We start from the raw sequence: 55,317 nt of genomic DNA on the forward strand, positions 1-55,317 counted from the left end.
CCATGTCTACACTAGTAGTCATATGCGCAAGTGTGCAAGTCGAAGATGTGTACAAGAGCACGACTGTATTAGTGCGATGCGACCTACCGTGGTCATCGCCTGAGCCGTCGTCGGCCGCGGCGGAGGTGTATAAGAGACTGCGCACGTAGAGCAGCCGCCCCACGGACGTTCCGTGGCTCGATTCGATGCTCCAGGCGTGTTCATGCACCCCGGCGGACCGTTGGTTTTCTAGCTGGAAGATTCTCATTCCCACACTATGGTGTAATGGTCTTATGCATCTCAACCCTTACGGACAATATGCGGTCCTGCTCGCTGCGTCCCTGGCCAATGACTGGCCCGCCGAACGCGCCGGCATCGAGGCGAGGACCAGGGAGTTCGGCATGACCATGGCGTTTCCGGAGGCCTCCGATGATCATCGGCTAACAAGGGGGGTCATCGATGACTGGCTCCGTGTCGTCGATGCGGGGGACCATGTGGTCCGCGCCCGGATCCTCAACGATCACATGGCCGCCGCGGCCGCGTACCCCAGGCTGGCCGACCACGACAACGAGGGATGGCACCTGCACTACCGCGACGATGAACAATCCCTGCCGCGTGTCCTGCGGGCCGTGATCAGCGTGGGCACCGCCCTCCATCTCAGTACCCGCGGTATGCACAGGCTCCGGCGCTGTGCGGCCGGGGAGGCGCCTGGCGACGGCTGCACCGCGGTGGTCGTCGACGTCACGCGCAACGGACGCCAAAGGTACTGCTCGGTACGGTGTGCGAACCGTGCCGCGGTGCGCAGGCACCGCGCCAGATGATGGCCGTGTGGCGCCTGTCAGTGCGTCGATAAGCTGGGTTTCAGACCTCGGGCAGCGGGCGGGCTGCGACGGTGCGTGCGTCCGCGGGGGGGACGCCGACCATGCAGAGCATGGACACCGCGAACTGCTGGTCCCGGTCCGGTACCGCGGGGTCGGACAGTGCCAGCCTGATCGCGGAAATCAGCGAGCCGAAGGTGCAGGTGACGGCGAGGTCGAGATCCTGAATCTCGAAGCGGCCGGCTTCGAGACCGCGGTGCAGGTCCCGGCGGGCGCGGGGACCGAGAATCTCGAGCAGTTTCGGGTGCGAGGCTCCCATGCGGACGATGAACCAGCCCCACACCGGGTCCGTCAACGCGTGGCGGACGAGGTGGCGCAGTGAGCCGGCGAAGACCTCGGCGGGGTCGCCGAGTTCGGTCATCACGCGGTCCAGTGCCGCGCCGACGGTCTCCATGGATTCCTCGGCAACCGCCTCGAGGATCTCGTCGCGGGAGGAGAAGTAGTTGTAGAAGGTTCCCGTTCCCACGTCCGCGGCCTCGGTGATGTCGGTGATCCCGATGCTCTCGGCGGTGTGTGCGGCCGCGAGTGTACGGGCGGCGTCAATGAGCCGGGCACGGGTCAGTTCGCGGCGGCGCTGGCGACGTCCCTCTGCCCGGGGGAGGGATTTATCGACATCTGCGGTGGCCATGCCTCTCAAGTTACCGCACCACGGGGGTGGTTCCGGCCGGATTAATGCGAACCATTGTTCATTTCTGAATCCCGTGTCAGAATGTGACTCAGACAACATGATCTGAAACACATCTGATGGGAAGGGAAATCTGTGTCACCTACCACGAGTTCACCGCCCCGAACCGCACAGGACAGGACCGACGTGGCCATCGTCGGTTGCGGTCCGGTCGGACTGCTGCTGGCCATACTGCTCGCCCGCGCCGGGCACGACAGCATCATCGTCGAGAAGTGGCCCACCTTCTACGAACGCCCCCGAGCGGTCACCTATGACCACGAAATAGCCCGCATCCTGGGAATACTGGGTATCGATTCGGAGAATGACCCCGCCATCGAATTCCACGACGATCTCTACTACTGGAAGAACGCGGACCGGGAAACCCTGCTCGAGGTCGACTGGAACTCGATGACGGACTCCGCCTGGCGCACCCGCTACTGGTTCTATCAGCCTGATCTTGAGAAGCGACTCCGAGAAATCGCGGGGCGGTACGCCAACATCGAGATCCGAACCGGCTGGGAGGCGGACGGGGTGGACCAGGATGGGCGGTCCATCACCGTATCCGGAACCCACGGGGGTCGGCGCGAGTCAATCAACGCCCGTTTCGCGGTGGGTGCGGACGGGGCCAACAGCTTCGTCAGGGAGGCACTCGGAATCGAGTTCGCGGATCTGGGATACTTCTTCGACTGGCTGATCCTCGATCTGCGCCCGACCGATGACCGGGAGTTCACCCCCGCGCACTGGCAGTTGTGTGACCCCGCCCGGCCGACGACGATCGTGCCCGGCGGACCGGGACGCCGCCGCTGGGAGTTCATGGCGCTGCCGGGTGAGGATCCGCAGCAGCTCGCCACCCCCGAATCCGCATGGCAGCTGCTCGAACCCTGGGACGTCACGCCCGACAACGCCATCCTGGAGCGATCGGCCGTCTACCGGTTCCAGGCGCGCTGGGCCACACAGTGGCGACAGGGTCGCGGACTGATCGCAGGGGACGCCGCCCACCTCATGCCGCCCTTCGCGGGGGAGGGGATGTGCGCAGGCCTCCGGGATGCCCTCGCACTCGCCTGGCGGCTGGACCTCGTGCTCTCCGGGAGGTCATCCGAGGAACTGCTGGACAGCTACACCACGGAGCGCGTCGAGCATGTCACCCACTACATCCGCTTCTCCATGGACCTCGGTCGGATCATCTGCATCGCCGATCGGGAGGAGGCAGCCAGTCGGGACGCCCGAATGATCGCGGAACTGGCGGGCTCCGAGGGCACCCCCGTCAACACCGACGTGGCGACCCTCGGTGCCGGACTGTGGTGCGCCGACACTCCCGGTTCCGGCGAGCTGTCGGTTCAGGGGGTGGTTGACGTCGACGGGCGGAGCGGCCGCTTCGACGACCTCGTCGGACGCGGCTGGGTCATCCTGGGCTGGGACACCGATCCCGCGGAGGTGCTCGATGGGCGGATGCTCGGACAACTCTCGCTTATCGACGCCCACCTGGTCCCCCTCGGCCCCGCCGGCAGCGGCTACCGGGTGACCGACGCCGACGGCTGCTACGGGCGCTGGTTCTCACGAACCGGCGCCCGCTTCGCGGTCCTGCGCCCCGACTTCTACGTCGCGGCGACCGCCGCCACCACGGATGAGCTCACCGAGAGGCTCGAGGAAATCATCCACGGGCTGCACCTGTCCACCGGATTGGACCGTGAGGGCACACGCCCCGCACAGACCCTGTAGAAAAACCCAGAAAAAAAAGGAGTACCACCATGACACAGGCACAGACGGAACAACCGCGTTCGCAGACCCAGATCGAGGAGGAACTGGTCGAGCGGGTGCTCGCATCCTTCGCGGAATGCGAGGACCCCAGGCTCCGACTGGTCATGCAGCGGCTGGTCGTCCACCTGCACGACTTCATCCGTGATGTCCGGCTGAGCGAACAGGAGTGGAACAGTGCCATCGAGTTCCTCACGGCAGTCGGGCACATCACCGATGACCGCAGGCAGGAGTTCGTGCTGCTCTCCGATACCCTCGGGGCCTCCATGCAGACGATCGCGGTCAACAACGAGGCCTACAAGAATGCGACGGAGGCCACTGTCTTCGGTCCCTTCTTCGTCGATGATGCCCCCGAGATCGAACTCGGTGGCGACATCGCCGGCGGGGCCGTCGGGCAACCTGCGTGGGTGGAGGGATCGGTCACCGACACCGAGGGCGTTCCGATTCCGGGGGCGCGGATCGAGGTGTGGGAGTGTGATGAGGACGGATTCTACGACGTCCAATATGATGACGGCCGGATGGCGGGCAGGGCACACCTCCACAGCGATGATCTGGGCAACTACCGGTTCTGGGGTCTGACTCCCGTGCCCTATCCCATTCCCCACGACGGGCCCGTCGGCAGGATGCTCCAAGCGGTGGGGCGTTCCCCGGTCCGTGCCGCCCATCTGCACTTCATGGTCACCGCGCCCGGATACCGCACCCTGGTCACCCACATCTTCGTCGACGGCGATCCGCAGCTGGAGATCGGGGAGTCGGTGTTCGGGGTCAAGGACTCCCTGATCACCCGCTTCGAGGAGCACTCCCCGGGGACCGCGACCCCCGATGGGCGGGACATCGGTGAACAGAGCTGGTCCAGGGCGCGCTTCGATATCGTCCTGACACCGGCGGAAACCTAGCGACGGACGCGGCGAACCCCCTCCGCCACGGCGCGCTGCCGTGATGAAGGGGGTTTCCTGGAGAACATCTGGTCGGGATAACAGGATTTGAACCTGCGACCTCGTCGTCCCGAACGACGCGCGCTACCAAGCTGCGCCATATCCCGTGATACTCGAACTACTTTAGCGCAGCACGGTTTGATGGCCAAAACGCCAGCTAGGCAGGCCTCTCGGCGATCCGGAGCAGGGTTGCACTCGGTCGGCAGAAGATGCGTACGGGGGCGAATTTCGAGGTGCCGAGGCCGTTGCTCACGTGCATCCACATCCGTCCGAAGCGGTGGAGCCCCTGTACCCGCCCGCGGTCGATGCCGGAATTGGTCACGATGGCGTGCGATCCCGGAAGACAGATCTGGCCACCGTGGGTGTGGCCGGAGAGCGACAGCTGGTAGCCGTCAGCCTCGAATCGCTCCAGAACGCGGGGTTCCGGGGCGTGGAGCAGCGCGAGGGAGAGGTCCGCGTCGGCGTTCGGAGGCCCGGCGATCTCCTCGTAGTCGTCGAGGTCATGATGGGGGTCGTCCACCCCGGCGGCGGCAAGGCGGATGCGTCCGACCTGGAACTCCAGCCGGTTCTGGTTCGCGTCCTGCCACCCTCTTTCGATGAAGGCGGCACGCATGCTCCTCCACGGCAGGTCGATGTGGCTGACCTCGCGCTTCCTGCCCAGCAGGTATCCTACCGGGTTGACCAGCCTGGGTGCCCAGTAGTCGTTGGTGCCGAATACGAACATTCCGGGACGCGAGAGCAGCGGACCCAGGGCGCGCAGGACATCCGGTACGGCCTTTTCATCGCTGAGATTGTCGCCGGTGTTGATCACCAGGTCCGGCTCCAGCGAGTCGAGTGCACTGACCCACGCCTTCTTTGTCTCCTGCCCCGGGATCATGTGCAGGTCCGAGATGTGGAGGATACGGAACTCCTCATCCCCGCGCAGCGTGCCAGGTTCGAACAGTGGCAGGGTGAGGGTCTTGAGCTGGAATTTATTGAGCTCGCTGACGCCCCACGCGAGGGTTCCCAGACCCGCGGCGATCAGGGTCCCGGTGGCTATGGCGATGCTTCTTGCGTTGACAAACACCTGGTCCATCTTACCCGGGGAGTATTCTCGGTTGGCATGAGTGAACTTAAGGGAAAGATCCGCGCCGACCTGACCGCATCGATGAAGGCACGGGACAGGGACCGGACCGGCACCCTGCGGATGCTGTTGTCCGCACTGACCCAGGAGGAGACCACCGGCACCAAGCATGAACTCGGCGACGAGGAGGTGCTCAAGGTCATCGCCAGGGAGATCAAGAAGCGCCACGAGTCCGCCGAGGTCTATGCGGAGAACGGGCGTGGAGAACTCGCGGAGACCGAGCTGAAGGAGGCCGCGATCCTGGAGTCCTACCAGCCGCGTCAGCTCAGCGACGAGGAGCTCAATGAGCTTGTCGACGCCTCCATCACCGAGGTGGCGCAGGCACACGGAGGCGAGGTCGGAATGCGGAACATGGGCGAGGTCATGAGGGCGGCCACCGCCGCCGCGGCCGGCCGCGCCGATGGAAAACGGCTCTCCACCGCGGTGAAGAGCCGTTTGTCCTGATCTGCTAGTTCCCGAGGAGCTGCCTCACCGCGTCATTGATGGCGTCCTCGAGAGAGGGAGCCTCAGGGGGTGCAGCCGGCTCGCCGCCGGGTGCCGGGGGCTGGGCGGGTGCGGCCGGGGCGGCGGCGGATCCATCGGAGATGCTGAGAACGACGGTCCCACCGTTGGACAGCACCCCGCCCTCTGGGTTGGCAGAGACGACGGTGCCGCGTGGTCGGCCGTTGCCGGCGACGGTGCGCGTCGTCACGCGGTAGTTCTTCGACTCAAGCTGCCTGCGGGCGCTGGTCTCGCTCATTCCGACGACGTCGCGCAGCAGGGCCCCGGAGGTGCCGAGACGGAACTCATCGTTGGTCTGCGGGATGTTCCCGGACAGCGCCGCCGAATCGTTGGTGGCCAACTGGAACCAGGTCCGGGCGGGCTCGTTGCCGCCGAAGAGATTGCCGCTGGAGCACTGGCGGACCGGTGAGGAACACAGCGAGGAGGTGGTGGTGCCGTCATTGTAGATGTACGGCGCAGCCGAGATCTCGCTGTTGAAGCCGAGGAAGGCCGAGGACTGGTTGGACTCCGTGGTACCGGTCTTGGCCGAGACGGGAGCACTCCAGCCGTAGGAGCGGGCGGCGTTTGCGGCAGTACCGATCGTGGTGTCATGGCTCATGCCCACCGACAGCGCGTCGGCCATCTTCTCATCCACCGCCCGCTCACAGGCGGGTCGGTCGATGAAGACCTCATTTCCATCGCGGTCGCGAACGGAGGAGATCGGATTCGGTTCGCACCACACCCCGCCCGAGGCGATGGTGGCCCCGACATTCGCCAGCTCCAGGGGGTTCACCGCGGTGGGCCCGAGGGTGTAGGAACCGAGGTTGTTGTTCTTCATGTAGTCGGCGATCGAGGATTCGCCGTCGAAGCTCCCCTCATCGGTATAGCTGCGCAGACCCAGCTTGACGGAGAGATCCACAACGGCCGGGACCCCGACCTTCTCGATGAGCTGGACGAAGGTGGTGTTGGGGGACTGCGCCAGCGCGTCCTGGAGGGTCAGCTGGGCGGGGTAGTTTCCGGCGTTCTCCACACAGTAGGTGTTCGCGGGACAGTTCGCGGCGCCTCCGGCACCCATGCCTCTTGCCTCGAAGCGGCGGGGGACATCGAGGACCGTGTCCAGGCCGACACCCTGCTCAATGGCCGCGGCGGCGGTGAAGATCTTGAACACCGATCCCGCACCGTTGCCCACCCGCGAGGAGGTCTGCGGGAGCATGGTCTCCCCGGCATCGAGGTCGAGACCGTAGTTGCGTGAGGAGGCCATTGCGAGGATGTCATGGGAATTCTCCCCGGGGCGGATGACATTGGTCACCGCTGCGACACCGGGTGTGGTGGGGTCGGTGTTGGACACCAGTGCCGCCCTCGCCGCATCCTGCGCCTCCGGATCGAGGGTGAGCTTGATGGTGTAGGAATCACGCGCCAGCATGTCCTGGGAGATTCCCTGCTCGTCGAGATACTTCAGGGCGTAGTCGCAGAAGAAGCCTCGGTCCCCGGCGCCGATGCATCCATTGGACAGCCCCGCCGGGGAGTCAAGTGTTCCCAGTGGCTCCAGCTGGTAGGCGGCCGCCTCCTCGGGGAGGATGTACCCCTCATCCGCCATGGCCTGCAGAACGGTGTTGCGCCGATCGAACACGGCGTCGTGGTTGGTGTAGGGATCGAGGTAGGACGAGGACTGCACCATTCCTGCGAGCATCGCGGACTGCGGTACCGTCAGTTCCGCGGCCGGGATACCGAAGTAGGTGCGCGCCGCCGCCTCGATTCCATAGGCGCCGTTGCCGAAGGGCACGATATTGAGGTAGCGGGTGAGGATCTCATCCTTGCTCAGGGTGTCGTCCAGGTTGGAGGCCATGCGCATCTCGCGGAGTTTGCGGGGGATCGACGTCTCGATCGCCGCGGCCTGCTCGGCCTCGTCCTTGGCATCCACCAGCAGCAACCAGTTCTTCACATACTGCTGATTGATGGTCGATGCACCCTGTTCGACTCCGCCGGCGACCAGGTTGGTCAGCATGGCGCGGCCGAACCCCTGCAGATCGACGCCGTCGTGCTCATAGAAGCGACGGTCCTCGATGGACACGATCGCATCTTTCATCGGCTGCGAGATCTCATCACCGGTGACCTCGAAACGGCGCTGGGTGTAGAGGTGGGCGATCGGAGTGTCGGTGGCATCGGTGATGGTGGTGACGCCGGGTCCGCGACCATCGGTGAGATCGGCGAGATTCGACTGCATCGTCTCATTCGTGCGGGCGACCGCCACCCCGGAGATCCCGGCGAGGGGAACGAGCGCGACGGCGCCCAGGACGCCCGCGGCGACCGTGGATGCCAGAATCTTCGTCAGGGACTGGGTGATAGACACCCCAACAGCCTAACCACTGGGTGGGTGATTCGTGAACCTCGAATGATAGGAAATGTGAGTAATCATCCCCCGAAGGTGTGATGCATTCGACAACTGTTCAGCAGTGTGAATACACTAACTGGTGTACTTAGATTTGATGGCATCCTAGCTAGAGGAGCGTGTCATGACATCAGTCATCCGAGAGCAGCGCAACAACCCCTTTGCCAAGGGTCTTGTTTCCACTGACACCGCGGAGCAGTCCGAGCGTGGGGAGTGGGTGACACAGGCCAAGTGCCGAAACGGTGATCCGGATGCCCTCTTTGTCCGCGGGGCGGCCCAGCGCCGCGCCGCGACGATCTGCCGACACTGCCCCGTCGCCGTGCAGTGCTGTGCCGACGCGCTGGACAACAAGGTCGAGTTCGGGGTGTGGGGCGGGTTGACCGAGCGTCAGCGTCGTGCACTGCTCCGAAAGAACCCCCACGTAACCAATTGGGCGGAGTACCTGGCGCAGGGCGGGGACCTCTCCGGCATCTGACCCGAGGTTCCGTTCCGGAGGGCCCCCGCCGCCGGTATGGTGGTCTGCATGACCAAATGGGAATATGCGACCGTACCGCTGATCACACACGCCACCAAACAGATCCTGGATACCTGGGGCGAGGACGGGTGGGAACTCGTCTCCGTCATGCCGGGAATGAACCCGGAGAACCTCGTCGCCTACATGAAGCGCGAGGTGGCCTGAGCATCATGGCTTCCACCACACAACGTATGGCCGAACTCGGAATTGTTCTGCCCACCGTCGCCGCACCCGTCGCCGCCTACATCCCCGCCATCCGCACCGGAAACCAGGTGTGGACATCGGGACAGCTTCCGTTCGCTGACGGCCGGCTTCCCGCGACCGGGAAGGTCGGGTCCGCCATCACCGCCGAGGACGCGGCAACCTACGCGCGGACGGCGGCGCTGAACGCACTGGCGGCCATCGACGCCCTGGTCGGCATCGACAAGGTCACACGGGTGCTCAAGGTCGTCGGATTCGTCGCCTCCGACCCCGATTTCGGCGGACAGCCGACCGTGATCAACGGGGCCTCCAACCTCATGGTCGAGGTTTTCGGGGAGTCCGGCGCGCACGCACGTTCGGCGGTCGGCGTGGCCGTTCTTCCGCTGGATTCCCCCGTCGAGGTCGAGGTCATCGTGGAGATCGCCGACTAATCACCCGGCGTTGACGCGGCTTTCGCGGACGGTCCGCGGGCACCGGCGCCCGGCCACCGCGGTGCGGGAAACGGGTTTGTCCCTTCAGTTCCACGAAATCGCTCGGGCACGATAAGCTGAGACACATGGAGCATCCCGCTTACAGTCAATTGCGGCCGGTTACCCCGTCCGCTTCTGTTGTTCTGTGCCCGAATCCAGGCTATAGCTCGCTGGAGGGTACCAATTCCTGGGTCATCCGTGCACCCGAGGATCCCCGGAGTATCGTCGTCGATCCGGGTCCGGAAGATGAGGGTCACCTCAATGTCCTCCATTCCAAGGCGGATGAGGTCGGGCTGATTCTTCTCACACACCGCCATCATGACCATGCGGATGGAGCCACCAGGTTCCGTCAGCTCACGGGCGCCCCGGTCCGGGCGCTCGATCCGACCTATTGCGCCGGTGCGCCCCATCTGAAGGACGGCGAGATCATCACCATCGATGGTGTCACCCCCCAGCTGGAGGTTGTGGCCACTCCGGGGCACACCCGTGATTCCGTGTGCTTCTTCGTCTGGAGCGGCACCCCCCATGAGTCAACGCTCGAGGGGATCATCACCGGCGACACGATCGCCGGTCGGCACACCACCATGATCTCCGAGACCGACGGGGATCTGGGTGAGTACCTGAAGTCCCTGGCGCTTCTGGAGAAGCGCGGGAAAAACGTCCGTCTGCTTCCGGGTCACGGTCCCGACGGGGCGGACGTCTCGGCCTTCGCCCGCAAGTACATCGACCGCAGGGAGCAGCGTCTGAACCAGATCCGCAGGGTCTGGGCGGAGCAGGGCCGCGATATTTCCATGAAGGATCTCATCGACGCCATCTATGACGATGTCGATCCCGTGCTGCGCGGCGCGGCCGAGCAGTCCACACATGTTGCCATCCGCTACCTTGACGATCTCGAGTCCAGGACTGCGGCGCACGACACCAACGCCTGAATTCTTAATTAACCACATCCATCAGTGAGGGGCCCGGGCTGATGCCCGGGCCCCTCACTGATGGATGTGCCGATGAATCTATCGTGCCCTACGGGCCAGGTGCTCGGTATCGACGATGAGGACGGACTTGCCCTCGAGGCGGATCCAGCCGCGGTGTGCGAAGGTGGCCAGGGCCTTGTTCACGGTCTCCCGGGAGGCGCCGACGAGCTGGGCGATCTCCTCCTGCGTGAGGTCGTGGTTGACGCGCAGCGCACCGGCCTCCTGGGTACCGAAGCGATTGGCAAGCTGGAGCAGTGTCTTGGCCACCCGGCCGGGGACATCGGTGAAGATGAGATCCGCCAGCGAGGCGTTGGTGCGGCGCAGGCGACGGGCCAGCACGCGCAGGAGCTGTTCGGCGATCTCGGGGTGGTTGCCCACCCAGGCACGCAGCATTTCGGAGGTCATGGTGGCGGCGTGCACCTCTGTGACGCACACGGCCGAGGAGGTGCGCGGACCGGGATCGAAGATGGAGAGCTCGCCGAACATGTCCGACGGGCCCATGATGGTCAGCAGATTCTCGCGACCATCGGGGGCGTGACGGGCCAGCTTCACCTTGCCGGAGGTGATGATGTAGAGACGGTCTCCGGGCTCGCCCTCGTCGAAAATTGTTGCTCCGCGGGGGAAACGTACCGTCTCCAGGTCCTGAATCAGGCTGTTCACGGCCGTCGGGTCCACGCCCTGGAAAATTCCGGCGCGGGACAGGATATCCTGTACACCTTCCACTACTTTTCTCCTTCGTCTGCACACATATCTGTTTGAGTCCGGATGAGTAGTGGCAAATGCATGCCAATTCGGGGTTGCCGCGCGATCCGGACGGGGGCGGAAAATAGTTGCCCCTGTTTATGTGTCAAGGACCACCCTACTATGTGATTTGTCACGACGACAGTCAAACCGTCGATTTGTCACAGCTTCGGGCTGCAGTGGAAGAAAATACGCGCGGGGCGGGCACCTCAGGCCGCGGCGCTGTGCGGGAAGGCGGGGACCTCGGTGAGCGTCTCCGGCAGCTCGGGTGCCTTGAGCAGCGACGCTTCGATGCGTTCCATGGTGAAGGCGAAGAACATCAGCAGAAGCGGAACCAGGACTACGGCGAAAACAGTCATGACTTAGCATCCTATCCCGGATGCGCCCGCAATGCGCGGCCCGGGGGTCTGGCACTGTAGTGGCTATGGGATCAATTACACCGATCAGACGCCCCCGGGTCGGATCGCATATCGCTGGCAGGGGCGAGGAGAGCGCGCTGGGGAGAAAACGCCGGGCCCGCCGCATCAACCGGACCCTCGCCCTGGCGTATCCGGACGCCCACTGCGAGCTGGACTTCCGCACCCCCCTGGAGCTGACCGTGGCCACGATCCTCTCGGCGCAGTGCACCGACGTCCGCGTCAACCAGGTGACCCCGGCCCTGTTCGCGCGCTACCGCAGCGCCCGCGACTACGCCAGGGCGGACCGTGCGGAACTCGAGGAGATGATCCGTCCCACCGGCTTCTACCGCAACAAGGCCGCTTCCCTGATCGGGCTCGGAACCCAGCTCACCGAGCTTTACGACGGCCAGGTACCCCGCACCATGGCGGAGCTGGTCAGACTGCCGGGGGTCGGTCGAAAAACCGCCAATGTGGTGCTCGGAAACGCGTTCGGCGTTCCCGGTATCACGGTGGACACCCACTTCGGCAGGATAGTGCGACGGTTGAAGCTGACGGAGTTGACGGATCCCGTGCAGGTTGAGCACGCGATCGGGGAGCTGATTGAAAAATCGGAATGGACTATGTTCTCCCACCGCATCATCTTCCATGGACGTAGAATATGCCATAGCCGACGCGCCGCCTGCGGGGCGTGCATGCTCGCGGCGGATTGTCCCTCCTTCGGACTGGAGGGACCCGCCGACCCCATGGAGGCGCAGAAGCTGATCAAGAGCGATGACAGGGAGCACCTGCTGAAGATGGCGGGGATTGAATAGATGACGGCGAGCGCAAAGTGGTATCTCGCCACCGTTGTGGTGGTGCTGGCGGTGATTGTCGCGGTGATTCCGCGCCTGCTGAGCTCCGGTGGTGAACCCGCCGACGGAGGCGGCCAGGTGGTGGGGGAGGCGTCGACAAGCAGCGTCGTCGCCCCCCGCCCGGACTGCCCCGCAGCCGGGGTGGCCGGAGTCGAACTGCCCTGCCTCGGCGGGGCGGAGAACCCGGCCGGTGCGTCCAAGCCCACCCTGGTCAACCTCTGGGCCTGGTGGTGCGGGCCCTGCCGCACCGAACTTCCGATCATTGACCAGTTCGCCGCGGCGCACCCGGAGTACGAGGTGGTGGGCGTGCACGCGGACGCCAATGCGGGCAACGGTGCCATGATGCTCAATGATCTCGGAATCTCCCTGCCCTCCTATCAGGATGACTCGAACCTGTTCGCCGGCAGGCTGGGGCTGCCCTCCGTCGTGCCGATCACGATGCTGGTGTCGGCACAGGGCGAGGTCCTGGCAACCTTTCCGCGCACCTTTGACAGCCTGGGGGACCTGGAATCCGCGGTGGGGGAGGTGCAGGGATGACGCCCCACCTCCCCCATGACTTCCCGGGTCAGAATGTCAGGCTCATGCCCTCCAAGGCACCGGTGTGGATGCACCGGCTGCTGCACCGCATCGATGGCGGACATCTGCACAACCCCGGCGCCGGGGCGATACCCGCGCGCGACCTGGAAAGACGCGCCGCGGTACTGATGCTGTTCTCCGGCTCAGAAACCTCCTTCGACCTGCCCAATGACGCCGCCGTGCTATTGACGCACCGCTCACCGTCCATGCGCTCGCACTCGGGGCAGATCGCCTTTCCCGGTGGCCGCATGGATCCGCAGGACAAAAACCCCGTGGACTGTGCCTTCCGCGAGGCGTGGGAGGAAACCGGCCTGGACCGGCGCACAGCCACACCCCTCGCCCAGCTCGAGGAGGTGCACATCCGGGCCACCGGATATCCCGTCTACCCCGTCCTCGGCCACTGGCACAGCCCCTCCCCGGTGTCAGTGGTCAGCCCCGACGAGGCGGATGCGGTCTTTGACGTGCAGGTTTACGATCTCATTGACCCTGCCAACCGCATCATGGTCGGCTGGCGGGGATGGACCGGCCCCGCCTTCATCATCGACGACTACGTGATCTGGGGCTTTACCGGCGGGCTGCTGTCCACTCTGCTCGATCAGGCGGGTTGGGCGCACGGATGGGATACCTCCACGGTGGTGGATCTGCAGGAGACACTGGCCGCATCACGCAACCAGGAACGCCACTGAGGCCAGCGGGACACCAAGGCGCTCCGCCCCACCTTCCATAAGCGGCGTTCCCGCGGTGGGCTCACACCCGGGTGGGGAGTACCGGGCGATTTCACAGCGAAAAAGGATGAACCATGCGGCGGGTTTTATTCGGCAAGCGGTGGGGGTGTGGCCTAAAATCGGAGCGATATGCCCGGGCAGGGATGCCCGGTCCATTGCCCCGTCCGTCGTCTGAAAGAGTTGAGCACCCACCAATTGTTGAGTTCGAGTCTGGTCGTCGATGCCATCATCGTCCTCGTCATGGTGTTCGCCCTGTACAGCGGCTGGCGGCAGGGAGCGTTCACCTCCCTGCTGTCCACGGTCGGTGTGGTTGCCGGCCTGATCATCGGCGCCGCCTGCGCCCCCCTGCTGATGGGGCTGACCGAATCAACCGCGCTGCGCTTTCTTCTCGCCATCGGTGTGGTGGTGCTCCTCGTGGGCCTGGGAAACCTCATCGGCGCCCAACTGGGAGTGGCCATCCGCGATCGGATCAGATTCAGGTCCTCGCGGCTGCTCGATTCCTTCGTCGGGGCGGTGTTTCAGGGGCTGGCGACCCTGATCGTGGTATGGCTGGTGTCAATACCCCTGGCCACGGCGATGTCGGGTTCCGTCGCAGCGGGGATCAGGAATTCACAGATCCTCGGCTTCGTCGATGCCCATACCCCGCCGGGGTTGGACAACCTCCCCTCGAAGATCTCGGCCATGCTCAGCGACACGGGGCTGCCACCCCTGGTGTCGCCCTTTGACAACCGTCCCGTGCGCGAGGTCGAGGCCCCGAACATCAATGTGGAGAACCGGCAGCTGGTGGAGTCGCTGCGCCCGTCGGTGATCCACGTGATGGGGGATGCGCAGGAGTGCTCCCGCCGACTCATGGGATCCGGTTTTGTCGCGGCGGAGGACTATGTGGTAACCAATGCCCATGTGGTGGCCGGTACGTCGACCGTGTCGCTGGACACCGTGGTGGGCACACGCTCCGCGGACGTGGTCTTCTATGATCCCGATGTCGATATCGCGGTGCTGCACAGCCCCGGACTGGGTATCGATCCCCTCGCCTGGTCCGAGGTTCCGCTCGAGACCGGAGATGACGCGATCATCATGGGCTTTCCGATGTCGGGTCCCTTCACCGCCTCCCCGGCGCGTATCCGGGAGCGCATCATGATCACCGGAAGCAACATCTACGCCAGCGGCGAGCATGAGCGTGAGGCCTATTCGGTGCGCGGCTCGGTCCAGTCGGGCAACTCCGGTGGTCCGATGGTGGACACCAGGGGCAATGTCGCAGGTGTGGTCTTCGGCGCCGCGATTGACGGCTCCGACACGGGGTACGTGCTCACCGCGGCAGAGGTGCGGAACAGGATCGGGGATGTCACGACGCTGACCACCCCCGTTGACACCATGCAGTGCGCCGCGTCCTAGCGGGGGATCACCTGCGAAGCTGATTGCCGAACTGCGCCACCTGGGCCGCGAACTCCTCCGGGTTCTCCAGGTGCGGGAGATTCTTGGTCCCGGGAATCGAAATCACCCGCAGCGTGCCCGTGCTCCTGGCGCGTGCATAGGGGATCAGGTGATCCCAGCGGTGCGTGTGCTGTTTAAGCAGCCAAACCGGAGCGGGGGTGGTGTCCTTCTGCAGTTTTGCCGGCAGCGTCCCGGTGAGCAGGCGATTGTTACGGATCATCGGAGTGAAGGCATGGTCGATGGACATGGCTTTTCGACGCAGCCGCGCGGTCTCGGCGAAGGATCCGCTGCGCTGATAGGCCGGACCGGTGTTTTGTGCCACCTCCCGGCGCGAGGCGCGGATGACCACGCTCCGCAGCAGTTTCAGGACGGGAATCGGCAGCCGGAAGAGACCGAGCCTGCCCAGGTCGGGCAGGAAGAGCAGGGGTTGGCGACGCACGGCCCTGCGGAAATCCACCGGATGCAGCGCACCCACCGACAGCACACCCTCGACGCGTTCCGGGTAGACCGTTGCGGTGGTCCAGGCGACCGAGCCACCGGTGTCATTGCCAACCAGCAGGGCTCGATCATGACCGAGTGCCGCGATGATCCCGTTGATGTCGCCTGCGGCATGCCGCAGATCATAACCGTTCGGTGGCTTGTCGGACATGCCGTAACCGCGCATGTCCACCGCGGCGACGTGGAAGCCGGCCTTGGCCAGGGGGGCGATGACGTCCCGGTAGTCGAACCAACCGCCGAAGGAACCGTGGATGAGCAGTATCAGTGGGTCCTCCGGAAGGCCGGCCACGGCGACGTGGAGCCGGATCCCGCGGGTGTAGACGTGGTCGTGCTGGAAGGGGCCGTCCAGGGCCACCACGGCTGGTGAGCGGTCGAGGTTGGCCACGGTCCGGGCCATGAAGCGTCGTCTGCGGAAGAGCTTTTTTCGTCTGCTCAGCCGTGCACCGATGCGGCTGCCCCGTGGCCGCGTCGCACCGTCCTGTGCATCCTGTGGCGTGGTGAGGGGAGTCATGAGGTGGCGGACATCCTTCGCGGTGCGGGGTGACTTGAGGGGGGCGGTCGGCTGAGGGGGTGCTGTTAGGGCGATGCCCCGCGACCAACGGGTTTCTCGGCGTTGGCCGCGGGGCTGTGGCGTAATCTGCGGCGGGTTCTAGTGCCTGCCGGAGTTGGAGGTGACCGCTCCCGGTCCGTGGAAGGTGGGGGAGGTGTAGAGGCCGCGCCTGCTGGAACGCTCGAGGTTCTCGGTAGCCTGTCCCGGCACCAGATTCTTCAGTTCGTTGACCGATTCGATGGTGTTCTTCGGTGCGCCCATCTTCTTCACCTTACGCCAGCCGAACAGCGCCAGCGCCGCCGCGAGCACGAGCATGACCAGGAAAACGATCAGGAACGCCGCCCAGCGGTCGAGCCAGACACTGAGCAGCTCCGCGGCGAAAAAGAAGAAGAAGAAGGAGCTGTACAGGGCGATGGTGCCCGCGACGCCGAAGAGCCCGCCACCGACGGCGGCCTTCTTGGCCTCTCCGACAAGTTCGGTCTTGGCCAGCTCGAGTTCCGAACGGAACAGGGTGGACATCTGGGAGCTTGCGTTGGAGATCAGCGTGCCGATGGACGCCTCACCGCTGACGCTCGTATCAACATCGCTGAGCGGGATGGAACTCACCTTGGGGGTGAAGCCGGTGGTGCCGTCAGTAAAAAGGCCGTCGTTGTTGCTCACGTGGAAGCTCCTCCAGTGTCATAAAAGCGTATATATTCAGCGATCTTCAATATCAATCGTGCCACGAAACGTCGATCCGGGCGAAGTTCGCGGTTTTCTGGCGGGGTTAGAGCCGTTGCCGCATCCGTCCGTGGTGCACCTGAGACCATGATACGACCGGTCGGCGGGACGTGGTGTTGAACCGCCGTGAATGCGGGCCGGTCCGCCATTCTGATCAACCGCTGTGCCGGGAGCGTTTGACCCACCAGATGCCACCCGCAGCCACTGCGGCGAGTCCGGCGACGACCCCGGTGCCGATTCCGACCTCGCGTGTGCTCGGCAGCTGGAACAGTGGCTCGGGGTTTTTGAAGCTCAGTATCTTCCATCCGCGTTCGAGGGCGACCTTTTTCAGCCCACGGTCGGGATTCACCGCGCTGGGGTGGCCGACGATCTCCAGCATGGGCAGGTCCGTGAAGGAGTCGGAGTAGGCGAAACACGAGGGGAGATCATAGCCGTTGACCCCGGCGAGATCCTCTATCGCGCGCGCCTTCGCCCCGCCCTTGCAGTAGAAGAGAACCTCACCGGTGTAGGCCCCGTTCCTGGTCTCCAGGACCGTGTTCACCGTCTGGGAGACCCCGAGCTCCTCGGCGATGGGTTCAACCAGTTCCCGCACCGAGGCGGAGACGATGATGACATCGTGGCCCTGCTCCTGATGGAACTCGATCAGTTCGCGTGCCTCGGCGTAGATGGTCGGGGTGACCACCGAATGCATGGTCTCCTCGGCGATGGTGCGCACCTGCGCGACGTCCCAGCCGCTGACCATTGCCGTCAACTGGTTCCTGGTGTTATCCATCTGCTCGCTGGTGTGGCCGGCGAACATGTAGGTCGCCTGCGCCAGGGAAAGCTGGAGGGCCTCGACCGGTGAGATCAGGCCGCTGTTCATGAACTCACGGCCGTAGGCATAGGTGGAGCTCATGGCGATGATGGTCTTGTCCAGATCGAAGAAGGCGGCGACCCTGGTGGGGGTGTTCTCCTTCCGGGCCCCGCTGATCGATGCCGCCTTTGAGGCTCCGTCCGCGTCACCGGGTGTGGATTCACCTGGCATCGGGGTGCCATTGGGGTTGATCGCGGCATCTCCCGGGGCCCTCGTCTCGGGGTGATCTGAATTGCTCACAGTGTGCAGTCTAGCGCTTTTCCTTACCTTGTCACGGAACTGCGAGGAGGATTCGGGTGGAACTGGTGTGACGGGAGAGGTGGATGGGAAACTGTCACCGTCGCCGACTTCGCATGTGTGAGCTAATAGGGTATTCGAAAAAAGTTGCGGGTAGCCCTTGTCTTGAAGCGTGCGATATGTCATAATTTCAGGTGCAAGGCCCCAATATATCGAGTGGCCCCGTCTCTTATACCCATCTGACGCTGCCGACCCGCGCACACCCCCCCGAGGCGCGGGCCGTCCCATATTCTTCAGACTGTCGGGAGCCTGCAAAGGTTCCCTCCCCCTTCCGGAAGCCTTGTTGATCCTTCAACAAATTCGTGAGTTCTCCACAGGTGGGCCGGAGAATGATTGCCGCGGGCGCCGGCCCCGGCGAGAGTGTCGGTTATGGGCAAAACGAACACTTCACAGGCGCTTCTCGTGGCCGTTGCGGATCCGGTCCTCCACCCGGAGGCGATGCACATCGCGGCGGCCACCGGCAGGCCGATCATCGACAGCACCTCCCCACAGGATCTGGCGCGACATTTCACCCGCGTCTCCGCGGTGCTCATCGACGCCGAGATGGCGACGCTGATCGCCTCCGGACCGCCCCGGCCCCGACGCGAGCGAGTGTTCCTCCTCGGGTCCGACCCCGGCCCGATCGACTGGCAGTGCGCCATGGGTGTGCACGCGGAACAGGCACTGCTCCTGCCGGCGCAGGCCCCTGAACTTCTGGCGGCTCTGGGCAGGGAGAACTCCTCCACGGGTGGCGGGGGAGGCGGGGTGTGCATCCGCCGTCCTTTATACAGATCTCCGACCCCACGAAACCGTACTAGAACTCCTATGCCGTCTTCTTCTTGTAAAAAAAAACTACTATCGTATAAAATACACCTGTTCGTGATCGCGTAGACATGTCCCACCTTTTAATATACCTATCTCTTCTCCAGATCTCCACGCCCACGAGAGGGGGGGGGGGGGGGGGGTGGGCATCGGGGTGCTCGGCGCCGTGGGCGGGGCGGGAGCGAGCGTGCTCGCGGTCGCGCTGGCGCGGCGCAAGGCGAGCGCGGGCCGGGCCGTGCTCATCGACGGAAGCCCGGTTTCGGGTGGTCTGGATCTGCTGGTGGGGGTGGAGGAACAACCCGGGGCGCGGTGGCCCGACCTGGATTTCGCCCGGGGCACGGTTCAGGCCGCGGATGTGCTCACCGCCCTGCCCGCCCACGCCGATGGACTCTGCGTCCTTTCCGCGGCCCGGTCCCCGGTGGCGGACACCTTCGCCCCGACCCCCGGGGACACGGCCGCCGCGGCGACCTGTCTGCGCTCCGCCGACGAACGGGTGGATGTGGTCGTCGACCTGCCTTCGGGACAGATAGTCCGGGATACCGTCGAGGTGCTCGACCATCTCGTCCTTGTGGTGCCCGCGGAGGTCAGGGCCGTGGCCGCGGCCGCTCAACTCAATCAGCGGCTCAGTGCCCTGCAGATGCCGGTATCGGTGGTGCTCCGCCACCGGGGATGGTCGGGGATGGAGGCCACCGAGGTCGAGGGGATCATCGCGGCTCAGGTCGTCGCCGAGGTGGGTACGGTCTCCCGACTGCCCAGAACCGTGGAGATGCAGGGGCTGGGTGGAGCACTGCCCCGTGTCCTGGTCAACGCGGCCGATGCCATCGTGGCGGAGCTGTCATGAAGGTGGATGATCGTCTCGTTGAACGCGTGCAGCGGGTGGTGGCCGGATTCGGCACGGCACCCACCGCCGCCGAGATTGCCCGGATAGTCCGGGAGGAGGCGGGGGTGATCAGCGATGAGCAGCTCGTCGAGGTGCTGCGCAGGCTGCGCAGCGATTCCGTCGGTGTCGGCCCGCTGGAGCCCCTGCTGTCGCTTCCCGGTGTCACCGATGTGCTGGTCAGCGGAGCCGGAAACGTCTGGATCGATCGCGGGTCGGGGCTCGAGAGGATGACCGTGGATCTGGGACCGGAGGTGGCGGTGCGACGACTGGCCACCCGGCTGGCGCTGTCCTGCGGGCGCAGGCTCGATGACGCCCAGCCCTTTGCGGACGGCAGGTTGTTCCGCGATGACGGCAGCGTGGTCCGGGTTCACGCGATCCTCGCCCCGCTGTCGGATTCGGGAACCTGCATCAGCCTGAGGGTGCTGCGCCAGGCGCGATTGACCCTCGAAGATCTGGTCGCAAGGGGAGCGGTGCCGCCGGAGATCACCGGGGTGCTGCACAGGGTGATCGAACACCGTGTGGCCTTCCTGATCGTCGGAGGCACCGGTTCGGGCAAGACAACGCTGCTCTCGGCGATGCTCGCGGCCATCCCGCACGACCAGCGGATCATCTGCATCGAGGACACCGCTGAGCTGCAGCCACCGCATCCCAACGTGGTCAGCCTTGTCTCACGCGCGGCCAACGTCGAGGGAGCGGGGGAGGTGAGCATGGCGGAACTCCTGCGTCAGTCCCTGCGGATGCGGCCGGATCGCATCGTCGTCGGCGAGATCCGGGGGGCGGAGGTGGTCGATCTGCTCGCGGCACTCAACACCGGCCATGAAGGCGGTGCGGGGACCGTCCATGCGAACTCGATCGCCGAGGTTCCCGCACGCATGGAGGCTCTCGCCGCACGCGGGGGCATCGATGCCCGGGCGCTGCACACCCAGCTTGCCGCCGCGCTGGAACTGGTGCTGGTGATGCGACACGGCGGATCGGGAAGGCACCTCGCGCAGATCGGGCTGCTGCACGGCAATCCGGTGGAGGCGAGGGTGGTGTGGGACCACCGCACCGGCTTCTGTGAGGAGGAGGTGCCCCCATGGCTCTGGTGACGCTGCTTCTGTCGCTGGCGTTCGCGGCACCCGCTCTCGCGCCGGGGCCCGCGCGCCGACTCACCGGGTCACGGCGCGGGAAGGCCGTGCCGGGACGGATGGTCGTCCTCCTGTGCCCCCTGATCACCGTCATCTTCGTGGCCACCGGACTACGGATCACCTCGGTGCTGGCGCTGATCATGGTCATCGCAGTGGCCGTGTGGCAGCTCAATCGGATCCGGGTGTCGCGCCGGGCGAACGCGCATTCCGCTGCTCTCGCCGCCTTCCTCGGGGTGTGCGCCGGCAACCTGCGCGCGGGCATGTCCATGCCCGGGGCCATGGACTGTGCGCTGGATTCGGCGCAGCGGCACCGGGAACTCACCGGGGAGCTGTCGGTGGCCGCCCGCAGAGCGGCCACCGGAAGTGGGGGAGCTGAGGTGCTTATCGACGCCACCGACGCCGACCTCAACCGCCTGGGCACCCTGTGGGAGGTCTCGGACCGCCACGGCATCCCGCTGGTCACCCTCCTCGAGCAGATGCGTCGACGCATCGACCTCCGGCTGCGGCACCGTCGGTCCACCATGGCAGCCCTCCAGGGGCCACAGGCCACGGCGATGGTGCTGACGGTTCTCCCGCTGGGAGGTGTGGCCATGGGAACCGCCATGGGCGCCGACCCGCTCGGTGTGCTCCTCGGGGGTGGAATCGGTGGGCTGATGCTCGTCGGCGGGGTCGGCTGTGCGGCGGCGGGCTTCATCATGACCCAGAAGATCCTGGAGGCGGCGACATGAGCCTGGCGGTACTCCTGGCAGCAATTGCCCTGTTCATCGGCCCCCCGGCACCCACATCGCGGCTGGGTGCCGGAAACGGCGGAAGCGCGCACCTGCGGATACGTGCAGGTCCATGGGCACGTTTCCGCAGCACCGACACCGGGGACCCGGTCGAGCTCGCCGGCGATATCGATGTCTTCGCGGCGTGCCTCGATGCGGGGCTCGGCACCCGGGACTCGGCCGAGGTCGTGGCCCGGATGACGGGCGACCCGCACCGCGGGGCCTGGATGTCGGCGGTAGCGCTGCTCGGCGTCGGGGTGCCGGCGGAGCGGGCGTTCACCGCCATGGAGGGCCGGGGCGGACTGGAGGAACTGGCTTCTCTGGCCACGGTCTCGGCCCGCTCCGGCAGCGCGTTCAGCGCAGGGTGTGTCCGGATCGCGGACACACTCCGAGCCGATGCCGCCGACCACCGCACCGCGGCCGCGGAACGGGCCGGTGTCCTGATCGCCCTACCGCTGGCCACCTGCTTCCTTCCCGCCTTCATGATCCTCGGGCTGGCCCCGGTGATCCTGGGGCTGGGTTCGGATCTTCTGGCCAACCTTTAGAAGAACACACCACAACACATGAGGAGAAAAACAATGACCACCAACTACCTGACCCGTACCCGACTCCTGCTCCGTCGTGACGACGGCCTGACCACCATCGAATACGCTCTCGGCACTCTGGCCGCGGCCGCACTCGCCGCGGTGCTCTACACCGTGGTCAACAGTGACACGGTGGTGTCGGCCTTCGAGGGCATCATCGGTGACGCCCTGAGCGCCAGGCCCTGAGCCATGGTCGCCGGATGCATCCGGGCCCGATGGCCGCCGCGCGGGCTGGACAATGACCGCGGATCGGTCACGGTGGAGGCGGCGCTGGCGCTGTCCGCGATGGTGGTGGTCTGTGCTCTGATCATCGCCTCGATGGCTACCATGCTCAGCTATCTCGTGGCCGTTGACACCGCGGGTGCAGCAGCCCGCGCGTACGCGATCGGGGAGGATTTCCATCCGCCGCGCGGCGGGGTGAACGTATCCGAATCTGAGGGATTGGTCACCGTGCGGGCCAGTGTGCCCTCGCCCTTCGGGGTGGTGAGCGCCGATGCCGTGTTTCCGAGCGAAACCCGTTGACCTCCGCGGCGACCGTGGCTACGCTACGGTTGCCGCCGCCGGGTTCTCCGCGGCCCTGGTGTCGATGCTGGCGATCGCGGCCCTCCAGATGTCCGCACTGGTGGCGCGCGAGCAGGCCCAGGTCGCCGCGGATCTCGCGGCGGTCGCTGGGGCGGGGGCCCTGGCTGCGGGTGTCACCGCGGAGCACGCCTGTGGCACCGCGCGGGAGACCGCAGAATTCAACGGTGCCGAACTCCGGTCGTGCGCCGTGGAGGCGGAGGATCTCATCGTGGCCGCGCAGGTACGCGGAAGATCAGCGGGGGCCCGCGCCGGGCCCCTGTGAACCGAGGAGGGTGACCATGGCGCCGAGGACTGCGACGGCACCCGCCTTGTCCAGCGGGTTGTTGCCGTTTCCGCACTTCGGGGACTGCACGCAGCTCGGGCACCCCGACTCGCAGGTGCAGCTGCGCACGGCTTCGAAGGTGGCCTCCATCCATTCGGTGAAGCGGTGGAAACCGCAGTCGGCGAACCCCGCGCCACCGTCCATGCCGTCATAGACGAACACGGTGGGCAGGCCGGTCTCATGATGGAGTGCCGTGGATACCCCGCCGATATCCCAGCGATCGCAGGTGGCCAGCAGTGGCAGCATGCCGATGGCGGCGTGTTCGGCGGCGTGGAGCGAACCCGGAATCCGGTCGGCGGTGATACCCATCGCGGTCAGGGCCAGGGGATCGATGGTGTAGGCGACCGCGCGGGTGTTGAGTACCTGAGCAGGCAGGAACAGCGGGGTGGAGTCGAGGGTGGTGCCGTCGAGAAGCCTGGTCACGTAGCCGGTGACACGGTCGGTGACCTCCACGTCGACGTTGGCCACCCAGAGCCCGCCACCCGGGGTGAAACTCCGCTGGTCAACGGGGTCGCCGGTGATCCGGATATCCGTCTGGCTCCGGGCGTAGGTGGTGTAGTCGGGAACGTCGGGTCGTGCCAGGGCGAGCTGCTCGTCGAGATCGAGCTCCTCGATGACAAAGGACTGCCCCTGGTGCAGGTGGACCGCACCCGGGTGGACCTGGGCCATGGCGCGGGCGGAGTCTATGGTGCCCAGCAGGCGGCCGTCGCTGAGATCGACGATCATGAACTCGGATCCGGAGCCAGCGCGGAGGCTGACGCGCTGGTGGGCGTTGTCGGGGGTGGGCCGATCCGGGTCGTCTGAGGCGGTGTGGACGGCGAACCATCCCCGGGCACGGCGACGCAGCAGGCCTGATGCGGTCAGCTCCTCGACAACGCGCTGTGCACCGAATGCGTCGACCTCCGCCGGGGTCAGTGGCTTCTCCACGGCGGCACAGTAGAGGTGGTTGCGCAGCACATGGGGGTTTGTGGGGTCGAAGACCGCGGCCTCCACCGGCTTGTCCAGCAGCGCGGCCGGATGGTGGACCAGGTAGGTGTCCATGGGTTCATCGCGGGCGACAAGGACCACCAGCGAACCCTGACCGCGCCGGCCCGCGCGGCCGGCCTGCTGCCAGAAACTGGCCACGGTTCCCGGGAATCCCGCGGTGACCACCGCATCGAGGCCCCCGACGTCGATGCCGAGCTCCAGGGCGTTCGTCGAGGCCACGCCGAGCAGGCGGCCGTCGTCAAGCATCTTCTCCAGCTTCCGCCGGTCCTCCGCGAGGTAGCCCGCGCGGTAGGAGGCGACGCGGCGGCTGAAATCGGGGCGGCCGAGAAGCTCGAGTTCCTCCCGCGCGCGCAGCGCGACGATCTCCGCCTGCCGGCGCGAGCGGACGAAGGTCAGTGTCCGCGCGCCCTCTGCAATCAGCGTTCCCATGATCCGTGCGGATTCAGTGCTCGCCGCACGGCGCACCGGCGCACCGTTCTCACCCTCCACACCCTCGAGGAAGCCCGGCTCCCACAGCATCACGGTGCGTTCGCCGGTGGGTGCTCCGTCACTGGTCACCTCGACCACGGGGGCACCGATCAGGCGCGAGGCATGCACCGCGGGTTCGGAACTGGTCGCGGATGCGAGCACCACCGTGGGGTGGGATCCGTAGAAGTCCGCGATGCGCAGCAGCCGACGCAGCACCAGGGAGACATTCGCGCCGAACACGCCGCGGTAGGCATGGCATTCATCCACGACGATGAACCTCAGGTGGCGCAGAATCCTCGCCCACCGTTGGTGCTGGGCCAGGAGGGAGGAGTGGACCATGTCCGGGTTGGTGAAGATGTACCTGCTGAGATCGCGGATCCCCGCGCGCGCCTCGGTGGGGGTGTCACCATCATAGGGTGCGGGGTGGACACCCGCCCCGCGCAGTTCCGGGGTGGCGGCAACCAGGGCGGACGTTGCCAGCAGCTGGTCCGAGCCCAGCGCCTTGGTGGGGGTGAGGTAGAGGGCGCAGGCCGTGGGGTCGGTGGCCAGGGTGGACAGCACCGGCAGCTGGTAGCCGAGGGATTTTCCCGAGGAGGTTCCCGTTGCCACCACGACGTGCTCGCCCGCCCACGCGTGTTCGGCGGTGTCCACCTGATGGCCAAAGAGCTTGTCGACGCCGCCTCCCCGCACGGCGGACACCAGCCCGGGGGGGACCCACCGCGGCCACGGGGCGAAGGTCGCCCTCTCCGCGGGGAGGGTAACCAGATGGGTCAGCGTTGATTCGGGGTATCTCCGGGTGATGATATCGGCCAGTTCTTCGCCGAAAGCGCGCTGCATCTTCTGGAAAACCCCCTCGTTCTAGGTTTATTTGAACGCTTTGACCTGCGCAAACAGAATAAGATTGCTACAAGACTATCCTTTGTGGGCTAAACGTGACACACTGGTACCCAGGTCGCAGTTTCAGTGCGCAGTGTCTAGACGCTCGCAAGGATAGACGCGGGCGTTCAGCACGTAATACTGCTGGCGTTCGAGCAACAACGGCCAGATGTCACCGTTCATGTATCCGTACGTGGCCGGGGATGTCGAACCCGGTAGTATTTTCCAATCAGTAAAGGTAACACAAATGGCACAGGGCACTGTTAAGTGGTTCAACCCGGAGAAGGGCTTTGGCTTCATCGCTCCTTCCGATGGATCCGCTGACGTTTTCGTCCACTACTCCGAGATCCAGGGCAACGGCTTCCGTACCCTCGAGGAGAACCAGCTCGTCGAGTTCGAAATCGGCGAGGGCGCCAAGGGCCTCCAGGCTCAGGCAGTCCGCGCAGTCTAACTGCAGCTGGCTTAACTTAAAGCCGGTCACCCCCGTAAACAGGGGTGGCCGGTTTTTTCATGCCATGGCACCGTGCCACGGATGGTGGAGTCCATACCGGCGGCCAGGCCCCGACACACCGGTAGTGGGCATCGTTGCGCAGGAGACCTTATTACTACTGTGTACCGTGTATGGGGTAGTCGATGCGGCGGGCTCCGCAGCGCCCCACGGCGATGCCAACGAGCACGGCTTTTGGTGTGATGGCACCGCCGGATTCAGAGAAGGCACCACCCGTGTGGTTATGCTTTCCACTACTGAACGTTCTAGTCTTCACATAAAGTGATGCGAGGATTGGGGCCGCAGAGGTTACCGCGTAGGTTATCGCAGAGGTTTTTGGAAGTATTCGGACAGCATCAGCAGTCAACGAGAGGGAAGCATCCCCGTGGCAGAAACAAAGGGATCGGGCACCAAGCGTCTGGTCATCGTGGAGTCGGCGACCAAGGCGCGCAAGATTCAGCCCTACCTGGGCGACGATTATATCGTCGAGGCCTCGGTGGGGCACATCCGTGACCTTCCCCGGGGTGCTGCTGATGTTCCGCTGAAGTACAAGAAGGAGCCCTGGGCGCGCCTCGGTGTGGACACCGAGCACGGTTTCGCCCCGCTCTACGTGGTCAGCCCCGACAAGAAGAAGAAGGTCGCCGATCTCAAGGCGAAGCTGAAGCAGGTCGACGAGCTGCTCCTGGCGACGGACCCCGACCGTGAGGGTGAGGCCATCGCCTGGCATCTGCTCGAGGTGCTCAAGCCACAGGTTCCGGTCAAGCGCATGGTGTTCAACGAGATCACCAAGCCCGCCATCATCGCCGCGGCGCAGAACACCCGCGAACTCGATGAGAACCTGGTTGATGCGCAGGAGACACGCCGGATCCTTGATCGCCTCTACGGCTACGAGGTCTCGCCTGTGCTGTGGAAGAAGGTGATGCCCCGGCTGTCCGCCGGTCGCGTGCAGTCGGTGGCCACCCGTGTCATCGTCGAGCGGGAACGCGAGCGCATGGCCTTCATCTCAGCGGACTACTGGGACCTGACTGCGGAGTTCGATGCCGGTGCCACGGGTGGGGCGGATAATCCCACCAGTTTCACCGCACGGTTGGCCGGCATCGACGGTCAGCGGGTGGCACAGGGCCGCGACTTCAACGACCGCGGGCGGTTGACCGCTGATGTGGTGGTCGTCGACAAGCAGCGCGCCGAGGCATTGGCCGAGGCACTGCGCGGTGAGACCCTTACCGTCACCGGCGTCGAGGAGAAGCCGTACACGAGGCGCCCCTACGCGCCGTTCATGACCTCGACGCTGCAGCAGGAGGCGGGACGCAAACTGCACTACACCTCCGAGCGCACCATGCGCATCGCGCAGCGGCTCTATGAAAACGGCCACATCACCTACATGCGTACCGATTCGACGTCACTGTCGGAGCAGGGCCTCAAGGCCGCCCGTGCGCAGGCCCTGGAGCTCTACGGTCGCGAGTACGTCTCGCCGAGCCCCCGGACCTACGACCGCAAGGTGAAGAACTCGCAGGAGGCGCACGAGGCGATCCGTCCGGCAGGTGAGGCCTTCGCCACCCCCGGTCAGCTGCACGCCCAGCTCGACGCCGAGGAGTTCAAACTCTACGAACTGATCTGGCAGCGCACCGTCGCCTCCCAGATGGCCGATGCCAAGGGCACCTCGATGAAGGTCACCATCGGGGGTACCGCCAGAACCGGCGAGAAGACCGAATTCAACGCCACCGGGCGGACCCTGACCTTCCCCGGCTTCCTGCGCGCCTATGTCGAAGGTGCACCGAGCCAGGAGGGTCGCGACGGCGCCGACGGCTCCGAGAAGCGTCTGCCACGCCTGGGCGAGGGCGACCAGCTCACCGCAACCGACATCCATGCCGACGGGCACAGCACCAACCCGCCAGCCCGCTACACCGAGGCCTCGCTGGTGAAGAAGATGGAGGACCTCGGTATCGGACGTCCCTCCACCTACGCCTCGATCATCAAGACCATCCAGGACCGTGGATACGTCTACTCACGTGGCAACGCCCTGGTGCCCTCCTGGGTCGCTTTCGCCGTGGTCGGACTGCTGGAATCGAACTTCTCCTCCCTGGTCGACTATGACTTCACCTCCTCTATGGAGGATGAACTCGATGACATCGCCGCCGGGCGCGAGGACCGTACCGAATGGCTGAGCGGCTTCTACTTCGGTGACGCCGACGCTGATGATTCCATGGCGGAGTCCGTGGCCCGCCAGGGCGGGCTGAAGACGCTGGTGGGCGAGAACCTCGAACACATCGACGCCCGTGAGGTCAACTCCCTGAAGCTTTTCGACGACGCGGAGGGTCGCCCGATCAACGTCCGCGTTGGCCGCTACGGACCCTACATCGAACGCGTGGTGGGCACGACGGCGGAGGGGGAGCCGGAATATCAGCGCGCAAACCTTCCGGAGGAGACCACCCCCGATGAACTCAACCTGGAGACCGCGGAGAAGCTCTTCGCCACTCCGCAGGGCGGCCGTGAACTCGGCGTCAATCCGGCCAACGGACGCATGATCGTGGCCAAGGAGGGGCGCTTCGGCCCCTACGTCACCGAGCAGGTCACCGGGGATGAGCGGACACGCGCGGAGGCGGAGGCCGAGAAGGTCGTCGCCGCCGAGCGCAGGGCGGAGGATGAACAGCGCGCCGCGGAGGGCAAGCGGGCGAAGAACTGGGAGACCAAGACCGCAGCCAGCCAGAAGGAGAAGCGCATCAACCAGCTGGTGGAGGAGAACCTGAAACCGGCCACCGCGTCGCTGTTCAGCGGTATGGAGCCCGCGAGCGTGACGCTGGAGGAGGCGCTGAAACTCCTGTCCCTGCCGCGTGAGGTGGGCATCGACCCCTCCGACAATGAGCCGATCACCGCGCAGAACGGCCGTTACGGCCCCTATCTGAAAAAGGGCAGCGATTCGCGGTCCCTGGCGAGCGAGGAGCAGATCTTCACAGTCACCCTCGATGAGGCGCGCCGCATCTACGCCGAACCGAAGCGCAGGGGACGCACCGCCGCACAACCTCCGTTGAAGACCCTCGGCGACAACGATGTCTCGGGCAAGCCCATGACCGTCAAGGACGGCCGTTTCGGCCCCTATGTCACCGACGGTACGACCAACGCCTCGCTGCGCAAGGGCGACGTTCCGGAGACGCTTACCGACGCCCGCGCCAACGAGCTCCTCTCCGAACGCCGTGCCAAGGAGGCCGCGGACGGCGGACCGGCCAAGAACACGGTGAAGAAGGCGGCGAAGAAGACCGCCAAGAAGACGACGAAGAAAACCACCGCGAAGCGACCGGCGAAAACAACGAAACGTGTGGTAAAGGCCGGGGCGAGGAAGAAGCCCTAGCGGTGAACGGGAAGCCCGGCGGCTGGAAATGCCGAAGCGCCGTGCCGGCCGGGGGAACCCGGTCGGCGCGGGCGCGCTAGCTAGCCGCGAAGAAGACCTTGCTTCCGAACACCGTCGGGGACACCGCGAGGGTTCCCTCGGTGGCGGTATCCGCGGGGACGGACAGGGTGATGTTCCCGCTCGTCGACGCTCCCTGGTAGAGCGTCTCGAGGGTGTTGAAGGGCTCCGGTTCCACGACCGTGGTGGGGTGGATGGAGTTGCCCGCGGGCGTGACGTAGTCCACGCCGACCCAGGGGGTGGCACCGGCGGGGTTGGCACCGGTGTACTGCGCGGAGATGTTGACCATGAGGTAGGTTTCACCGGCCGGCGCCGCGGCATTGAAGGGGTTGGCGGCCGCGATCGCCGCATTCGCATCCGGATTCACCGAGTTCACGGTGACCGTCCAGTCACCCTGCTGGATGGTTGAACCGATGGCGAGCGGGTTGGCACGGCTGCTCCCGGCCTCTTCTGAACCGGTGCCCTCGGCGCCCGGTACGGGTGCGGCAACCCCTCCGGAGGGGTCGGCCACGTTCACGGTCTCGGGGTCGAAGGCATCGTTGACGGCGTCCGCGAGAACGAAGATGAACACGAACGCGGCAACGAAGGTGCCCACGATGGACACGATCAGCGCCGTGATGCCCTGTCCGTGGCCCACGTCCTTCATGAACAGCGAGACGATGGCCAGAATGAATGAGATCGGAAGCAGAATCCATCCGATCACCATGGCCCCGGGGATGCAGGAGAAGATCACCCCGGCCACCGACAGGATGAGGGCGATCAGCCCCGCGGTGTTGCGCTTCTTCCCGGCCGGGGGCTCGGTGGTGGGAGGCTGCGGGGCGGGCGCCGGATCCGCAAGCGGTGATGTCTGGGTCGGGTAGGGCTGGGTCATGGTGTTCTCCTGATCGGGTCCGGTTGCGCTGTGTTGCGCCAACGAGGAGAAATCTACGAGGCCGACGGGACACGACCGGGCACTGAAACGATCATCCGAATAGGTGAACGATGCGGAGAATCTGTGTTGGGGCTGGGAAAACAATGGCCATGGGCCTGTTTCCGGGTGTGGAAGGATCGCACACCGAGGCGAGGGAACCGTTAGGAGCGGTCGGCGAGGGTGGGTCGGATGGGTCGTGCGATCTGGGTCATCTCGCCGCGTCCGCGCAGCTCCACCGATTTCATCAGCGTCCATCTCGCCTGTTCCGCCTCATTGGCCTGGCGCAGCGTCGCGGCGTTGGTCACGGTGCGTCCCGGGGTGGTCTTGGCGATCTCGGTCAGGCGGGCGGCCTGGTTCACGGCGTCGCCGATCACGGTGTACTCAAAACGTGCGTGTCCGCCGATGTGGCCGGCCACGACGTGTCCGGCGGCCACTCCGATACCAGCCTTGAGCTGGAGGTTCTTCAGTTCGATGCGGAGCTCGCGTGCAGCGGCCAGGGCGTGCCCGGTGGCGTCGGAAAGCGGCAACGGTGCGCCGAAGATGGCCAGGGCGGCATCACCCTGGAACTTGTTGATCACTCCCTTGTTGCGGTGCACCACCTCCACGACCCGCTCGAAGAACTCATTGAGCGCCTCCACGACCTCCTCGGGGGCATGGTTGACCGCGAAGGTGGTCGAGCCGATGACGTCGACAAACAGTACGGCCACCTTCCGGTCCTCGCCTCCGAGGGTGGGACGTTCCTCGAGTGCCCTACGGGCGACCTCGGTGCCGACATAGCGTCCGAAGAGATCACGCACGCGCTGCCTCTCACTCAGTCCGCGCATCATCTCGTTGAATCCGGCCTGCAGGACGCCGATCTCGGAGCCGTCGTAGATGTCGACCTGGGCCTCGTTGTCGCCTCGGCGCACCCGGTTGATCGCCTCCTGCAGTTCGAGGATCGGGTCGACCACGGAGGCCACCGCCAGTCGGGTGCCCAGGTACCCCGTGACCATCGCCGTCAGGGCGAGGGCTACGATCGCGGGCAGGATCCGGGCCGCGTCCGACCCGAAGATTCCCTTGTCATAGCCGAGTATCAACAGCAGAATGCCGAGCACGGGCACGCCGATGGTCAGCACCCAGGTCATCCGGAGGCGCTGGCTCACGGGTGGTTCCAGGGTGGAATCCTCGAAGCGTCGCGCCAGCGCCGTCGCCGCGACGGGGCGCACCAGGCGCTCGGCTTCCAGGTAGGTCAGCAGCGAGACCACCGCGCAGGCCATGAGGGTGGACACCGCGATGACCACCGCCAGGCTCACCGACATGCTTGCGGCGATCCCGGTGGCGATCACGATGCCGATCAGCCACACGATGGCGCAGAGGACCGACTGGTAGATCGGTATCCGCATGACCAGGTTGCGCACCATGTTCGGATCGTGCGCCTCGGGATGGCGCTGCCAGTCCAGGACGGGGCGGAACATCATGAAGGTCACGGCGATTCCGACCAGGACGGCGAAGACGACGTAGGTGATCCCGACGACGGGGAGGAAGGAGAGGTCGGCGTCGAAGCTGGAGTGCTCGGGCAGCGGAATGAGGAAACGCACGAACATCATGATGGCGAGCGCACCGATGACGTTGGTGCCGAGCACCGTCGCGGCGTACAACGGCCACGAGGTGCCCCACAACCATTTCAGGGCGCGCAGCAATCGACTCATGTCCAATACTCTAACCCGCGGATCGGGTCGGGTAGGGATTAGTGTGGTTGGGGTGAGTGCCCAGACCGTCTTCGACCGGCTCGCCGGTCCGCAATCCCTCAACCGCATGCTTTACGACGCCGCGACCGCAGCACGTCAGAAGGCGCGGGGTGCGGGCGTCGACAAGCAGAATGCGTTCACCCAGTCGTGGTTGTTTACCGGGCCCCCCGGGTCCGGACGCTCCGTGGCGGCGAAGGCGTTCGCCGCTGCGCTGGTGTGCTCGAATCCGGAGGTCGTCGGTTGCGGGCGGTGCGAGGACTGCCGGTTGGCGCTCGTCGACGCCCACGGCGATATCGTCCACATCATCCCGCATGAGCTGACGATATCGGTGGACCGCATGCGCGAGGTGATCGGCAGTGCCGCGACGCAGCCGACCGTGGCCAACTGGCGGGTGATCATCATCGAGGACGCGGACAGACTCTCCGACGGTGCGGCCAACGCCCTGCTCAAGACCGTCGAGGAACCGGCGGAGCGCACGATCATCATCCTGTGCTCGCCCTCGACCGACCCGCACGACATCGCCATCACCCTGCGCTCGCGGTGCCGCCACGTCTACGTGCCCACGCCCTCCGCCGAATCCGTGACACGCATCCTGATGGCGGAGGGGGGCATCAGTGAGGACGCCGCACGGCTCGCGGCGGCATCCTCCGGTGGCCACATCGGTCGTGCCCGTCACCTCGCACACAACCAGGCCGCCCAGATCAGACGGGCGAACATCCTCAATCTGGCTGAGTTGATCTACCACGGTGATCAGGCGTTCCGTACCGTCAATACCCTGGTCAAGGGTATTGAAGCGGAGTCCAGGGACGCCCTTGCCGAAGTGGAGAAGGCGGAGAGCGACAAGCTCATGGTCAGTCTCGGCATGGGGACCAGAGGCAAGGGCGCGCAGAAGCTCCTGCGCGGGACGACGGGCCAGCTCAAGGACCTGGAGAAGACACAGGAACGGCGGCGCACCCGTTTCCTGCGTGATGCGCTCGACCTCTCCCTCGTCGATCTCGCCGGCATCTACCGCGACGCGCTCCTGATCTCCTCGGGTGCCGGAATCTCCCTGACCCACCCGGATTTCGAGGGACTCTCCCGTGAACTGGCGGAGAGGGTGGGTAATGAGGGGTTGGTGGCCTGCCTCGATGCGATCAGTGTCTGCCGCGAGTCCTTCGGCTTCAACGTTCGACCGATCGTGGCCATGGATGCGCTGGTCGGGCGCCTGCGCAAGGCCTATCGCGTGTCCTGAGGGCCCCGAATTTCTGAAGTGGCGGAGCCATCGGGTAAGGTGGCAAATCGGTAAAACCACTCATGTGGGCAGTGCCGTGCCGCTTTAGCTCAGTCGGTAGAGCGTCTCACTCGTAATGAGAAGGTCGCGAGTTCGATTCTCGCAAGCGGCTCCACAATTCTAGGCCCCTCACCAGCATGTATAGGTGAGGGGCTTATTTTTATTCGAACAGCGAGGGTGTCTTTGCGGTGCTTTTGACTACATTTTGACTACGAACCCGGCTTACTCAACCTTGCATGAAGCGCATCGAGAGCGTCCGCCACCTGGTCCAGATCGTCGGGAAATAGGTCTGCGTAGATCCCGAGGGTAACAGCCGCGTTCTCGTGCCCCAGGAGCTTCTGCACGGCCATCACGTTCGCACCGGCACTGATTGCCATACTCGCGCACGTATGCCGGAGAGCATGAGGCGTGATCGTTGGGAATCCGCGCTCATCTTCTTCGTGGGCCGTGCTCCACGCCTCCTGAGCCGCTTTCACACCTGGTTTGAACTGTCGTAGCCGGAAGTTGTCCGCGTCGAGCCTGGCACCTTCTGGGGACGTGAATAGGGGACCGTGGATTGATCTCCCCTCAACAATTCTGTTGATCATCGCGGCCACGAACTTAGGGACCGGTACACTGCGCTGCTCGTAGGTCTTCGTCGGCCCGATCTCGCCGGGGCCTTTCACCGCCTTCGTGATGGAGATCCGCCGCGCGTCCTTGTCGTAGTCCGCCACATTGAGCGCGGTGGCTTCATTGATCCGTGGGCCGCAGTAGGCCAGCACGTAGATCAGAGTCTTGGCTTGATCGCCGTTCATTGCCGCGGAGAGGGCATTCACCTGAGGGATGGTGAGGTATGGGCGCTTGGGTCGTACTTCGCGCTTCACCTGAATCTTGACCGCCGGATTGACCTTAATGCGGTGTTCCTCCACCGCCACATCGAGGTGGGAGCGTAGGACGTGCAGGGCACGCAGAACGGTGTCCCTGCCATTGTCGTCCTGGAGCTGCGCTATCCATTTGCGGACCTCGCCGGTGGTGATCCTGCCTACTGGCCATGTGCCCCATTTGGGTTGGACATGGACGCGCCAGGAGGAGGCGTTGTTGCGTTGGGAGCGGGTGGAGAGTTGTTTCTGTCCGTGCTCCCACACTTCGTGAATCTTGCTGAGGGTGATGTTCCCAGCGGTGGGCGAGATGAACGTTCCCGATGCTTTAGTGGTTTCGATTTCAGCGGCGAATAGTTCCGCGTCCTTCTTCCGCTTGAATCCGCGTTTGGTTGTGGCTTTGCGGTCGGGGGTGCGGTACTGGACTTTGTAGCGTCGCCCTGCCTTCGTTTCGTATGGCTCAATCGTCGCCATTGTCGCCCTCTGGAGAAACTTCGAGTGTTTCATCAATCGTGCTCAGATCTCCACCTAAGTCCTCGATTCGGACCTTTGCCCGGTCGATATCTTCGATGGCCTGCTCCGTCAGCTTCATCTGGACCGCGCGTTCAGCGTCACCTGATGCACGTTGAAAACGGCTCGACGCCTTACTGAGGCGTTCATAGCAGCGAGCAAGCTCGCGACAGGCGTCCAGAAGGTCGGAAGCTCTCGAGCGCTTCTGAAAGATCGGGAAAACTCCGCCTGCGCCAAAGAAGTAATCGTAGGTCACCTTCATTACTGCAGGGGCACCTGTTTCGGGATCGAAGCCAAAATCAGGGCCAGAGGGAACGGCTCGCGATTCTCCGGTAAACCATCTGAGCGCGTCAAAAGCTGGCACTTCAGAGTCTGCGGGGATGTTATCAACCTCAGACTGTCCTGGAGGCATTGCGGGGATAAGTGCATTTGGCAGGCCAGGAAAGAGCAGCGTAACTGGGGGAACTTCTAAAACTCTAGCTATAACGATGAGGTCGGTGACTGGGACTGTCTTTCGCTTACCTCGTCGGTACTCCGAGATTGCGGTCCGTGAAATTGGATGCCTGAGCTTGATCGTTTCGTCTGCGATCCACTGGTCCGAACGGTCTCCCCTGGCTTGATCTATCGCCCTGCCGACCATCTCGGAGAACTGCTCGGACCATGGCTTTTGTGATGACATGGCAGTCATTCTACGGTCCCTGTTGACTGGAAACCAGTCATGCACTAGATTGACTGGTATCCGGTCAAATTGATTGGATAATGACTGAAAAGAAGGACTGTCACCGGAGCATAGGCACGGTGACCAGATCGAAAGAGGAGTGATTTCCGTGAATCTCAAGACCGCCACTGAACAAGCCCACAAATATTTCACCGCCAACAACATTCCCTTTGGCTACCGCAAAGCGGAACGAATCTGCCGGGCATGGATCAAAAGCCAGCCAGACCCCACAGCGGAATCACTCCACAGCTTCCTTTCATACGCAGACCCAACAGGTGAGCTGGCCGCCAGGCTCGCCGACAAGAACCCCAGGAGGAAAAATGACCGCACCACTGACCATCGATGACATGATCGCTCGTTACCCGGGCACCAACCGCCAGTCATGGGCGAACATCCGCTACACGGGCAATGGCCCCGCTTACTTCAAGGTTGGCCGCAAGGTTTTCTACCGGACCGAGGATGTGGCTGCTTGGGAAGAGTCCCAGCGTCGCACCCGTACCGACGAGCAGGTGGCCTGATGACCGCCATCGACTTTGACCGCATCGGACCGGAGGGTATGCGCACTTCGATGCGTGAGCGCCTGGCAGGGCACCTGCGCCGCGAAGTAATCCGCAGCTTGAAGGACGAGCACCCGGATCTCGCATTCAACGCGCTGGCCACGGATCTCGCCGATGAGTTCGTCCGGGCCGCCGCCCGCATCGACGTTGACGACTATGACATCCGCCTTCGTCGACCCCGCACCACTGATGACCAGCTCGAGCAGCTGGCAGACCGATAAGGAGAAACACCATGTCTGTTTCACGCATTATCGCGGATCTCCGCACGATTCTCGCCAACGATGACCGATACAGCGTTGAGGACATCGCTGTCGAGGACCTGGCCGTGGATATCGCCCGCGAGCTGCGCCTCAGCAATGTCCCGCCAGCGGAACGCACGCTGAGCCGCTACATCGCCGAATTCGGGCTGACTGGCCTCACCGAGCTGATCGGGGAGCATGAGCATCTGGATTGGGCTTGGCAGGTCGGTTACACCGAGAACGATCAGGTTGAGATTTTCTCCCCTGCTGGTGGCCATGTTGTCCTGGCCCGTGCTCATGCTCTGCGCATGGCCGTCAGCATCATCGAGAACACCGCAAACACCATCAACCAGGAGGCATAAACCATGACCGCATACGAAAAGACCGCCCCCGAAGTTGCAGCTTCGGAGACGGCAAAAGAGCTTGGAATGGGCTCAGATTCTCGACTATACCTGTCCCGCTACGGACAGAGCACCCGCACCACCCTCGGCACCTGGTCGGGGCAGGACCTCCCCATAGAGGACTACGCACTCGTCGTTGTCTCCCGTGATCTCCTCGCGGACCTCGCAATCGATGGTGAGCAGACCGTCACCCTGAACCCCGCGTGCCTCGCAGCCCACGACGAAGCTGCACGACGCACCCGGGAGAAGAAAGCGGAGGAGGCCCGACAGGCGAAGTTGGACAAGCTTCGCCGCCGAATCATTGAGGAGGAGTTCGAGGACGAGCTCGCCGCCGCGGATCATGTCGCCAGTGAAATCTGGGGTCGCATCGATGCTCGGATGAACGAAATCCTGGAGGCTGCGAAATGATCCGCGTTGTATGTCGAGGTGGTGCAGAGTTCACCGGGCAGTCCGTTGAGTCGATCTGTCGCCGGAAGTTCGGCCGGGGTGCGGTGTACGTGCCCACACAGAACCCCAACACTGTGGAGGTCGGCCAGATCCTCAAACCCACCAAGCACAACCCACGTGAATATTGGGTCCTCGCCGTGGTGCTGCGCATTGAGGAGCTCTCGTGATCAAGCTCACCGACACCAATGGCCGCGTCTTCATCGGCCCGGACACCGCCACCATCATTAGCCGGCACCACGGAAGCACAGCCCGCTACATCGACTGCAACGCGCCGCACCGGGGTTTGATCGGCTTGATCGTCCGTCGGTCCCACACCATCGGCCAGGCCCCGCGCGTCGTCTCCCGAGTCGCCTCATTGGAGGTGATCTGAATGGCTGAGTTGATGATTTTCGGTGGTCTCATCTGGGTGATCATCGCCGCTTGCGCAGTAGCTGAACTGTGGGAACGCTTCAAATCGTAACAGTGACATTAATAGCCCGGATGGTCGTAGGTGGGGTTCGACTCCCCACCCGGGCGCTACTCAAAAAATGAGGAACCCCCACCCGTGGAGGCGAGTGGGGGTCGGGATCAAATGGAGGATTTGATGAAACCAAGCCTACTACAACGCCGCCGCCGACACGATTCATTCCTGAGATGCGTACCCCTGTATTCCCCCGACGAAAGGACTGTTCGCGTGCCGCGGCCACCACTACAACCTAGAACCGCCCTGACCCTCGCCCTCAGCGGTGTTGGATTCAAACTCACTCTGGGTGAGTTGCGCTCCGCCTGGCATATCGCCAATGAAAGGGACAGACCATTGATCGAGGAGCAAGCCCGAGTGCTGCAGGAGGACGCCGCGTGAATATCACCCCCCGCGAACAAGCCCGCCTCGACGGCGTCCCCGAGTCACAGCTGAAGTACTATCCCGACACTCTCGACGACGCCGAACAGGAGGCGTTCAAGACCGAGCACCAGGAGCCAGCGCGCCCCGCACTCAAAGCAGTGCCAGCAACGCAGGAAGCCGTCATCATAGATGATGCCAGCATCTACCCCTCCGCGGCACTTCCCCTGTCCGTCGCGCGCCGCCTGCTCAAAGACTGCTTCGAGCACCCGACAGGTCGCACCCTTGTCTATTGGCAAAACACCTGGCATCTCTGGGACGGCACCAAGTGGAGAAGCGCCGCTGATGACCTCGACGTCAAAGAAAGAGTGTGGGAGCGCCTCGAGCAGGCACAGGTGGAGGACAAGGAAGGCAACCTCCTGCCGTGGATGCCAACGACCTCGAAAGTCGCCGGACTGATGGAACCGCTGATGATCCTTGCCCGCGTCCCCGCCGACGCAGTAACCCCCAGGTGGCTCAGCGGTAACCAGCACCCTCATTCGGAAACCATCATCGCCATGCGCAACGGCTTGCTGAACCGGTCCACTATGCAGCTGCAGCCCCACACCGCCGAGTTCTTCAACCTGTGGTCATTGGGATTCGACTTTAACCCGAAGGCAACCTGCCCTGTCTGGGAGCGGTTCTTGTCGCAGGTATTCGCCCACGACCCTGCAGGTGCTCTCCTGTTGCAGGAGTTCGCCGGCTACCTGATATCGGGGCGCACGGACATGCACAAGGCCCTGCTGATCGTCGGCCCGCGCCGCGGTGGCAAGGGCACCATCTCCCGGACGCTTCGTAGCCTGATGGGCGCTGACAATTGTGTGAGCCCATCACTGGGAACACTCGGTAGTGATTTCGGCTTGGCTGATCTGATCGGTAAGCCCCTGGCCGTTGTGGAAGATGCTCGCGCCGACGATGACAGGCGCAACAACACCACCGTGGAACGCCTTTTGAACATCATTGGTGAAGACGCGGTATCCGTTAACCGGAAGAACCGTGACTACTGGAACGGCACGCTACCCACCAGGTTCGTTGTTATCTCGAATGAGACGCCGAGGTTCCTCGATTCATCTGGTGCGATCACGAGCCGGTTCATGTCGGTGCGGCTGAAAGCCAGCTTTGAGGACAACCCCGATATTCATCTGGGGGAGAAGATCTCCCGTGAGCTTCCCGGTGTGTTCCTGTGGGCTTTGGGGGGCTTGGAGCGGCTGACGAGGCAGGGGCATTTCACCAGGCCCGAGACGATGGACGAGATGCACGATCTCATGAGTGACATGGCATCTCCGATGATGCAGTTCCTCGAGGAGAGCTACGAGGTTACTGGCGACGAGGATGACGTTCTCAAAGTCTCTGCGGTGTTCGGACGGTTCAAGGTCTGGGCCGACGAACAGAATATGCGGCCGATGAATCGAGACACTTTTGTTCAGCGAGTGCAGGCTGTGAACCCGTCGATCTCCTATAAAAACACCCGCGTCAATGGGCGCATGGGTCGGCACTTTTTCGGGATCAAGGAAAACGCATGGCATTTCTCAGACTGAACTTGCTATCAACCGGTTGCATTGGTTGCAGCAGCTCACAGGGTGTTTCCTATCGGTTGCACGCAACCACGCAACCGCAGCCCCCTTAGCTGCAACCGGGGTGCAACCGGCCCGCAACTCCCCAAAAACCACCCCTGACCAGCGGCAACCGCTGCAACCGGTTGTAAGGCACTTACTCACCACGATGAAAGGACCCAGTAATGAGCCAACGAATCCGCTTCACAGATGAACGAGGCGTAGCCCGGACGTTCCGCGTCCGCCGGGACTTTGATGACCGCACCCGGCTGGTTATCAACTCCCCACCGTTCATGAACATCGACGCGGCCACAGCCGTCGCACTGGCGAACGCCATCGCAGATGAACTGGAGGCCGGACGGTGACAGGATTCCCTAAGCCCCCGCCCGAGCTCGCTGCTCTTTGCGATCCGCGTCTCGACGGTGCGGCGTGCGCAGGGAAAGCGCCCCTGTTCGACGCTCGCGGCAAGCACGAATCTCTGCTCGACGCCGACTATCGACATGATCGCGCTAAGGCAATTTGTCGCCGGTGCCCCGTCGTCGCGGCGTGCCGCCAAGCCCTCCTCGAGCTACCCCAAGCGGAACGCTCCGGCATTTGGGCCGGCCTCGACGCCCACTACATCTCTACTCGACTCAACTCAGAAAAGGACATCGCAGCATGACCCGCAACACTGATAGGCCTTCATCTTTGGATCTCGATGCCCGCGCCGCCCAGGTGCTCACCGCAGCTCTCGACGGCCATAATCCCCGCATCGCCCACAACCCGGACGGTAGCGTTTCCCTCCGCCCCAGCAACAACCCCTCAGATCTCGATGTTGCGATCTGCGAACTCCTCGCCGTTCCCGTGGCCGACCATTACCAGATCAAAGCCCTTGCCCAGCAAGTAATCGGCGTCATTCAGTGGATCTCCGCCCGCCACAACATTGACCAGGGCGAACTTCTCGAAACGTTCCGGCGTAACGGATACGGTCACATCCTCGCAGCGGAACAAACCAAGGAAAGCCGGGACGATGCCTAGACCCACCGGTATCGTCGCCCACATGCCGCCCGGCTCGGTGGTGCTGGCACCTACCGCCGTTGCGATCCTCGCCCGACACTTCCGCCGCTTCCCGCCGCAGGAAATGGGAGCCGCAGCCGTTGCCGCAGATATCGAACGCATGTACCGCACCATTCCCGCAGACCGCTCCTTACGTGACATTACGAACCCACCCGGACAACAATTAGAACTAACGACCGAGCAGGCAGCACGCCAACTAGGCATCACCGCCAGCGCGATCCGAAAACGAATAACACGCGGATACCTCCCAGCACGCCACGACGGCCGTCGCTGGCTGATAACCCGCACCGACCTTGAAAGGCATAACACACATGGCTAATCCCATCCTTGGCAACCTGGCCGGGAAAAGTTCCGTATTCGGAACACCCGCCGATACCACCCTTTCCCGCGACGTCCTCAGCGACCCGGGCGCACTAGCGGACATCCTCGCGCAATATGCAAAGGATTCACTGCCCGTGCAGATCTTCGGTGAAGAGCTCGCACCGTCCGGCAACGTTGTTTACACCCAGGCCGGGCCGGAGGACCTCACCGTCGAGGGTATCGGCGACCGTGGCGAACTCTCCGAATACCCCATGGTCCGGTTCTCACCCACCGACCTCAAGGAGGTTCGCACCGCCGATATCGGCGGTAAGTTCCGCGTCTCCGATGAAGCAATCGCAGCAGGGGACACGACCCTCCTCGGCGACGGTATCGCCTTGCTCGGCAACCAGATTGAGCGTCTGCTTGATCAGATGATGATCGGCGCCCTGGAGCAGGCAGTCAACAATGGGCCCGGCCACACCATGGGCGCCACCTCCGGTTGGTTCGGCGTCGAACTCGACGGGGCCAACCCCACACCAGCTAAGGCCCGACCCCGCGCCGACCTGGTTCGAGCACGCCGCATCCTCCGCCAAAAGGGACTCGTGGCCAGCGGTAACACCCTGCTCCTGTCCTCCGACTCGTGGGACAACCTCGCCACGGCCTACGACATCCCAGCTCTCGCCGAAGAATGGGGACTGGCTCTCTACCAGTCCGATCACGTCGCTGAGGGTTGCGGCTACCTCATCGAGGGTGTCGGCTTCGGAAAGCTCGTCACCCGGCAGGGCATCCAGACCGAGACGTGGCGCGACCCTGCTATCCGCGCAACGTGGGCACAGGCGTTCTGTGAGCCCGTGGTCATCATCAACCGGCCAACCAACATTGTGAAGCTCACCGGCCTCGACGGCGACGCCAACGCCTAACCGACAGCCCAGACCAGAAAGGAAACACACCAAATGTTTAGCTTCAAAGCTCTCCTCGATGAACTGTTCGCACCCGGTACCGCGATCACCGGCACCGCAGCCCAGGACATCAACCTAGGACAGTTCGTTGCAGTATCCACCAACGGCACCCAACCCAACCCCACAGTCAGTGTCGCACCAGCAGGTTCCTACCCCCTCGGACTCGCCCAGGACGCCGCGGAAGCCGGCTCCAAGATCACCGTGCAGCGCGGGAACGCCCGGTGCTTCCGCGTCCCAACCAACGCGACGATCACCGCCGGTGCTCTCCTGCAGGTCGGGGCCAATGGTCAACCCGAACCCGCCACCGACGGGCGTGTCATCGCACAAGCCCTGTTCAACAGCGCCGATGGTCACATCGACCTCACCTTGATCTAACCCCGGTGCTGTAGCCGCGTTAAGCTCAGCTCACCGTTCGGTTTCTCCACTTCTTTCAAGCGGTGAAGCAGGTAAGGGCACCAGCCGCACATGACAATGAGGGCTTCGCACCTCGCCGGTCCCTGCGTCGCTACAGCACCGAGATCCCCCGCCTCAGCTCCTACTGGGACGGGGGATCATCCATGTCTCGACCCCCCGCCTGTTTTCCTGAGGGGGTTGTCCGCCTCACCCCGACCCGTTCGCTGGCATGAGGGAGTCTCTCTCTCCGGTGGTTTGGGCCCTTAGGACTTCGTTCAGAAAAATCTGATCGGGGTCCGCCCCTCGCGGGCACGGCAGGGATCTTTAGGTCAAGATCTTGATCTAAAGAAGGATCGTCTGCCCCTCGCGGGCACGGGCAGGAGTTTAGGTCGGGACTCCGACCTAAAGCTCCGCGCGTCTGCCCCTCGCGGGCACGGCCGGTCGTCGAGGCTCACTTAGCGGAAGATCTTCCGCTAAGTCTGCCCCTCGCGGGTAGGAAACGTAACAACTGGAACGGAGTGTTACGGCTATGTCTTATCTGTAACAGCGACAGGTTAGTGTGACATCTATGTCATATCCGTAACAGAACTAAGGTAGTGTTACAGATATGAGTGTATGCGAGAAGTGTGGAAAAGAGTTCGAGGGACGGGCAGGCGCAAAGTACTGTTCATCGGTGTGCAGACAGGCTGCGTATCGTCAGCGGAAGGATCCGCGGCCACCAGTTCGCCGTGTTCCACTTCGTGACATCGCTTTGCGCTCAAGGTTTGAACTGGACCGTAGTGTCCGCAGGATTCAACGGGTCGCCCAGGATGATCGGTTTATGAAGATGGTGCGGAAAGACCCGGGTCTGCTCAGGGGTGATCTTCAGCGGTCTGTTGATGAGTTGCAGGCTGTTATCGCGGAGATTGACCGCATACGAGGATGAGCACCTGCCCCGGTGACTGGCACGGACGGGTGACTACATTTTGACTACATGTGACTTGAATCGAGCACTATTCACCAGACGATGAAAGCGGGTTAACGCCTGCTCAAACTACGTTTTCAACCTGGCCAATTCCCATTTGTCGTTCTCGTAATGAGAAGGTCGCGAGTTCGATTCTCGCAAGCGGCTCCACATATCCCCAGCTAGATAGTGTTTCTAGCTGGGGATTTTCCCTTCCCGGAGCGGTTGCTCGCCCTAGTTGTCCCCGGAGTCGCCGAGCACGGCGAGTTCGCCGAGGATCGCCTTTTCAAAGCTCGCGTAGGGTTGCGCCCCGGAGACGAACTGGGTTCCGACGACGAAGGCAGGGGTGCCCGTGATGCCGATCTCCTGGCCGTAAGCCTGGGCCGCGTCGACGGATGCGGTGAAGGTATCATCGGTGGCGTGCCGGCGGAACAGGTCGATGTCTGTGACCCCGGCGGTTTCGGCGAAGGCCACGTAATCGTCGATGGTGAATTCCGGATGTCCCCCGGTGGCGGGATGGTTGGCGTAGAGCTCCTTCTTGAATTCCTGGAAGCGGCCCTGCTCCGCGGCGGCGCGGCCGGCCTTCGCCCCCTCAACCGCCAACGGACCGTTGATGGGCATATCATTCCACTCGATGCGGACCAGGCCGGTGTCGACGAACCTGGTGATGATCTGTGATTCCGTCTCGTTGGTGTAGCGGGCGCAGTAGGGGCACTCGGTATCGGAAAACTCGGAGATGACAACGGGTGCGTCGAGGGCCCCGACGGCGAAGGGGTCCGCGGGGTTGCGGCGGTGGACGGCGGTGATATCGGCACCCGCCGTCAGCGGGGCGCCGGAGCCGTAGATGGTGGCGTCGAAGGTGCCGTCCGCCCCGGAGGTGGGCCCCGCCGTCTCTGTGCCCGGTGCAACCACACCCCCGGTTGCCAGGGCATAGGAGGTGGTGCTGTTGTGCTGCCCGGCGAAATAGCCAGCTGCTCCCGTGAGCAGGGCGGCTGCGACCACGATCGCCCAGGCCCTGCCCGGGATGGCCCTGCGGGCGGAGACCTCGGCCGGCTGTACCTCGGCCGCCTGTTCCTCGGTGGGTGTTGCGGTGGTGGGGGCGTCGTTAGGTTCCTTGTCCGGCACAGTCATGGGGATCATCCTAGCCTCCGGGCCCGTAATCCCCGGTCGGCGCCATCGTCTTGTCGGTAGGGTTGGGGTTGAGTATGTGACAACATATTGAACATCTTTTTAAGGAGCGAATGTGAGCATCAGAGTTTCCGGTATCATCGCCCGCGAGAAGGGCGCCCCGGTGGAAAAGACAACCATCATCGTCCCGGATCCGGGTCCCAATGATGTGATCGTGAGGATCCAGGCCTGCGGTGTCTGTCATACCGATCTCGCCTACCGGGACGGTGACATCTCCGATGAGTTTCCCTTCCTTCTCGGCCATGAGGCGGCGGGCATCGTCGATGTCGTGGGCGAGGATGTCACCCACGTCGCGCCGGGTGATTTCGTCGTGCTGAACTGGCGTGCGGTGTGCGGGGAATGCCGCGCCTGCCGCAAGGGTGAGCCGAAGTACTGCTTCGCCACTCACAACGCCTCGAAGAAGATGACCCTGGAGGACGGCACGGAATTGTCCGCGGCGCTGGGCATCGGCGCCTTCCTGGAGAAGACCCTGGTCCACGAGGGGCAGTGCACCAAGGTCAATCCCGAGGAGGATCCCGCCGCCGCCGGACTTCTCGGCTGCGGAATCATGGCCGGTCTCTGCGCCGCGGTGAACACGGCCGACATCAAGCGTGGGGAGTCCGTTGCCGTCTTCGGACTCGGCGGGGTGGGAATGGCCGCCGTCGCGGGGGCGAAGCTGGCCGGTGCCACCACCATCATCGCCGTGGACATCGATGCCAAGAAGCTCGACTGGGCGAAGGAGTTCGGTGCAACACACACCATCGATTCCTCGGCACTGTCCGGTGAGGGTGAGAACAGCGAGGTCGCCCAGAAGGTCCGGGAGATCACCAATGGATTCGGCACCGATGTATCCATCGACGCCGTGGGAATCATGCCCACCTGGCAGCAGGCCTTCTACTCCCGTGACTTCGCTGGGCGAATGGTCATGGTCGGGGTGCCGAACCTGACCTCTCACATTGACGTTCCAGCCATTGACTTCTACGGACGCGGGGGATCCCTCCGCCCGGCCTGGTACGGCGACTGCCTCCCCGAGCGGGATTTCCCCACCTACGTCGACCTGCACCTGCAGGGACGCTTCCCCCTGGACAAGTTCGTCTCGGAGCGGATCGGTATCGATGATGTCGAGCAGGCCTTCTCCACGATGAAGTCCGGTGACGTCCTGCGTTCAGTGGTGGAGATCTGAGATGGCACACAGGGACCTGCGCATTGAAAACATTGTCACCCACGGCATCTTCGCCCTCGACGGCGGCGAGTGGGAGGTGGACAACAACATCTGGGTGCTCGGCGATGACCGGGAGGTACTGATCATCGATGCGGCGCACGACGCCGCCCCGATCATCCAGGCCGTCGGTGGCCGCACGGTGAGGGGGATCCTGTGCACCCATGCGCACAATGACCACATCACCGTCGCGCCGGAACTGGCCGCGGAACTGGATGCCCCCGTGTACGTGCACCCGGGCGACCAGATGCTCTGGGAGCAGACACACGGCGATCTCGGCCACGAGGAACTCTCAAACGGCCAGGTGTTCACCATCGCCGGCACTGAGGTGCATGTGCTCAACACACCGGGCCACTCCCCGGGCTCCTGCTGCTTCTACGTCCCTGAGGCGGACGAACTTTTCTCCGGTGACACCCTTTTCCAGGGCGGCCCCGGTGCCACCGGCCGCAAATACAGCTCCTTCGACACCATCATCGAATCCCTGAAGTCGTCGGTGCTTGATCTTCCGCCGGAGACCACGGTGCGCACCGGACACGGCGATCACACCTCGGTCGGTGCCGAGGCGCCGCATCTGGAGGAGTGGATCCGCAGGGGGCACTAGGGGATCCCGGGGTGGGCCCCGGGCTGGCCCCCGGCTGCGAGCCACCCCCTTTATGGGGCAGAACGGCCGTACTGATCTCGGTCTTTCCGCCCCGGGGCGCGACCTGCGCACACCCGGGACCCACTTAATCCACGCTTAATGCACATCCGTACCTGTGATGGGCCTAACATATGGCACATGGTTGATAACGTACGTGGGCAGAAGCGGGTGTGGCTGGCCGTATCTCTGTCCATCTTCACCGTCGCCTGGGGTGGCAACGAATTCACGCCTCTGCTCGTGTTCTACCGTCAGCAGGGGAATTTCTCCGATCTTGCCGTCGATCTGATGCTGATCTACTACGCCATCGGTGTGGCCGCGGGCCTGCTGGTGGCGGGTCCGCTCTCCGATCGCTACGGACGCCGGGTGGTGATGCTTCCCGCACCGCTGATCGCCGCTCTCGGCTCGGCCTTCATCGCCAGCGGGGAGGAGACGGCACTGCTGATGTCCATCGGTCGCGCACTCTCCGGAGTCGCGGTGGGAATGGCGATGACGGCGGGCGGTGCGTGGATCAAGGAACTGTCCACACCCTATTTCGAGCCCGGCGTGGGCTCGAGTGAGGGTGCGCGCCGGGCATCGATGTCTTTGACCGCGGGCTTCGCGCTCGGGCCCGCCGCCGCCGGAATCCTGGCCCAGTGGCTGCCGCTGCCCGGTCAGCTCGCCTACATCCTGCATATCCTCCTCTCCCTTCTGCTCCTTCCCCTGCTGCTCACAGCGCCGGAAACCCGCCAGTCGGCCCATCTGAAGGTGCGCGGATCCTTCTGGGGCGATATTCTCGTGCCCTCTGTGTGGGAAAAGCGCTTCCTGTTCGTGGTGACACCGATGGGGCCCTGGGTATTCGGTGCGGGTTTCACCGCCTACGCCATCCTGCCGGCGCTGCTGCGCGAACAGGTGACCGTGCCCATCGCCTACAGCGCCCTGATCGCACTGGTCACCCTCGGAACGGGATTCGGTGTGCAGCAGCTGGGTCCGCGGATCATGGGGGAGGGCAGGACCCGTGGCCCGGTCCTCGCCCTCGTCGCCACCGTCCTGGGGATGGCGGGCGCAACACTGATCGCCATGCACCCCCACCCCTGGTGGGCGCTCGTGGTGTGCATGTTCCTCGGCTCCTCCTACGGTCTGTGCATGTTCGTGGGCCTGGCGGAGACCCAGCGGATCGCGCCCCCCGCGGACATGGCGGGTCTGACGGGTATCTTCTACTGCCTGACCTATTTCGGCATGATCTTTCCGGCGGTTCTGACCAGGCTCAGCGACTATTTCACCTATCCCGCGATGCTCGGTTTCGGGGTGGCCATGGCGGCGCTGTGCCTGATCATCGTTTCCTTTACATCACGGCGCCTGTGAGGGCGGCGGGGTTGGCGGGCTAAAGTATGGTCCATGCGCACAGTAGTCACCGGCGGTGCCGGATTCATTGGATCACATCTTGTCGACCTTCTGATCGCGAAGGGGCACGAGGTCGTGGTGGTGGACAACCTCTCCCGGGGGAGTCTGTCCAACCTCGAGGATGCGCTGGGGAGCGGGAAGCTCACCTTCGTTGAGGATGACCTTCTGGAGATTGATTTCGACGAGTTCCTGGATAGGTACCGTCCCGAGGTCATCTTCCACCTCGCGGCACAGATCGACGTCCGCCACTCCGTTGCGGACCCGCTTTTCGACGCCCAGACCAACATCCTGTCCACGCTGCGCATTGCGGATGCGGCCCGTCGGCACGGTGTCCGCAAGATCGTGTTCACCTCCTCCGGAGGCTCGATCTACGGCGAACCGACAAGCTTCCCGGTCGGGGAGGACATCCCGGTGGATCCGCATTCGCCCTACGCGGCCTCGAAGGTGTCCGGCGAGATCTACCTGAACACCTTCCGTCACCTCTACGGTCTGGACTGTTCCCATATCGCACCGGCGAACGTCTATGGTCCGCGCCAGGATCCGCACGGCGAGGCCGGGGTGGTGGCGATCTTCTCGCAGCGACTGCTTTCCGGGGAACCGACGCGGGTCTTCGGCGACGGGGGCAACACCCGCGACTACGTCTACGTCGGAGACGTGGTCCGCGCCTTCTACCTGGCATCCGGGGAGATCGGAGGCGGTCTGCGCTTCAACATCGGCACTTCGGTGGAGACTTCGGACCGACAGCTGCACACGCTGGTCGCCCGTGCCGCGGGTGCGGCGGACGATCCTGAGTTCGCCCCGGCGCGCCTCGGCGACATTGCGCGGAGTGCGCTCTCCTTCACCAGGGCGAAGGAGATCCTGGGCTGGGAGCCGGAAGTCGATATCACCGAGGGAGTGGCCAACACCGTGGACTATTTCCGGAGCCACTAGAGTCTCACCACAGCCACCGAAGCCGGCACAGCCACCGCGGCGGGCACGGTGGTTGCGGAGGTGGAACCTACAGCTTGTCCTCCGGCAGGACCGGGTTCTGCAGGGCGACGGCGCGGGCCAGCTTGGAGTAGCGCAGCTCCTGTTCACGGAAACGCACATAGCTTGACACCGTGGTGAACATGAATGCCACCGCCAGTGCATAGAGCATGAGGTCGGTACCGCGGTCGACCCCGACGAAATTGGCCACCGCGGTGAGATCGTCCGGGCGCAGAACCGCCCACACCGCCGCCGCGATGAATCCCACGAAGCCGATTTTCACCCAGGCCTTCGCGCGTGCCTTGCGGCGGTTGCGCAGGAAATAGAGCACCAGCAGCGCGGTGGCCAGCAGGAGCAGGACCTGGATGATGATCTGGGTCGTTGTCTGGGTCATGGAAGTCTCCTTGCCAGAAATCCGTCGGCGAGAATATTGATGCCGTTGATCAGGGACTGACCCTTGCTCATTGAATACTCGGTGTAGAGGATGTCCACGGGCTCCTCGGCGACCCGCCAGCCGCGTTTGTCAATCTGGTCGACGAACTCGGAGGCGTGGGACATCCCGTTCATCCGGATGTTGAGCTCCTGCGCGACCTTCTGGTTGAACACCCGCAGACCGTTGTGGGCATCGGAGAGCCCCAGTCGGCGGGTGGTCGGGGAGAGGAGGACCACGATGCGCAGAACCAGGCGTTTGATCCAGGGAACCTGATCGTCGGCGGCGCGTGGCCTGCCGAAACGGGTACCCACGATGATGTCCAGGGGCTCGTTGCGGAGACGTTCGACCATCCGGACGACGTCCTTGATCTGGTGCTGGCCGTCGGCGTCGAAAGTGACAAAATACCTGGCCCCGGGCTGCTTGCGGGCGTATTCCACCCCGGTCTGAATGGCCGCCCCCTGCCCGAGATTGACTGGGTGGTTGATCAGGTGGGCGCCCGCCGCATGGATCTCCTCGGCGGAGTTGTCCGATGAGCCGTCGTTGACCGCAACGATGTTGGGAAAGGTCTCCCGTGCGTGCGAAAGCACCTCACGGATGACCGTGCCCTCGTTGTAGCAGGGCACGACGAGCCAGGTGTCGTTGAAGTCGCCGGCCGGGCGGGCGGGACCGCTGTTGTGTGTCGCATCCATGATGTTTTCAGAGCTTAGTGCATATCGCCCGTTTTTCCCTGCAGCACGTGCCGATGTCCCGGGTGTACGGCCACCCCAGTGGGTAAGCTGTCGTGGAGTCAGAGCAAGTTTGGACAGTTGTTAAGGAGTCGGCCTTTCCCATGAACAGCAAACGCATCGGTGTGGTGATCGTCTCCTACGGTCACGAGCGGGACGTGGCGAATCTGGTTGATTCCCTCGCACCCCAGCTGAGGGAGGGCGACCGAGTCGTGGTCGTGGACAACCGCAAACCCTGGGTGCTGCAGGAGGCGGTGGGGGACCGGCTCCGCGTCCACGGTGTGGAAATCATCAACCACGACAACGGGGGTTTTGCCGCAGGCTGCAATGTCGGGGCGGCCAGGATCGTCGATGAAGTTGATCTGCTGTTCTTTCTCAATCCCGACACCGTGATCGAGGATCCATCCCTTTTTGATACCCTCCGGCGCGTGGATGAACGGTGGGCGGCGTTCATGCCCTATCTGCTGCTTGAGGATGGCAGCATCAATTCCGCGGGCAATGCGCTGCACATCTCCGGACTGTCCTGGGTGACCGGCCTTGACGGAGAGGCCGAGCGGGGGGGCGGGCAGGATCAGGAGGTCACCGAAATCTCCATTGCCTCCGGCGCCTGTCTGGTGGTGCGCAGTCAGTGGTGGAGGAAGCTCGGGGGTATGGAGGAGATGTACTTCATGTACCACGAGGACACCGACTTTTCCGCGAGGCTGCTGCTCGCCGGTGCCCGGATCGGTCTGGTGCACTCCGCATTTGTCACCCATAACTATGATTACGCCAAGGGCGACTACAAGTGGATCTACATCGAGCGGAACCGCCACGTCCTACTGCTCAGCGTCCTTCCGCTGCCTCTTCTGGTGGCGCTCGGACCGCAGATCCTCGGCGCGAACCTGGGCCTGTGGGCGATCGCAGCGCGCGAGGGGCGACTCGGTTTGAAGCTGAAATCCACACGCCTGCTCCTGCGGGATCTACCGGGGATCCTCGCCCTCAGGCGACGCACCCAGGCCCTTCGCAGGGTCGGTGCAGCGGAGTACCTCTCCCATATGGAATGGCGGCTGGATAATCCGCATCTGGGGAACATTGGTAAAAACCGCGTGGTCGCGGCGATCTATGGAACCTATTACCGGATGTGCCTGTCGGTATTGCGTCTGCTCTCCGCCTGACGACGCCCCCGCAGCCGCGCACCGCCCTCCGGCACACCCCTTTGCGGGGGTGCTGAGATGAACTCCCGATAAATACTATCTTTCTCGGGGAGAAACTGCGTGGATGATCAAAAACGCCTGCGTTTAACTGCTTCCTGAACATGGCGTTTCGCTATTCACAGGAGGCTTTTAGGTAATGATCAAGATGTCGCGCGTCGCTCTGGCGGCTGCCACCATCGCGGGACTCGGGCTCGGCGTCACCGCCGTCCCGGCCACCGCTCAGGACAACACCACGCAACTGAACATTCTGGGCATCACCGATTTCCACGGACATATCCAGGAATCCAAGTCGAAGGACGGGGAGGTCGTCGAGGCGGGAGCCGCGCAACTGGCCTGCTATGTCGACAACCGCCGTGCGAAGAATCCAGACACCAACTTCGTTTCGGTGGGTGACAATGTCGGTGGTTCACCCTTCGTGTCGTCGATCCTCAGGGACAAGCCCACCCTCGACGCCCTCAACGCCATGGACCTGGATGTCTCGGCGCTGGGCAACCACGAGTTCGATGCGGGATGGGCGGATCTGAAGGATCGGATCTCGCTGGACGGAACCGGACAGGCGCATTTCCCCTATCTCGGAGCCAATGTCACCGGTGGTGGCAACCTGCCAAAGGCCTCAACCGTTCTGACCACCGCGGATGGTGTGCGCATCGGCTACGTCGGTACAGTCACCGATGAGACCAGCGATCTCGTTTCGCCCGCGGGAATTCAGGGAATCGGCTTCACCGATGATGTCGCGGCGGTGAACAAGGAGGCCGACCGTCTCCGGACCGGGAACGAGGCGGACGTTATCGTCGCGCTGACCCACTCCGGCGGAGACGTCGCTTAACCGTTCAGCAATGCCGTCGATGTTGTCTTCGCGGGGCACACCCATGCTGTCTACGCTCAGCAGGGGATCGCACGGGAAGGCAAGGAGCCACTGTTTGTCATTCAGCCCGCGAACTACGGAATGTTCCTTGCCGATGTGAGCATCACCTACGACAAGGCGGCCAAGAAGGTCACCCGGGTTGAAGGCCACAATGTCCCCGCGAAGGAAATCGCTGCGGAATGTGCAGGTACACCGGATGCCGAGGTTGCGGGAATCGTCGCAGCGGCTGTCGATTCCTCGGTCGAGGAGGGTAACAAGGTTGTCGCAACCATCGACAATTCCTTCTATCGCGGTTCGGACAAGGATGCGGGTCCCGGAACCAACCGCGGTACCGAGTCCACGCTGAACAACCTTCTGGCCGAGGCGGGATTCTGGGGTATCAGGGAAACCACCAAGCTCGGTCCCGATTTCGGCATCATGAACGCAGGTGGGGTCCGCGAGGATCTGGAGAAGGGTGAGGTCACCTTCTCCGATGCCTACCTCGTGCAGCCCTTCAACAATGCCTACGGTGTGGTTGACATCAAGGGCGAACAGGTCAGGGAACTCCTTGAACAGCAGTGGAAGGACCCCAACTCCGAGCATCCGCGTCTCGCGCTCGGACTCTCCAACAATGTCCAGTACTCCTATGATCCGACCGCTGAACAGGGCAAGCGAATCACGGCCATCTACATTGACGGCAAACCGGTTGACCCCGCGGCGACCTACCGGGTCGCAGGCTCCAGCTTCCTGCTCTCGGGAGGAGATGGTTTCAGCGCTCTGAAGTCGGGTTCGAACTTCACCGATGCCGGCGTGATCGACGTTGACCTGTTCACCAGGTACCTCGCCGAACACACGGGGGTTGAGCCGCGGACCAATCAGGCATCCGTCGGTATCTCCATCAAGGGCGAAGCGCGGCCGGGCAATGAGGTAGAGCTTGATCTCTCCTCGCTGTCCTACACCTCCGCGGGGGAGCCGCAGGCGAAGGATGTCACCGTCACGGCGGGCGGGGAATCGGTCACCGCAGAGGTGGACAACACCGTCGTCACCGATTTTGATGAGACGGGCAGTGCCACGGTGAGTCTGCGGATTCCCAGCGATGCCACTGAGCTCAAGATTGAAACGGACAACGGCACCACCTTCACCGTTCCACTGGACGAGCAGGTCTCTGGGAGTTCGAGCTTCGGGAAGTTCGCCGGAATCGCGGCAGTACTCGCGGTCCTCGGTGGGGCCTTCGCCTTCTGGTATGCCAATGTCGGCAGCCAGCTGCTGGCTCAGTTCCTCTGAGTCCGCCACTCGGACGGAAGGGGATGAAACTCTGGTCCGAGCGGTACGTAAAAGGCGGAACGGTCTGTCTATCCTATCGCGGTGAAAATTATTCTTACAGCAGGTCAGGATAATTTTCTCCGGGGATGAAACGAAGGCTGCTAGCGCTGATTTACCTCGCACTCTACTGTGACGGGAACGTGATTCCATAAAGCGGTCACGCCCGAGAAAATGTGCAGTGAGTGAAAGGTACGTCAGTGGAGAAAAGACTTCGAAGGAAACTGGGCCGGGCGGGTAGCTTGAGTGGCGCACTCCTTATCGTGGGGGCCCTGGCACTCGCGGGATGCTCCAGCTCAGCCGAGGAGGCGCAGACCCAGACAGAGGGACCTGTCGAGGGCGGAGTGCTGAAGGTGGCTTTCGGCAGCGACACACCGATCATCAACCCGCATCTCAGCGGCAGCTCCATCACCGCAACCATCGCGCGTGAGGTTGTCGATTCCCTGGTCTCGCAGGACGTCAACAATGAGATCCATCCCTGGCTCGCCAGTGACTGGTCCATCAACGACGACAACACCGAGTACACCTTCACCATCCGCGATGACGTCACCTTCTCCGACGGGGAGACCCTGGACGCCGGTGCGGTGAAGGAGAACTTCGATTTCATTCTCGATCCGGCGAACAACTCCAACTACGCCCGCTCACTCCTTGGCCCGGTGGCGGCCATCGAGGCTCCGGACGCATCGACCCTGATCATCCGCTATGACACGCCCTTCTCCCCGCTGCTGCAGGGGCTCAGCCTCCCCTACCTGGGTATCCAGTCGTCCGCGTTTATCAATGGTGGCGGCGAACTGACCAACAGGATCGTCGGCTCGGGGCCTTTCCTGCTCGACTCCTACGTGCAGGGACAGGGCAGCAAGCTGTCCAAACGAGATGACTACAACTGGGGTCCGACGCACCTCGATCACACCGGACCGGCACACCTGGACGGGATCGAGTACAGCTACCTTCCGGAGGCGTCGACACGCCTCGGGGCGCTGGAAAGCGGTCAGGTGGACGCCATTGACGCCATCCCGCCGGCGAACAACGCCGGTCTCCGGGGCAATGACGACATTGTCATCGACACCTACGAAAACCCCGGTGTGCCGTGGACCTTCCAGTTGAACACTGAAACCGGGCCCTTCTCCGATCCCCTGGTCCGACAGGCCTTCCAGACCGCGGTGGATATTGATGCAGGTGTCCAGGCGACCTACTTCGGAACCGTCGAACCCGCCACGGGACCACTGAGTTCCCACACCCAGTATGCGGATGCCAGCATCGACGGATCCTGGAAGAACGATCCCGACCGTGCCGCGGAGCTTCTTGATCAGGCGGGGTGGACGGAAAGGGACTCCGAGGGCTACCGGACCAAGGACGGCAAGCGGCTGTCGGTCAGATGGGTCTACGACGCGGCACAGAGTGGCCAGGACAATGTCAACCTCGTCCAGGCCCTGCAGTCGGGGTACCGGGAGTCGGGCATTGAACTGGTGCTCGATTCGGTGGACTCCGGTACGCTGACCTCGAGAAATGAGTCGGGGGACTATGATATCGTCGCCTACTTCTTCGTCCGCGCCGAACCCGATATCCTGCGCACCGTGTACGGCTCGGCGACGATCGGTGCCGGGAACTCATCCCGGGTGAGCTCCCTGGACGGGCAGTTGAACGAGGCTGTCGGCGCATCGGGTGAACGCCGGGAGGAGCTCTACGCCCAGGTCCAGCAGGAGATCATCAACGAGGCCTATTCAGTACCCATCTACGTCCCCAACTACCAGTTGGCGCATACCAGCGACCTTCAGGGCGTCGAGTGGGCAACCAACGCCAAGCCCTTCTTCTACAATTCCTTCCTGTCAAGGTAGGCCGTCATGAGCGAGTTAGTGTCCCCGCGTCCCGCGCAGGGCGGTGGGGTGGACGTGCTGGACCGGGACCACCGTGATTCCGCCCCGACCCGCGTCGCATCCACGGCACGGTCCCTGTCCACCGTTCTCCTCCGACGGCTCGTTGAAACTCTCCTCGTTGTCTGGGGTGCAGCCACCATCGCCTTCGTTGCGGTCAAGGCGATCCCCGGTGACCCCGTGGCGATCATGGCCGGCGGCGAGAACATCGTTGACGCCGAACAGCGCCGGGTCATCACCGAGCAGTACGGTCTAGATCAGCCGCTGGGCATCCAGTACCTCAACTACCTGCTCAGAGCCTTTCGTGGTGACTTCGGTGATTCCTATGTCTTCCGGAACCCCGTGCTGCAGGTAATCGGCGACAACATCGGCCCGACCCTCGAGCTGGCGCTGGCAGGTTTCACCCTGGCCCTCATCCTTGCCTTTGCAACCGCGATAGCAACCTCCGGGGGGAAATCCGTCGCCAGGACGATCGCCTCCGGGGCCGAGCTCGTCTTTCTGAGCACACCGGTGTACTGGATCGGAATCGTCCTGCTGGTGATCTTCAGTTTCGGTCTCGGCTGGTTCCGCGTGGTCGGGG

General features: G+C 63.9%; 61 protein-coding genes and 2 tRNA genes (1 of these 63 running past the window's edge). 46 read left to right on the top strand and 17 right to left on the bottom strand.

The window, feature by feature from the left end:
• Positions 1–272 precede the first annotated feature (272 nt).
• Entirely contained in the window at positions 273–800 is a 528-nt protein-coding gene (locus B7E02_RS03335) for a CGNR zinc finger domain-containing protein (RefSeq protein ID WP_080793082.1), read from the top strand.
• Between the two features lie 40 nt (positions 801–840).
• On the opposite strand, the gene B7E02_RS03340 is transcribed toward B7E02_RS03335, so the two are convergent.
• Entirely contained in the window at positions 841–1,485 is a 645-nt protein-coding gene (locus B7E02_RS03340; protein WP_080793085.1) for a TetR/AcrR family transcriptional regulator, read from the bottom strand.
• Positions 1,486–1,617: 132 nt separating this feature from the next.
• Here B7E02_RS03340 and mhpA point away from each other — a divergent pair, with 132 nt between their 5' ends.
• Complete coding sequence (gene mhpA / locus B7E02_RS03345; protein WP_080793087.1) at positions 1,618–3,240, top strand: bifunctional 3-(3-hydroxy-phenyl)propionate/3-hydroxycinnamic acid hydroxylase MhpA; 1,623 nt, start codon at positions 1,618–1,620, stop codon at positions 3,238–3,240.
• Positions 3,241–3,269: 29 nt separating this feature from the next.
• Positions 3,270–4,172 (top strand): dioxygenase family protein, encoded by a 903-nt coding sequence (locus tag B7E02_RS03350; protein WP_080793089.1) that lies wholly within the window; start codon positions 3,270–3,272, stop codon positions 4,170–4,172.
• Positions 4,173–4,241: 69 nt separating this feature from the next.
• On the opposite strand, the gene B7E02_RS03355 is transcribed toward B7E02_RS03350, so the two are convergent.
• Together B7E02_RS03355 and B7E02_RS03360 are read right to left on the bottom strand one after the other, a co-directional pair.
• A tRNA-Pro gene (locus tag B7E02_RS03355) sits at positions 4,242–4,318 on the bottom strand.
• A gap of 50 nt (positions 4,319–4,368) precedes the next feature.
• Entirely contained in the window at positions 4,369–5,286 is a 918-nt protein-coding gene (locus tag B7E02_RS03360) for a metallophosphoesterase (RefSeq protein WP_080793092.1), read from the bottom strand.
• Positions 5,287–5,313: 27 nt separating this feature from the next.
• On the opposite strand from B7E02_RS03360, the gene B7E02_RS03365 reads away from it, so the two are divergent.
• Positions 5,314–5,778 carry a GatB/YqeY domain-containing protein gene (locus B7E02_RS03365; protein ID WP_080793095.1) on the top strand — a complete coding sequence of 155 codons (465 nt, stop codon included), beginning with the start codon at positions 5,314–5,316 and terminating at the stop codon, positions 5,776–5,778.
• Positions 5,779–5,782: 4 nt separating this feature from the next.
• Here B7E02_RS03365 and B7E02_RS03370 read toward each other — a convergent pair whose 3' ends face one another.
• Positions 5,783–8,164, bottom strand: coding sequence for a transglycosylase domain-containing protein (locus tag B7E02_RS03370; RefSeq protein ID WP_080793097.1), 2,382 nt, complete (start codon positions 8,162–8,164; stop codon positions 5,783–5,785).
• Between the two features lie 163 nt (positions 8,165–8,327).
• Here B7E02_RS03370 and B7E02_RS03375 point away from each other — a divergent pair, with 163 nt between their 5' ends.
• The 4 genes from B7E02_RS03375 to B7E02_RS03385 all read left to right on the top strand — a co-directional run bounded on the left by B7E02_RS03375 (position 8,328) and on the right by B7E02_RS03385 (position 10,317).
• Complete coding sequence (locus B7E02_RS03375; RefSeq protein ID WP_080793099.1) at positions 8,328–8,678, top strand: WhiB family transcriptional regulator; 351 nt, start codon at positions 8,328–8,330, stop codon at positions 8,676–8,678.
• 48 nt (positions 8,679–8,726) lie between these two features.
• Positions 8,727–8,882, top strand: coding sequence for a Sp36 family protein (gene sp36 / locus B7E02_RS13975; RefSeq protein ID WP_003855791.1), 156 nt, complete (start codon positions 8,727–8,729; stop codon positions 8,880–8,882).
• 5 nt (positions 8,883–8,887) lie between these two features.
• Positions 8,888–9,349, top strand: a complete 462-nt coding sequence (locus B7E02_RS03380) for a RidA family protein (protein ID WP_080793101.1) — start codon at positions 8,888–8,890, stop codon at positions 9,347–9,349.
• A 125-nt stretch (positions 9,350–9,474) separates the two neighbouring features.
• A complete protein-coding gene (locus B7E02_RS03385; RefSeq protein WP_080793103.1) occupies positions 9,475–10,317 on the top strand; it encodes an MBL fold metallo-hydrolase in 843 nt (280 codons plus the stop codon).
• 78 nt (positions 10,318–10,395) lie between these two features.
• Here B7E02_RS03385 and glxR read toward each other — a convergent pair whose 3' ends face one another.
• Both glxR and B7E02_RS14315 read right to left on the bottom strand, forming a co-directional pair.
• Positions 10,396–11,079: a CRP-like cAMP-activated global transcriptional regulator GlxR gene (gene glxR, locus B7E02_RS03390; protein WP_080793105.1), complete on the bottom strand. Its 684-nt coding sequence runs from the start codon at positions 11,077–11,079 to the stop codon at positions 10,396–10,398.
• Positions 11,080–11,306: 227 nt separating this feature from the next.
• Entirely contained in the window at positions 11,307–11,456 is a 150-nt protein-coding gene (locus tag B7E02_RS14315) for a hypothetical protein (protein WP_179129645.1), read from the bottom strand.
• A 65-nt stretch (positions 11,457–11,521) separates the two neighbouring features.
• Between B7E02_RS14315 and nth the strand changes: the two genes are divergently transcribed.
• From nth to B7E02_RS03410, 4 genes are all read left to right on the top strand, one after another.
• On the top strand, positions 11,522–12,307 hold the full coding sequence (gene nth, locus B7E02_RS03395) for an endonuclease III (RefSeq protein WP_080793107.1): 786 nt from the start codon (positions 11,522–11,524) through the stop codon (positions 12,305–12,307).
• Entirely contained in the window at positions 12,308–12,883 is a 576-nt protein-coding gene (locus B7E02_RS03400; RefSeq protein WP_080793108.1) for a TlpA family protein disulfide reductase, read from the top strand.
• Positions 12,880–13,608 carry an NUDIX hydrolase gene (locus B7E02_RS03405; protein ID WP_080793110.1) on the top strand — a complete coding sequence of 243 codons (729 nt, stop codon included), beginning with the start codon at positions 12,880–12,882 and terminating at the stop codon, positions 13,606–13,608. The genes B7E02_RS03400 and B7E02_RS03405 overlap by 4 nt, the downstream gene beginning before the upstream one ends.
• 234 nt (positions 13,609–13,842) lie before the next feature.
• Positions 13,843–15,039 (top strand): MarP family serine protease, encoded by a 1,197-nt coding sequence (locus B7E02_RS03410; protein WP_080793112.1) that lies wholly within the window; start codon positions 13,843–13,845, stop codon positions 15,037–15,039.
• A gap of 7 nt (positions 15,040–15,046) precedes the next feature.
• Here B7E02_RS03410 and B7E02_RS03415 read toward each other — a convergent pair whose 3' ends face one another.
• The 3 genes from B7E02_RS03415 to B7E02_RS03425 all read right to left on the bottom strand — a co-directional run bounded on the left by B7E02_RS03415 (position 15,047) and on the right by B7E02_RS03425 (position 17,870).
• A complete protein-coding gene (locus tag B7E02_RS03415) occupies positions 15,047–16,087 on the bottom strand; it encodes an alpha/beta fold hydrolase (protein WP_425429772.1) in 1,041 nt (346 codons plus the stop codon).
• Between the two features lie 138 nt (positions 16,088–16,225).
• Positions 16,226–16,786, bottom strand: coding sequence for a phage holin family protein (locus B7E02_RS03420; protein WP_080793114.1), 561 nt, complete (start codon positions 16,784–16,786; stop codon positions 16,226–16,228).
• A gap of 214 nt (positions 16,787–17,000) precedes the next feature.
• Positions 17,001–17,870, bottom strand: coding sequence for an HAD family hydrolase (locus B7E02_RS03425; RefSeq protein WP_080794398.1), 870 nt, complete (start codon positions 17,868–17,870; stop codon positions 17,001–17,003).
• Positions 17,871–18,365: 495 nt separating this feature from the next.
• Between B7E02_RS03425 and B7E02_RS03430 the strand changes: the two genes are divergently transcribed.
• From B7E02_RS03430 to B7E02_RS03465, 8 genes are read left to right on the top strand one after another with little or no spacing between them, the layout of a single operon-like run.
• On the top strand, positions 18,366–18,866 hold the full coding sequence (locus B7E02_RS03430; RefSeq protein ID WP_143336626.1) for a hypothetical protein: 501 nt from the start codon (positions 18,366–18,368) through the stop codon (positions 18,864–18,866).
• Between the two features lie 25 nt (positions 18,867–18,891).
• The gene (gene ssd, locus B7E02_RS03435) at positions 18,892–19,638 is read left to right on the top strand and encodes a septum site-determining protein Ssd (RefSeq protein WP_281248236.1); all 747 of its coding nucleotides are present in this window, start codon (positions 18,892–18,894) and stop codon (positions 19,636–19,638) included.
• Positions 19,635–20,765: a TadA family conjugal transfer-associated ATPase gene (locus tag B7E02_RS03440; protein ID WP_080793119.1), complete on the top strand. Its 1,131-nt coding sequence runs from the start codon at positions 19,635–19,637 to the stop codon at positions 20,763–20,765. The genes ssd and B7E02_RS03440 overlap by 4 nt, the downstream gene beginning before the upstream one ends.
• Complete coding sequence (locus B7E02_RS03445; protein WP_245802150.1) at positions 20,753–21,532, top strand: type II secretion system F family protein; 780 nt, start codon at positions 20,753–20,755, stop codon at positions 21,530–21,532. Before B7E02_RS03440 ends, B7E02_RS03445 begins: the two co-directional genes overlap by 13 nt.
• A complete protein-coding gene (locus tag B7E02_RS03450) occupies positions 21,529–22,116 on the top strand; it encodes a type II secretion system F family protein (RefSeq protein WP_080793120.1) in 588 nt (195 codons plus the stop codon). The genes B7E02_RS03445 and B7E02_RS03450 overlap by 4 nt, the downstream gene beginning before the upstream one ends.
• 33 nt (positions 22,117–22,149) lie before the next feature.
• Positions 22,150–22,341: a DUF4244 domain-containing protein gene (locus B7E02_RS03455; RefSeq protein ID WP_080793122.1), complete on the top strand. Its 192-nt coding sequence runs from the start codon at positions 22,150–22,152 to the stop codon at positions 22,339–22,341.
• 3 nt (positions 22,342–22,344) lie between these two features.
• Positions 22,345–22,677 (top strand): hypothetical protein, encoded by a 333-nt coding sequence (locus B7E02_RS03460; protein WP_080793124.1) that lies wholly within the window; start codon positions 22,345–22,347, stop codon positions 22,675–22,677.
• Positions 22,649–22,999: an Rv3654c family TadE-like protein gene (locus tag B7E02_RS03465; protein ID WP_080793125.1), complete on the top strand. Its 351-nt coding sequence runs from the start codon at positions 22,649–22,651 to the stop codon at positions 22,997–22,999. Before B7E02_RS03460 ends, B7E02_RS03465 begins: the two co-directional genes overlap by 29 nt.
• Here B7E02_RS03465 and B7E02_RS03470 read toward each other — a convergent pair.
• Positions 22,970–25,351 (bottom strand): DEAD/DEAH box helicase, encoded by a 2,382-nt coding sequence (locus tag B7E02_RS03470; protein WP_080793127.1) that lies wholly within the window; start codon positions 25,349–25,351, stop codon positions 22,970–22,972. The two genes, B7E02_RS03465 and B7E02_RS03470, sit on opposite strands and share 30 nt — an antisense overlap.
• Before the next feature lie 286 nt (positions 25,352–25,637).
• Here B7E02_RS03470 and B7E02_RS03475 point away from each other — a divergent pair, with 286 nt between their 5' ends.
• Both B7E02_RS03475 and topA read left to right on the top strand, forming a co-directional pair.
• Positions 25,638–25,841: a cold-shock protein gene (locus B7E02_RS03475; RefSeq protein ID WP_080793129.1), complete on the top strand. Its 204-nt coding sequence runs from the start codon at positions 25,638–25,640 to the stop codon at positions 25,839–25,841.
• Between the two features lie 421 nt (positions 25,842–26,262).
• The gene (gene topA / locus B7E02_RS03480; protein WP_080793131.1) at positions 26,263–29,223 is read left to right on the top strand and encodes a type I DNA topoisomerase; all 2,961 of its coding nucleotides are present in this window, start codon (positions 26,263–26,265) and stop codon (positions 29,221–29,223) included.
• A gap of 76 nt (positions 29,224–29,299) precedes the next feature.
• On the opposite strand, the gene B7E02_RS03485 is transcribed toward topA, so the two are convergent.
• Both B7E02_RS03485 and B7E02_RS03490 read right to left on the bottom strand, forming a co-directional pair.
• Entirely contained in the window at positions 29,300–30,151 is an 852-nt protein-coding gene (locus tag B7E02_RS03485) for a hypothetical protein (RefSeq protein WP_179129648.1), read from the bottom strand.
• A gap of 200 nt (positions 30,152–30,351) precedes the next feature.
• Positions 30,352–31,878: an adenylate/guanylate cyclase domain-containing protein gene (locus B7E02_RS03490; protein ID WP_080793133.1), complete on the bottom strand. Its 1,527-nt coding sequence runs from the start codon at positions 31,876–31,878 to the stop codon at positions 30,352–30,354.
• A gap of 52 nt (positions 31,879–31,930) precedes the next feature.
• Between B7E02_RS03490 and B7E02_RS03495 the strand changes: the two genes are divergently transcribed.
• Entirely contained in the window at positions 31,931–33,148 is a 1,218-nt protein-coding gene (locus B7E02_RS03495; protein WP_080793134.1) for a DNA polymerase III subunit delta', read from the top strand.
• 78 nt (positions 33,149–33,226) lie between these two features.
• Positions 33,227–33,302, top strand: a tRNA-Thr gene (locus tag B7E02_RS03500).
• Between the two features lie 94 nt (positions 33,303–33,396).
• On the opposite strand, the gene B7E02_RS03505 is transcribed toward B7E02_RS03500, so the two are convergent.
• Both B7E02_RS03505 and B7E02_RS13980 read right to left on the bottom strand, forming a co-directional pair.
• Positions 33,397–34,518 carry a tyrosine-type recombinase/integrase gene (locus B7E02_RS03505; protein ID WP_179129649.1) on the bottom strand — a complete coding sequence of 374 codons (1,122 nt, stop codon included), beginning with the start codon at positions 34,516–34,518 and terminating at the stop codon, positions 33,397–33,399.
• Positions 34,505–35,233, bottom strand: a complete 729-nt coding sequence (locus B7E02_RS13980) for a hypothetical protein (protein ID WP_143336628.1) — start codon at positions 35,231–35,233, stop codon at positions 34,505–34,507. Before B7E02_RS13980 ends, B7E02_RS03505 begins: the two co-directional genes overlap by 14 nt.
• Positions 35,234–35,381: 148 nt before the next feature.
• Between B7E02_RS13980 and B7E02_RS13985 the strand changes: the two genes are divergently transcribed.
• From B7E02_RS13985 to B7E02_RS03575, 13 genes are all read left to right on the top strand, one after another.
• Entirely contained in the window at positions 35,382–35,618 is a 237-nt protein-coding gene (locus tag B7E02_RS13985) for a hypothetical protein (protein WP_143336629.1), read from the top strand.
• Entirely contained in the window at positions 35,593–35,790 is a 198-nt protein-coding gene (locus B7E02_RS03515) for a MerR family transcriptional regulator (RefSeq protein ID WP_080793140.1), read from the top strand. The genes B7E02_RS13985 and B7E02_RS03515 overlap by 26 nt, the downstream gene beginning before the upstream one ends.
• Entirely contained in the window at positions 35,790–36,050 is a 261-nt protein-coding gene (locus tag B7E02_RS03520; RefSeq protein WP_080793142.1) for a hypothetical protein, read from the top strand. Before B7E02_RS03515 ends, B7E02_RS03520 begins: the two co-directional genes overlap by 1 nt.
• Before the next feature lie 11 nt (positions 36,051–36,061).
• Complete coding sequence (locus B7E02_RS03525; protein WP_080793144.1) at positions 36,062–36,430, top strand: hypothetical protein; 369 nt, start codon at positions 36,062–36,064, stop codon at positions 36,428–36,430.
• Between the two features lie 3 nt (positions 36,431–36,433).
• Positions 36,434–36,877, top strand: coding sequence for a hypothetical protein (locus tag B7E02_RS03530; protein WP_080793146.1), 444 nt, complete (start codon positions 36,434–36,436; stop codon positions 36,875–36,877).
• A 202-nt stretch (positions 36,878–37,079) separates the two neighbouring features.
• Positions 37,080–37,286 (top strand): hypothetical protein, encoded by a 207-nt coding sequence (locus B7E02_RS03540; protein ID WP_080793150.1) that lies wholly within the window; start codon positions 37,080–37,082, stop codon positions 37,284–37,286.
• Positions 37,287–37,753: 467 nt separating this feature from the next.
• The gene (locus tag B7E02_RS03545; RefSeq protein ID WP_080793152.1) at positions 37,754–39,313 is read left to right on the top strand and encodes a DNA primase family protein; all 1,560 of its coding nucleotides are present in this window, start codon (positions 37,754–37,756) and stop codon (positions 39,311–39,313) included.
• Positions 39,314–39,513: 200 nt separating this feature from the next.
• Positions 39,514–39,693 (top strand): hypothetical protein, encoded by a 180-nt coding sequence (locus B7E02_RS03550; protein ID WP_080793154.1) that lies wholly within the window; start codon positions 39,514–39,516, stop codon positions 39,691–39,693.
• Positions 39,690–39,989 carry a WhiB family transcriptional regulator gene (locus B7E02_RS14915; RefSeq protein WP_080793157.1) on the top strand — a complete coding sequence of 100 codons (300 nt, stop codon included), beginning with the start codon at positions 39,690–39,692 and terminating at the stop codon, positions 39,987–39,989. The genes B7E02_RS03550 and B7E02_RS14915 overlap by 4 nt, the downstream gene beginning before the upstream one ends.
• Positions 39,986–40,345, top strand: coding sequence for a hypothetical protein (locus tag B7E02_RS03560; RefSeq protein WP_143336630.1), 360 nt, complete (start codon positions 39,986–39,988; stop codon positions 40,343–40,345). Before B7E02_RS14915 ends, B7E02_RS03560 begins: the two co-directional genes overlap by 4 nt.
• The gene (locus B7E02_RS03565) at positions 40,338–40,703 is read left to right on the top strand and encodes a helix-turn-helix domain-containing protein (protein WP_080793161.1); all 366 of its coding nucleotides are present in this window, start codon (positions 40,338–40,340) and stop codon (positions 40,701–40,703) included. The genes B7E02_RS03560 and B7E02_RS03565 overlap by 8 nt, the downstream gene beginning before the upstream one ends.
• On the top strand, positions 40,696–41,604 hold the full coding sequence (locus B7E02_RS03570) for a major capsid protein (protein ID WP_080793163.1): 909 nt from the start codon (positions 40,696–40,698) through the stop codon (positions 41,602–41,604). Before B7E02_RS03565 ends, B7E02_RS03570 begins: the two co-directional genes overlap by 8 nt.
• 33 nt (positions 41,605–41,637) lie before the next feature.
• Positions 41,638–42,018, top strand: a complete 381-nt coding sequence (locus B7E02_RS03575; RefSeq protein WP_080793165.1) for a capsid cement protein — start codon at positions 41,638–41,640, stop codon at positions 42,016–42,018.
• Between the two features lie 1,195 nt (positions 42,019–43,213).
• Here the strand turns inward: B7E02_RS03575 and B7E02_RS03580 are convergent.
• Positions 43,214–44,110 (bottom strand): DsbA family protein, encoded by an 897-nt coding sequence (locus B7E02_RS03580; RefSeq protein ID WP_080794402.1) that lies wholly within the window; start codon positions 44,108–44,110, stop codon positions 43,214–43,216.
• A 112-nt stretch (positions 44,111–44,222) separates the two neighbouring features.
• On the opposite strand from B7E02_RS03580, the gene B7E02_RS03585 reads away from it, so the two are divergent.
• The 4 genes from B7E02_RS03585 to B7E02_RS03600 all read left to right on the top strand — a co-directional run bounded on the left by B7E02_RS03585 (position 44,223) and on the right by B7E02_RS03600 (position 48,315).
• On the top strand, positions 44,223–45,329 hold the full coding sequence (locus B7E02_RS03585; protein WP_080793167.1) for an S-(hydroxymethyl)mycothiol dehydrogenase: 1,107 nt from the start codon (positions 44,223–44,225) through the stop codon (positions 45,327–45,329).
• A 1-nt stretch (position 45,330) separates the two neighbouring features.
• Entirely contained in the window at positions 45,331–45,966 is a 636-nt protein-coding gene (locus tag B7E02_RS03590; protein ID WP_080793169.1) for an MBL fold metallo-hydrolase, read from the top strand.
• Between the two features lie 177 nt (positions 45,967–46,143).
• A complete protein-coding gene (locus B7E02_RS03595) occupies positions 46,144–47,346 on the top strand; it encodes an MFS transporter (RefSeq protein ID WP_143336631.1) in 1,203 nt (400 codons plus the stop codon).
• Positions 47,347–47,379: 33 nt separating this feature from the next.
• A complete protein-coding gene (locus tag B7E02_RS03600; RefSeq protein ID WP_080793173.1) occupies positions 47,380–48,315 on the top strand; it encodes an NAD-dependent epimerase/dehydratase family protein in 936 nt (311 codons plus the stop codon).
• Between the two features lie 67 nt (positions 48,316–48,382).
• Here the strand turns inward: B7E02_RS03600 and B7E02_RS03605 are convergent, their stop codons facing one another.
• Together B7E02_RS03605 and B7E02_RS03610 are read right to left on the bottom strand one after the other, a co-directional pair.
• Positions 48,383–48,745 carry a DUF2304 domain-containing protein gene (locus B7E02_RS03605; protein ID WP_080793175.1) on the bottom strand — a complete coding sequence of 121 codons (363 nt, stop codon included), beginning with the start codon at positions 48,743–48,745 and terminating at the stop codon, positions 48,383–48,385.
• The gene (locus tag B7E02_RS03610; protein WP_080793177.1) at positions 48,742–49,473 is read right to left on the bottom strand and encodes a glycosyltransferase family 2 protein; all 732 of its coding nucleotides are present in this window, start codon (positions 49,471–49,473) and stop codon (positions 48,742–48,744) included. The genes B7E02_RS03605 and B7E02_RS03610 overlap by 4 nt, the downstream gene beginning before the upstream one ends.
• 140 nt (positions 49,474–49,613) lie before the next feature.
• Between B7E02_RS03610 and B7E02_RS03615 the strand changes: the two genes are divergently transcribed.
• From B7E02_RS03615 to B7E02_RS03630, 5 genes are all read left to right on the top strand, one after another.
• Positions 49,614–50,663, top strand: a complete 1,050-nt coding sequence (locus B7E02_RS03615) for a glycosyltransferase family 2 protein (RefSeq protein WP_080793179.1) — start codon at positions 49,614–49,616, stop codon at positions 50,661–50,663.
• Between the two features lie 175 nt (positions 50,664–50,838).
• On the top strand, positions 50,839–51,528 hold the full coding sequence (locus B7E02_RS14610; RefSeq protein ID WP_245802151.1) for a bifunctional metallophosphatase/5'-nucleotidase: 690 nt from the start codon (positions 50,839–50,841) through the stop codon (positions 51,526–51,528).
• A 135-nt stretch (positions 51,529–51,663) separates the two neighbouring features.
• On the top strand, positions 51,664–52,830 hold the full coding sequence (locus B7E02_RS14615) for a 5'-nucleotidase C-terminal domain-containing protein (protein ID WP_245802152.1): 1,167 nt from the start codon (positions 51,664–51,666) through the stop codon (positions 52,828–52,830).
• Between the two features lie 278 nt (positions 52,831–53,108).
• Complete coding sequence (locus B7E02_RS03625) at positions 53,109–54,701, top strand: ABC transporter substrate-binding protein (protein WP_218672373.1); 1,593 nt, start codon at positions 53,109–53,111, stop codon at positions 54,699–54,701.
• Positions 54,702–54,707: 6 nt separating this feature from the next.
• On the top strand, positions 54,708–55,317 hold the 5' portion of the coding sequence (locus tag B7E02_RS03630; RefSeq protein ID WP_080793181.1) for an ABC transporter permease. Its footprint extends 431 nt past the window's final position; only the first 610 of its 1,041 coding nucleotides appear in the window; the start codon lies at positions 54,708–54,710; the stop codon falls past the right edge of the window.

The sequence above is a fragment of the Corynebacterium pacaense genome (assembly GCF_900169525.1).
Classification (GTDB): Bacteria; Actinomycetota; Actinomycetes; order Mycobacteriales; family Mycobacteriaceae; genus Corynebacterium; species Corynebacterium pacaense.

Excerpts from the sequence above, each read along its gene's own strand:
- B7E02_RS03440 (WP_080793119.1), top strand. The coding sequence starts at position 19,635 with ATGAAGGTGGATGATCGTCTCGTTGAACGCGTGCAGCGGGTGGTGGCC.
- B7E02_RS03525 (WP_080793144.1), top strand. The coding sequence starts at position 36,062 with ATGTCTGTTTCACGCATTATCGCGGATCTCCGCACGATTCTCGCCAAC.
- B7E02_RS03590 (WP_080793169.1), top strand. The coding sequence starts at position 45,331 with ATGGCACACAGGGACCTGCGCATTGAAAACATTGTCACCCACGGCATC.
- B7E02_RS03340 (WP_080793085.1), bottom strand. The coding sequence starts at position 1,485 with ATGGCCACCGCAGATGTCGATAAATCCCTCCCCCGGGCAGAGGGACGT.
- B7E02_RS03505 (WP_179129649.1), bottom strand. The coding sequence starts at position 34,518 with ATGGCGACGATTGAGCCATACGAAACGAAGGCAGGGCGACGCTACAAA.
- B7E02_RS03560 (WP_143336630.1), top strand. The coding sequence starts at position 39,986 with ATGACCCGCAACACTGATAGGCCTTCATCTTTGGATCTCGATGCCCGC.
- B7E02_RS03530 (WP_080793146.1), top strand. The coding sequence starts at position 36,434 with ATGACCGCATACGAAAAGACCGCCCCCGAAGTTGCAGCTTCGGAGACG.
- B7E02_RS03425 (WP_080794398.1), bottom strand. The coding sequence starts at position 17,870 with ATGCCAGGTGAATCCACACCCGGTGACGCGGACGGAGCCTCAAAGGCG.
- B7E02_RS03520 (WP_080793142.1), top strand. The coding sequence starts at position 35,790 with ATGACCGCCATCGACTTTGACCGCATCGGACCGGAGGGTATGCGCACT.
- B7E02_RS14315 (WP_179129645.1), bottom strand. The coding sequence starts at position 11,456 with ATGACTGTTTTCGCCGTAGTCCTGGTTCCGCTTCTGCTGATGTTCTTC.
- B7E02_RS03385 (WP_080793103.1), top strand. The coding sequence starts at position 9,475 with ATGGAGCATCCCGCTTACAGTCAATTGCGGCCGGTTACCCCGTCCGCT.
- B7E02_RS03335 (WP_080793082.1), top strand. The coding sequence starts at position 273 with ATGCATCTCAACCCTTACGGACAATATGCGGTCCTGCTCGCTGCGTCC.
- B7E02_RS03365 (WP_080793095.1), top strand. The coding sequence starts at position 5,314 with ATGAGTGAACTTAAGGGAAAGATCCGCGCCGACCTGACCGCATCGATG.
- B7E02_RS03485 (WP_179129648.1), bottom strand. The coding sequence starts at position 30,151 with ATGACCCAGCCCTACCCGACCCAGACATCACCGCTTGCGGATCCGGCG.
- B7E02_RS03565 (WP_080793161.1), top strand. The coding sequence starts at position 40,338 with ATGCCTAGACCCACCGGTATCGTCGCCCACATGCCGCCCGGCTCGGTG.
- B7E02_RS03450 (WP_080793120.1), top strand. The coding sequence starts at position 21,529 with ATGAGCCTGGCGGTACTCCTGGCAGCAATTGCCCTGTTCATCGGCCCC.
- B7E02_RS03460 (WP_080793124.1), top strand. The coding sequence starts at position 22,345 with ATGGTCGCCGGATGCATCCGGGCCCGATGGCCGCCGCGCGGGCTGGAC.
- B7E02_RS03605 (WP_080793175.1), bottom strand. The coding sequence starts at position 48,745 with ATGACCCAGACAACGACCCAGATCATCATCCAGGTCCTGCTCCTGCTG.
- B7E02_RS03375 (WP_080793099.1), top strand. The coding sequence starts at position 8,328 with ATGACATCAGTCATCCGAGAGCAGCGCAACAACCCCTTTGCCAAGGGT.
- B7E02_RS03595 (WP_143336631.1), top strand. The coding sequence starts at position 46,144 with ATGGTTGATAACGTACGTGGGCAGAAGCGGGTGTGGCTGGCCGTATCT.
- B7E02_RS03475 (WP_080793129.1), top strand. The coding sequence starts at position 25,638 with ATGGCACAGGGCACTGTTAAGTGGTTCAACCCGGAGAAGGGCTTTGGC.
- nth (WP_080793107.1), top strand. The coding sequence starts at position 11,522 with ATGGGATCAATTACACCGATCAGACGCCCCCGGGTCGGATCGCATATC.
- B7E02_RS03515 (WP_080793140.1), top strand. The coding sequence starts at position 35,593 with ATGACCGCACCACTGACCATCGATGACATGATCGCTCGTTACCCGGGC.
- B7E02_RS03550 (WP_080793154.1), top strand. The coding sequence starts at position 39,514 with ATGAGCCAACGAATCCGCTTCACAGATGAACGAGGCGTAGCCCGGACG.
- B7E02_RS03380 (WP_080793101.1), top strand. The coding sequence starts at position 8,888 with ATGGCTTCCACCACACAACGTATGGCCGAACTCGGAATTGTTCTGCCC.
- B7E02_RS03360 (WP_080793092.1), bottom strand. The coding sequence starts at position 5,286 with ATGGACCAGGTGTTTGTCAACGCAAGAAGCATCGCCATAGCCACCGGG.
- B7E02_RS03465 (WP_080793125.1), top strand. The coding sequence starts at position 22,649 with ATGCCGTGTTTCCGAGCGAAACCCGTTGACCTCCGCGGCGACCGTGGC.
- B7E02_RS03570 (WP_080793163.1), top strand. The coding sequence starts at position 40,696 with ATGGCTAATCCCATCCTTGGCAACCTGGCCGGGAAAAGTTCCGTATTC.
- B7E02_RS03490 (WP_080793133.1), bottom strand. The coding sequence starts at position 31,878 with ATGAGTCGATTGCTGCGCGCCCTGAAATGGTTGTGGGGCACCTCGTGG.
- B7E02_RS13980 (WP_143336628.1), bottom strand. The coding sequence starts at position 35,233 with ATGTCATCACAAAAGCCATGGTCCGAGCAGTTCTCCGAGATGGTCGGC.
- B7E02_RS03470 (WP_080793127.1), bottom strand. The coding sequence starts at position 25,351 with ATGCAGCGCGCTTTCGGCGAAGAACTGGCCGATATCATCACCCGGAGA.
- B7E02_RS03405 (WP_080793110.1), top strand. The coding sequence starts at position 12,880 with ATGACGCCCCACCTCCCCCATGACTTCCCGGGTCAGAATGTCAGGCTC.
- B7E02_RS03350 (WP_080793089.1), top strand. The coding sequence starts at position 3,270 with ATGACACAGGCACAGACGGAACAACCGCGTTCGCAGACCCAGATCGAG.
- B7E02_RS03455 (WP_080793122.1), top strand. The coding sequence starts at position 22,150 with ATGACCACCAACTACCTGACCCGTACCCGACTCCTGCTCCGTCGTGAC.
- B7E02_RS03415 (WP_425429772.1), bottom strand. The coding sequence starts at position 16,087 with ATGACTCCCCTCACCACGCCACAGGATGCACAGGACGGTGCGACGCGG.
- B7E02_RS03600 (WP_080793173.1), top strand. The coding sequence starts at position 47,380 with ATGCGCACAGTAGTCACCGGCGGTGCCGGATTCATTGGATCACATCTT.
- B7E02_RS14610 (WP_245802151.1), top strand. The coding sequence starts at position 50,839 with ATGATCAAGATGTCGCGCGTCGCTCTGGCGGCTGCCACCATCGCGGGA.
- B7E02_RS03580 (WP_080794402.1), bottom strand. The coding sequence starts at position 44,110 with ATGACTGTGCCGGACAAGGAACCTAACGACGCCCCCACCACCGCAACA.
- B7E02_RS03400 (WP_080793108.1), top strand. The coding sequence starts at position 12,308 with ATGACGGCGAGCGCAAAGTGGTATCTCGCCACCGTTGTGGTGGTGCTG.
- B7E02_RS03610 (WP_080793177.1), bottom strand. The coding sequence starts at position 49,473 with ATGGATGCGACACACAACAGCGGTCCCGCCCGCCCGGCCGGCGACTTC.
- sp36 (WP_003855791.1), top strand. The coding sequence starts at position 8,727 with ATGACCAAATGGGAATATGCGACCGTACCGCTGATCACACACGCCACC.
- B7E02_RS03445 (WP_245802150.1), top strand. The coding sequence starts at position 20,753 with ATGGCTCTGGTGACGCTGCTTCTGTCGCTGGCGTTCGCGGCACCCGCT.
- B7E02_RS03430 (WP_143336626.1), top strand. The coding sequence starts at position 18,366 with ATGGGCAAAACGAACACTTCACAGGCGCTTCTCGTGGCCGTTGCGGAT.
- B7E02_RS03615 (WP_080793179.1), top strand. The coding sequence starts at position 49,614 with ATGAACAGCAAACGCATCGGTGTGGTGATCGTCTCCTACGGTCACGAG.
- B7E02_RS03575 (WP_080793165.1), top strand. The coding sequence starts at position 41,638 with ATGTTTAGCTTCAAAGCTCTCCTCGATGAACTGTTCGCACCCGGTACC.